This is a genomic window from Candidatus Filomicrobium marinum (assembly GCF_000981545.1).
In the GTDB taxonomy this organism is placed as follows: Bacteria; Pseudomonadota; Alphaproteobacteria; order Rhizobiales; family Hyphomicrobiaceae; genus Filomicrobium; species Filomicrobium insigne.
The window spans coordinates 3,262,459-3,320,129 of the sequence record NZ_LN829119.1 but is presented as its reverse complement, the minus strand read 5'-3'; the positions used below and the strand labels follow the sequence as shown (position 1 = coordinate 3,320,129).

Genomic DNA, 57,671 nt, shown 5'->3' with positions numbered 1-57,671 from the left:
CTTCGAGCCGTTGTAGCCGAGCGGACCGCAAGCCAGTGGATGCGAACCGGGGAAGCTGTCGTTGTGCTGGTAGTTGCTGCAGACTGGAGCGTCGAGGCGTTCCGCAAGCGTCTTGCATGCGTCGATCGCGCCGGCCAGGACAACACCTGCGCCGGAGAGAATGACGGGGAACTTCGCTTCGGAGAGAAGCTTTGCTGCTTCGGCGATTGAATTGTCTGCACCGCCCGTGCGTTCAATCTTCACGATCTGCGGCAGTTCGATGTCGACGACCTGGGTCCAGAAATCACGCGGCACGTTGATCTGTGCCGGTGCCGAACCACGCCAAGCCTTGCTGATGACGCGGTTCAGAACTTCAGCAACGCGAGAGGCATCGCGGACTTCTTCCTGATAGCAAACCATGTCACGGAACAGAGCCATCTGTTCGACTTCCTGGAAGCCACCTTGGCCGATGGTTTTGTTGGCCGCCTGCGGCGTGACCAGCAGCATCGGTGTGTGGTTCCAGTATGCCGTCTTAATCGCCGTGACAAATCCCGTTACGCCCGGACCGTTCTGGGCGATGGCCATGGCCATCTTGCCCGTTGCGCGGGTGTAACCGTCAGCCATGATGCCGGCGTTGCTTTCGTGTGCGCAGTCCCAAAACGTAATGCCGGCCCGAGGGAATAGATCGGAAACCGGCATCATCGCGGAACCGATGATGCCAAACGCGTGCTGGATGCCGTGCATCTGCAGCACTTTCACGAAGGCTTCTTCGGTGGTCATTTTCACGGTGATGGTCCTTGTCCTACAGTTGACGAGTTGCACCGGATTGCCCGGTTGATGTGACAAACGTTTGTATGTGTTAGGCCGCTGCGAAGTGACGCGACAAGAGCGCGGGGAGCGCGCTTGGCGTGTCTGCGACCGCCACGCCGGCCTTTTCCAAAGCGGCGCGTTTGGATGGATAATCACCCTTGCCCCCGGCAACGATGGCACCGGCGTGGCCCATCTTCTTGCCTGGTGGTGATTGGCGACCCGCGATGAATGCAACGACGGGCTTCTTCATTGTGCTCGCATATTCGGCAGCTTCTTCTTCAGCGGAGCCACCAATTTCGCCGCATAAGACGATTGCATCGGTTTTCTCGTCCGCATCGAGAATACGCAGAGCCTGAGCAGAGTTCGTTCCGATCATCGGGTCGCCCCCGACGCCGTAGAAAACGGACTGCCCCATGCCGGCCTGCGTTAGGTTCAAGCTGACGAGCGTTCCGAGGCTACCGGAGCGCGAAATAACACCAACGCGTCCCGGTTGGAAGACACGTTCGTTGAATGCGGGCATTATACCTACGAAGCATTCGCCTGGCGTGACGAGGCCCGCAGTATTCGGTCCAACTATCTGAGTTCCATTGGCTTTTGCGGCGACGTGCATTTCCATGACGTCGTGCGCAGGGATGTGCTCAGTGAGGCAGACAAGCAGTTTTGTTCCAGCTTCGCACGCGTCGATCGCTGCCGATTTGGCAAGCATTGGCGGAATGAACATTACGGAGATGTCGAAGGGGCGTTCCTTTGCCGCGTCGCGGGCTGTCGCATAGACGGGAACACCGAGGTGCTCGGTGCCGGCCTTCTTCGGGTTAACGCCACCGACCACGTTAGAGCCGTAGTCCTGCATCGCCTTGGTCCAGAAGGTCCCCTGCTTACCGGTAATACCCTGCACCAGGATTGTATGAGATTTACGTGGGATCATTTCAGCACCTCGTCAGTTCGCAGCCGCTGCGACAGCAGCTTTGACGGCATCGTCCATAAGATCGAAAGGTTCGATGCCAAGCCGGTCCTTGACCAGTGCTACGGCTTCATCTTCTCCGGTACCGTGAATTGTGAAGAAGATCGGAACGTCAGGCTTAAGTTCCAACCACGCGGAAACAACGCCTTCTGCCATGACGTCAGTGCGGGCGAATGCGCCGCAGAAATTGACGAGCAGGCTTTTCATATTCTTGTTTTCGAGAAGGATCGAAAGCGCCGTTTTTGCCTTCGTATAAGCTTCGCCGCCGATCTCAAGGAAGTTTGCGGGCGAGCCACCATAGTGCGCGATGGCATCCATCGTCGTCATCGTCAGGCCAGCGCCGTTTGCGAGCACACCGACCGAGCCACCGAGCTCGATGTATTTCAGGCCCTCAGCTGCGGCTGCAGCCTCAAGCGTGGTGTATTTCTCAGGGGCGGCCAGACCGATGATTTCTTGTTGGCGCGGCGCAGCACTGTCATCCACCGTGAGCTTACAATCGAGCGCAATGACGCGATTATCTTTCGTGATCACCAGTGGATTGATTTCGAGAAGCTCTGCGTCAAGTGCGCGATAGGCCTCATAGAGCTTTAACAGTGTTGAGACCAGGTCGTCCTCGACGGCATTCAGGTCCAGCCCCGAAACGGCCTGCCGCGCAGCGGCTTCGCTCAATCCCTCGGCGATCGGAATGACCACGTGCCGCATCGCGTTGGGATCAGCCTCTGCGGCTTCTTCCACGTCCATGCCGCCCATTGGAGAGAAGAGCAGCATGGGGCCTTTGGAGGCGGAGTCGTTCACGATCGCAGCATAGAGTTCTCGCGCGATTGGCGTCTGAGCTTCGATCATGACCTTTTCGACGGGCCACCCGCCGATGGTCATGCCGATAATGTTCGAGGCATGAGTTCTGGCCTCGTCGGCGTTTGCTGCAAGCTTAATGCCGCCAGCCTTACCGCGCTTGCCTGTCGGAACCTGGGCCTTGACGACGCACGGACCAATTTCGGAAGCCGCTGCAGCAGCTTCGTCTGGAGTTTTTGCAAGACGGCTGGCAGGCACGGCGATGCCGTGGTTAGCCAGCAGCGGTTTTGCTGCGTGTTCTTCGAAGTTCATTGTTTGCGGCCTTCTTTCTTATTTATTTGCCGTAGCGCTGCCAGTAGGGGCCGAACAGCTCCTCCTCTGACGGCTTGTCCTCTGGAATGGTCGTCACCAGGTGGGTGATGTTGATGAAATGGCGGTAGTTGAGGTTCTCGGTGATGGTGTTGCCGGCCCAGGTGCCGCCACCCATCGACAGCGTGAACGGCAGGGCGTTGTTGAAGCCGCCACCATTTCCAAATGTGTGTGCCTGATTGACGAGAATGCGCACGACATCGGTATCCGCCGCCAGTTCGCGTGCGTGGTCGAGATTTTTCGTATGGATACCGGCAGAGTGGCCCTTGCCGGTCACTTCCAATACGTCGTGCACGATGCGCTTCGCATCGGCAAAGTCCTTGGCGCGATAGACCGTGAGGACCAGCGAAAGCTTCTCATCTGCAAAGGTATGCTTGCCGTCGATATGGTCTTCTTCGACCATGAAGAACTTTGACTGTTCAGCCTCTGGAGCCAGGCCTAGGGCCTTCGCGGTGACGTCAGGGTCCCTCGCGATGACGTGGCGGTTGAGCTTGCCATCAATCCATAGCTTTTCAGAAACCTTGTCGCGTTCTTCTCTCGTGCAGCGCCAGCCCCCGGCCCGGGTCAACGCGGCGATCGCATCCTCGTAGATGTCATCAAGGATGATGACCGAGTTTTCCGATGAGCATGATGTGGAGTTGTCGAAGATCTTGGATGCGCAGATTTTCTCAGCGGCATCGTCGAGGTCTGCGGTGGAGTCGATGATGACCGGAACGTTGCCGGCGCCGACGCCGATCGCAACCGTGCCCGACTGCATGGCCCGCTTGACGTTATTCTGAGAGCCCGTGACGACGGCCAAGTCTACCTGGTTCATGAGTTCCTGCGTCGTCTCCTTCGAGACGGGGGCAGGGAGGAGTTGAACCAGATCTTCTGGATGGCCGGACTTCTTCAGCTCGGCGCGCATGAATTCGACGGTCTTGGCTGTCGTGATCTGTCCCGAAGGTGAGGGGGCAATGATCACGGCGTTGCCGCCCTTGATCGCCATCATGGCTTTGTTGACGGGCGTGGCAGCTGGATTGGTCGAGGGGCAAACAGCGGCAACGACGCCGACTGGCTTGCCATACTTCACCATGCCGCGTTCTGGATTTTCTTCGATCACGCCGACCGTTTTGGCCCGAAGCAGGTCGCGCAATGTCCCGAATGTTTTGCGCGTGTTCTTGATGATCTTGGAGGGTACGTTGCCCAAGCCCGTATCTTCCACGGCCATCTCAGCCAGAAACTTCGCGTTTTCGGGCTTATAGATCGACCACGCTAGGGCGCGGACAGCGTCGTCTACGCGTTCCGGATCGTGGTTCTCGTAAGCCTCCATCGCGGCGCGCGCTCGGCGCACAAGCTCCGCAACAATCTCCTTTGGAGAAAGGTTGGTCTGAGCGGTTTTCTCTCCCGATACTTCAAGTGTCGATGCTTCAGATGTCATCGTTGTCTCCAGCGCGAAGTGAATTCGGCGAAGTTGCCGCGTTCAAAAAATGGGACATTGCGTCTTGTTTTTGTGTCATGACGAATGTCGCGAGTCAAGGTGCGTCGAAGGCGAAATTCGCCTTCGACGGCCGTGTTTGCCGGCATGTTGCCGGTTAATTCGATTGCGTAGTTTGAGCGTTTATCTCGCTCGTACGTTTGAAACGGGATGAGATGGCCGGATACAACGACCAGAGCACGAACGCGGCGGCCAACGCGAGGATAGTTCCGCTGATCGGGCGCTCGACGAAGATCCAGAAATTATCTTCGTAGTTTGCAAGCGACGTCAGGAAGTAGCGCTCTGCCAACGGGCCGAGAATTACGCCCAGAACGAGCGGAGCCGTCGGGAAGTTTGCGCGCTTCATGATGAAGCCTAGGACGCCGAAAATCAGGCATACGTAGACGTCGAAAATATTGTTGCGGACGCCGTAGGCCCCGACGACGGACAATACGATGATAAAGGCCCCGAGGATGGCGGGGGGAACCTTCATCAACGTAGAGAAGCCGCGGGCGACGACGACGGCAGCTATGATCATCAGGAAGTTGGCGATGATCATGCTAACGAAGATCGTATAGACCAATGATGGATCCATGCGGAACAGCAACGGCCCCGGATTAATGCCGTGGATGAGCATCGCAGCCAACATAATCGCGGTTGCTGCGCTGCCTGGGATGCCGAGCGTCAGCAGTGGGATCATGGCTGCGCCGGTCGTGGCGTTTTTAGCGGCCTCTGGAGCAGCAAGCGCCTGTTCGACGCCCGTACCGAACTCGGCGCCGCGACCCGAGGCCTGACGTTCCACGCCGTAGGCCAGAACCGCGCCGACGGTGGCGCCTGCGCCTGGGATCATGCCGACCATGCAACCCAGACCTGAGCCACGCAGCATTGATCCCTTGTACTGCCAGAGTTCACGCCAGGTGATCTGTTTGCCTGGTTTGGGTGCGAACGAGCTCTTCAGGTTTACGTTTTTTGCCAACAGGTCGACGACCTCGCCAATGGCGAAAAGACCGATCATCACGACCGTGAAGTTGATCCCGCTTTCAATTTGCGGGATTCCAAAGGTGAAGCGGCTAAGGCCATGATGAGGATCAATGCCGACGCAACCGATCACCAGCCCGATGAACATAGAAAGGGCGCTGAGGACCGGCATGTCCTTTGCGATTGCCACGACGCTGGCGAGACCGAGGATGGTTGCCGCAAAAAATTCCGGTTGGTCGAACCGTAATGCAAAGGCAGCGAAGGGCGGGGATCCGACGGCGAGCAAGATTGCCGACAGGAGGCCACCAGTAGCAGAGGCCGTAATCGCGATGCGTAACGCACGCGTCGAAAGGCCTTTGACCGTCATAGGATAGCCGTCCCAGCACGCGGGGAGTGATGCGGGTGTACCGGGAATGTTGATGAGGATCGAAGAGATCGATCCGCCGAATACGCCGCCTGCGTAGATGCCCCCGAGGAAGCACATCGCCGTGACCGGTTCCATTACATAGGTAAAAGGCAGAGCCATCGCCATGGCGTTGACGAAAGAGATGCCTGGTAACGCGCCTGCGATGGTGCCCATCATCAAGCCCGTTATGAGGATCAGGAAGTTATGGGGCTGGAGGGCTCCATGCAGACCGGTCAAGAAAAGAGAAAGGAGATCCATTGGTTGGCCTCTCAGTAGATGCGCAGCACGCGATAGAGCGAAATCGTCCATTGATTAAAGGGTTCGACGCCGCGGTTGAGAGGCATCTTGGCCAGGGCAACGAACATGTAGAGAAGGACGATTGTACCGATGATGCTGACAAGGCTGATGGTTATGGGCGACCGGATCTGGCCCATGAGGCACCAGGTCACGATAAAGAGGAATGTGGCCAGTGCGAAGCCCAGGTAAGGGATTGCAAAGCCGTAAATCAGGATCACCCCGACTCCGGCGATGGCCATAACGGCTGAGCCGTTATTTGCCTTTTCGCCGTTTTGTGTTGTGTCGTTCCCGTCGCGCGCACTGATGCGCCAGTTGTTTAATTCGACAAGGAACGCAAGCAGGGAGAAAAATGCCAAGCCGGCCAACATGGCTTTGGGCCACCCGCCAGGGCCGACGGCATTAGGAACGTTAAGCATGGCGGGGTTTGAGGCGATGTGCGTCCACAAGAATGCGCAGGCCAGCAGCATCGACAGAGGGAACGCTGTACGGATCAGGCGTTTTGAAGATGTCATCTTTTATCGATCTCGGTGTGCGTCGTCGGGTGGGCGGCGCGTCTCAGCAGGAAGTGCGCGGCTATACCGTAACCAGTCCAGTGCCAAAGTGATCAGCGCTGGTTAGTCGGGCGCATCGTAGTCAGCAGACGGTGCAGGCATATTTTGCCGTGCGAGGTCTTAAAAACGAAAGCCGGCGTCGCGATAACGCGACGCCGGGTAGTCCAATCATCATCACTTTTTCTTCGACGCGCTCTTTTCTTCGGCGGTCGTGGGGAAGCGCTCCAGATAGGATTTTACCGTTTGGTAGAACTTCGCAACGGTTTCCTTGGTCTCTTCAGGAGAAAGAGGCTTGGTGCAGGTGTAAGTTCCTTCGCAGAATTCTTTCCATTCTGGCGAAGCGAGGATTTTGTTTGCAGCTTCGTTCAGCACTGCAACGCGATCAGCGGGAGTCTTGGACGAAACAGCGATGGTTCTAAAGTTTGGAAGGTCGTTGATTTCGAGGCCGTTTTCTTTCGACGTTTCGATATCGGGGAACGACTCGTGGCTCTTTTCGTCAAACACAATGAGCGGACGCAGGTCGCCGGATTTGAGGAACTGCGCGACGTCGCCGGGTTCTTCGTAGATCATGTCCGTATGACCGCCGACGGCAGAAGCATAGCGCTCGGCGGGCTTACCAAACGGTACGTTCACGATCTTCACGCCCTTGGTGGCTAGGTACTTTAGCGTGATGTCGTCCATCGTGCCGTAACCCGACGTTGCGCACCGCAACTTGCCTGGGTTGGCTTTCGCGAATTCAGCGAGGTCCTTGTAGGATTTGAACGGGCTGTCCTTACGGACGAACAACATCGAGGGCGAGCTCTGCATCATGCCGACATAGGCAAACTCATCCGGGTTGTGATTCCCGATTCCGGCTGCCCATGCAGAGACCGAAAGTGCGATAAGTGTCGCTGCGCTGTATCCATCACTCGAGTCCGTGAGCAGGCGGGTGAGGCCAGCGTTGCCGGAAGCGCCGGATACGTTGGCGACAGGCAGAGGAACGCCGAGAATGGGTTCTGCGAGCTGCGCAAATTTACGACCCATCAAGTCCGCGCCGCCGCCGGGACCGAAGGTAACAATCATATCAATCGGCCGGGACGGGTATTTTTCATCGGCCGCGGCTTGCGTCGCTACGCCGCCGAGTACCAATAGCGCAAGGGTCGAGGCGCAGGCCGCCTCGCGCAAGGATCGTCTTAGCATCTTGAGTGTCTCCTCTCCGTGGAATTCGAACCATTGTAGCCTGGCTCGTTGTTCCGTTAAATTCATCGTTGTTAAGAACGGCTCGGGCCGTGATGCGATTGAATTTTTCCTTGTCGTGTGCGCCTGCCGAGCCTCGTCAGCGTCTCAAAAATGTGAGACACTGCGTCCAGCTTTGCGTATCGTAGGGGCTCGTGTCAACGCTCTATCGAGTATGCCAAGAAAAAACAAAGGTAATGCGGCAGAGCAAAAACAAATGCTGCACTGCGGCAATTGAAAAGTGCGATTCGACCCTTTGAAAACAGGCTCGAGCAATATGCGTGACTAATTCTGGAATTTGAAATGTCGGATTGCTCTGCGCCCGAGCGTCGGTTATCGGCATACGGACATCTCACTACAGTTCGTTGCGGAAGTTCTGACTTTCTTTCAGCTGGCTTTAGCGCAGACGCGCAGATTGTTACCTTGCGGACGTGGAGACGCACTGGAGAATGAAAAAACAAAACGAAAAATCTCTAGCCTCTAAGTCGGCGGGTGAGGGTGACAGTTCAGATCGGCTGTCCGCGCTTGAAAAATCTATGCTTGTTATTGAGGCAATCGTGGACCATCCGCAGCCGGTCAGCTTGCCAGAGTTAACGTTGCGTCTTGGCATGCCACGCCAGACGATTCACAGGCTGCTCCAGCAATTGACGGATAACCGGCTCATTGTTCGTGATGCTTCGCGAGATCGTTATACTGTGGGTCCGCGTTTGTCTCATTTGGCATTCGCTACGCTGCGCTCACGTAATCAGACGGCGCCGGTCCGGGCAATTTTGTCCGCCCTCGTTGATGAAACCGGCGAGACCTGCAACGTCGGCGCGCTCGATGGCTGGGATTTTGTCTATCTGGAACGCATTGAATGCGAGTGGTCACTTCGCGTGCATCTCGTTGCGGGATCGCGCGTGCGAGCGCATAGCACATCAGGCGGTAAGGTCATGCTTGCCTACCTTGAGCCCGGAGTTCGCAAAACGCTTCTTCAATCCCGAAAGCTAGAGTCGTTCACGCCCAACACAATCACTAATTACGCCAAACTGGAGCAGCATTTGGCCAGCGTGCGCGAGTTGGGTTATGCGTTGAATGACAAGGAGCAGAACATCGGCATCGTCGGCGTCGCCGTGCCAATCTTGGATGAACACGGCACCGCGCTGGCGGCACTTGCATTGCACGGCCCTGAATCGCGTCTCACGGCGAAGACTGCTGTGAAATATGTGCCAACTCTCCAGCGCGCCGCCAAAAAGCTTGCGGCAGTCTGGACCCGGTAAGTTTTTTCGGCGCAGCTGCTACTCGAGCGATCACGCCTGCGGCGTCAGATCAGGGCCTGCAGGGTCTTCATTGTGTACTCTTCGACATAGTCGATCAGGGCATCGGATGCGGCGCGGGCCCCATCCGCGTCGTTGGCGGCGATGGCGCGCGCTATATCGGCATGCATCGCGCTCACTTTTTTCAAGTCTCCGAACTTGTTGAAGTTGAGGAACCAGAACCGGCGTGTTTGTGCCTGAATTGGCGCCATTGCGGCGGCCGCGTACTTATTGTCCGCCGTTGCGACGACCAGGTGATTGAACTCACGGTCTGCGGCGATGAAGATCATCTCGTCGTTTTCGTGGGACGCATGATCAAACCGTTCGGCAAGGCTGATGAATTGTGTTTTTTCCGCCTGACCAGCCAACCGTGCAGCCCGTGCTGCGATCACGCGCTCCAACTCGCGACGTACCTCGATCAGCTTGAACTGGTCCGTGATATCGATTTCGGAGACGATCGCGCCAGCGCGCGGCATGATTGTGAGGCTGCCCTCACGGGCAAGCCGCTGCATCGCCTCGCGAACTGGCGTGCGGCCCAGGCCGAGCTTGTTGCTGATCGAGTTTTCCGAAATGCGGCACCCGGGAGGTAGCCTCAGGGTGACGATCATTTCTTCGATCACACGATATGCCTGCTGGGCTCGCGTTTCCTCTGAGACGTCAAGTGCCAACGTTTCATTCATCAGTGAATCCGTGATTGCGCAGGTATTGATTGTCTTACTCGGTGCGTAGCTATTCAGACGGCGCGATTTGATTGAGCCAGATCTGTGGGCTTTGTACCAAATCGCCAGCGATCGCTGTGCTTACGCACGCTTATCATACGTGCCCGAGTCTCCGATGGGCAAGGATGGGCTTGTGTGCGTGCTGGGTTTCGCCTCAAGTTTGTGTTTATAGGCCTTCGATCGAAGAGTGCGTCTGGATTGGGATGATGTGCAACTTTATCTTTCCATCCCTTCGGATTTATCTAAGTCGTTCGTAGATCAGACGTTTTTGATCATCCTTTTGGAAATAGTCGGTAAGCCTACAAAACGCCATCGTTGCGTGATGTTTCACGAGGCGTGGCCATACATGGACGATACGTCCCTGCTCCCACATTCTAGATGTCGTCGACAATAAATGCCGGCGGGGTTGAACATGATGGCTGGGTGGAACTGATCAGATATAACTGAATCAGGGGGGATATCGTTACCTTTCTCAAAATCGCTGGATGATGTGGTGAACGTTAGTTCATCGCGGGTTGGAAACATGGGCTTCGCGCGCATGTCAGTCAAACAAGCGTAGTCGGGAGTATGGGGTTGCGGGAGGACTTTAGGGGGTGAGGTCAACAAGCTTTGCGGGGGCTTGGCAGCTTCAGCCGATTGGAAAATCTGTCGTGTGGAAGCACGCAGAAAGGGAGTAGGGCTTAGGATGAAAAAGATCACGCGCAGGCAGCTTGGCTATATGGCTGGTGCGGCAGGTGTTGCTGCGGTTGGAACCTTAACATTCGGCCGGGCAGCCATTGCTCAGGGGAGTGCCAAGGTTGTTGTCGTCGGCGGTGGCGCCGGTGGCGCAACGGTGGCTAACAAGATCAAAGCTGCCGCTCCGAATCTCGATGTGACGTTGGTCGAGGCTAATCCGGCGTTCACGACTTGCTTCTTCTCGAACTTGTATCTCGGTGGTCTCGTTTCTTTTGACGACATTACCCATGACTATAAGAACATCTCAGATCTTGGCGTCAAAGTCGTTCACGACTGGGCCGAGGACGTGGATACAGCTGCGAAGGTTGTGAAGCTGAAGGGCGGCACGCAATTGCCCTACGATCGTTTGGTGCTGTCACCTGGCATCGAGCTCAAATACGATTCCGTTCCGGGCTATTCGAAGGAAGCTGCCGAGCTCATGCCGCATGCGTGGCAAGCCGGTGCGCAGACAAAGCTTCTCAAGGCGAAACTTGAAGCCATGGATGACGGGGGCCTCGTTGTTCTTGCGGCTCCACCTAACCCTTATCGCTGCCCGCCTGGGCCTTACGAGCGTATGTGCATGATCGCGCACTACCTGAAGACGGCGAAGCCGAAATCAAAGCTCATCCTGTTTGATCCGAAAACGAAGTTTTCCAAACAGGGAGCCTTCATGGAAGGGTTCAAGGCTCACTACGCGGATATCATCGAAGTGAATCTCACTGACGAGATTGATTCTTATGCTTTGACGCGTGTCGATCCCAAAACGGGTGAGATCGAGACTGCCAGTGGGCGCAAGGAGAAGGCCGATGTCGCCAACATTGTGCCAGCGCAACGCGCGGGCTTGATCGCGCATCGCGCAGGGTGTGCCGAAGGAGATTGGTGCCCCACCAATCCGGAGAACATGTCTTCCACGAAGGTGGAAAACGTCTACGTGCTGGGTGATGCTTCCGTGGCGACAGAGATGCCCAAGTCGGCGTTTTCTGCAAACAGCCAGGCCAAAGTCGTTGCGGCTGACATTCTGGCAGAACTTGCCGAGAAGAAGAAGTTCCCGCCGCGTTTCCGCAACACATGTTGGTCGGCGATTGCGCCGAAGGACGGCATCAAGGTCGGAGCCAACTACACTCCGGGTGAGAAGGAGGGTAAGCCGGCGCTCGTTGCGAAGGACAGCTTTGTCTCGAAGCCGGGAGAGCCGGTAGGCTTGCGCGAGGAAACCTTCACCGAAAGCTTCGGATGGTACTCGGGCATTGTGTCGGACATCTTTGCGAAACCGGCTTGAAGCCGGAGTTGCGGATCTTCCGGACTAGGAGATCGGCAGCTTTTCATGAGACCAAATTCATGAAAAAGGCCGAACGCTTCGGATAAGCGTTCGGCCTTTTTGACGTGTGGTGTACAGGTGGTTCTGGTCGTAGTTATTTGTTCGGATTGAGCGAGCCAAAATAAACCGCGAGGGCCCTTATCTGTTCTGCGTCGAGCGAGCGCGCGACTGAGATCATTGTGGTGTTGGTGCGTGATCCGCTTTTGTAGGCTTCGAGTGCTGAAACAAAGTGATCGGTATCGAGGCCCGTTATGGCCGGGATTCCATCCGAACTGCTCTTTGTCTGATGGCAGGTCGTGCATTCTCCAGCCAGGTATTCTCCGTAAGCCATCAGTTCCGGATTTGTGGCTGTTTGAGCTCGGGCTGCATATTCTGTAGCTGTCCCACCTAGGACGGCCATGGTCGTGGCAAGGCAAAGTAAGCGCATTGATCTCGTCTTCTCCCATTCCCGTCGCGATCGGATTGGCTGATCATCTTGTTGCCCAAACATACGCGACACATAGTAATATGCGAATATAATTTTGAGCATTTCAGGAGAGGCGCCGCAGCGGAAGCGTGTCGGAGATCTTGCTGTGTCAGAAGGGGGCTATTGCCGCTGAATTATGCGATTGCGCGGCGCTCTTTGACGGGATGCGTCAACCGGTAGATTCGCTGCGCCACGCCTTTTCCCGCCTTTACTCCGCAGGAATGTTGTTGGGCGCCGATGATCCGTAGCCGCGGTCGCGTGTCCTTGAGGCCGCGGCGCTCTGGCGGGCGGCGCGCTTCTTGAACCAGATGACGATGCCGGTGATGGACAGCAGCGCCACAACTAGCCCCATGAACGACAGGAACACACGCCCCGGAATCCCGGCGATGCGGCCCGAGTGTAATGGGAACTGCAGCTGCATGAAGATGTCGGCGGCTGTACCCTCCCACGGGATGCGGCCGCCCTTGAAGGATCCGTCTGAGGCGTCGACAAACAGCATCTTCATCGCCATCGTGTTGTGGTCGTCTTCTGGGCGGTAAAAGCTCACCGCGTAAAGCCCGTGCTGGGTGCCGTAGAACACGCTGCCGGGGGGCTCGTTCCAGCCTTGGCGTTGCATTTCGCGCCCAGCTGCTTTGATGGCTTCGGCGAAGTTCAGCTTAGGCTCGATCGGCTTGTTCAACGGAGTTCCCGCCACGTCGTCGAAGGCATCGGGCGTGAGTGTCGAAACGGTGCTGAGGATCGGCCGTACGACTTCATCGTTGAGATTCATTGAGATCGACGTGAAGGCGAGGATGAATAGCATAAGCCACAACCACAGCCCGAAGGCGCGGTGCAGGTCGAGGTTGAGCCGGTAGGTGCTGGCTCCCCGCTTGATTTTCCACGCTGGTTTCCAGCGTTGCCACCAAGATTGGCTAGTACCGGCCTGAGGACTTTCGGCATGCTTGGCTCCGGTCGCTACGGCTGCGGCGGCACTGCCGCGACGCCGACGTGGCAGCGTGAGATAGAAGCCGACGAAACAATCAAACAGCCAGACGATGCCGACCAGCCCCATGAACCACATGCCGATCTCGATGTTCCACATATCCGGGATGTGCATCGAGTAATGCAGCTTGTAGAGGAACGGCAGGATGTTCTCTGAGTCGAGCGAGATTGCGCCCCAGAAGCGTTTGCCCGCGACCTCGCCGGTCACGGGATCCAGGAATACCTGGTTGTAGTCTACTGAATAAAGCTCACCCGTTTTGGGATCGACGCGCGGCTGCACAAAGGCCTCGAAGTTGTGACCTTCCTCGATCGCAAGGGGGAAGAAGGTGGCTCTTACCCTCGGATCGGCTTCTTCGATTTTTTTGGCGAGGGCCAGCGGATCAATTGATGGGCCACCGGTGCTCTTGGCGTGGAAGAGATGCGGGTTGAGCGCCTCGTCAAGCTCATGGTCCCATGAAATCAGCGCGCCGGTGAGCCCCGCGATCAACAGGAACACCGCGATAAAGAGCCCTGCCCACCGGTGAATGATGACGAATGCGTTGCGCATATTTCTCTTTTAAAAAACCTTAGTGATCAGAACTTGTAGGTTAGTCCGGTGGTGATGGTGCGCGCGTTGCCGTACCAGCAATCACCGCGATTAAGGCACGTCGAAACGTATTCCTTATCCTCGAGGTTCTTGGCATTGATGGACCAGCGCCAGTGGTCTTCTTCGTAGGCGATCATCGCGTCGAACAGCGCAACGTCAGGGACCTCTATCGTGGCGTGATCATCCCAGGACTTGCCGATGTACCGGACGCCAGCGCCGACCGACCAGCCTTTGAGGTAGGGTTGATCGAACTCCCAAATGCCCCACAGCGAAGCCAGATGCTTGGGGATGGACTCGATCTGGTTGCCATCGACCTCAGTACCGTCGTCGTACTGCGCGTCCGTGTAGGAGTAGCCGGTGACGATTTTCAAGTTATCGGTGACTTTGCCGGTAAACTCGATTTCAAAGCCTTTGATCGCAACGGCGCCAATCTGCCTGCCGTAGAGAGCCGGATTAGTGGAGTGGTAAACGACGCGGTTGCTCTCGGCGATGTCGTAAATCGCGCTGTTGATCATCCACTGTGCGCCGAGTGGCTGATATTTGAAGCCGAGCTCGTACATGCGGCCTTCCTGGGGGGCGAATGGATTACTGGGGGGACCACCCGCGACAGGAAGGAACGATTCTCCGTAGCTGAAGTAAGGCGTGAAGCCTGACGCAAACTCGTACATGAGCCCGGCGCGGTAGGTAACGGCGTCGTCTTTCTTTACGGTCGTCCCGGATTCGTTCTCGGCCCAATCCTTACGCATGCCAACTATACCGATCCAGTTGCCCAGACGCATCTGATCCTGAATGTAAAGACCGGTCTGGGTGATTTTCTGATCGCCATAGGAGCAGACCTCCAGGTTGGGCGTAGTAGCGCCGCTATAGGCGCCACTGCAATCCGTTCCTGCCCAGCTCCCCTGACCATAGACCGGGTTGTAGACGTTGAACCCGCCAGTATCATAAGCGCTAGCAGTGCCTTGGCTCGCCCTGAAGTTCGTGTAGTCGATGCCACCCAAGACTTTGTGCGTTAGAAAGCCGGTCGCGAACTTGGCTTCGAGATTGGTATCCTGATTGAAGACCTGCGTGTCGGTGATCGCTCTCCATCCGTAGCGATTGACCGTTTCTTGGTCCGCGTCCGTATAGCCAGTGTAAAAATCGGAGTAGGTGCTGGTGTAGTCGTTATGGATGTCGGCATAGCGCGACGCATGGCTTAGTTTGAACACCGAGTTGAACTTGTGCTCAAAGAGAAGCGTCCCTGAAGCGACGTCCGTGTCGTAGTGGTCTCCCAGTTCGCCCGCGAAGTTTTCGCGCGGGATGGTGCGGCCATTGACGTTGGGAAATAGAGTGCCGGCGAATGGGTAAAACTGCGAGCTGGAGCCGGTCTCGTCCTTCTGGAAATGGCCGAGGAGCGTAATGCTGGTGTCGGTTGTTGGACGATAGGTGATCGAGGGTGCGATGGCGTAACGATCGTCCTCGACGTAGTTCACCTGCGTATCGGCATCACGCGCAAGACCGGTCAGGCGGTAGGACCATTTGCCGTCCGAGGTCACGGGCCCCGTCATATCGAACTTCACTTGCTTGAAGTCGAACGTGCCGTACTCCGCTGTGATCTCACCGCCTTGCTCGTTCTGCGGGCGCTTGGTGACGCCGTTTATGATACCGCCAACCGGGGCTTGACCATAAAGCACCGACGCGGGTCCGCGCAGGACTTCGACGCGTTCCATGAAGTATGGATCGATGCGGTAGTTAAAGGTGTAGTAGCTAAATGTCCGGCGAAGGCCATCAAGGTATTCCGCAGCCTCCGTTCCACGAATTAACGCACTGTCTGTGCGGCTGTCGAAACCGTAGGCGTCGGCTACGACGCCTGGAACATAGCGCAGCGTGTCTTGGATTGACTGTGCGCCCTGGTCGCGGATCTGCTCGGCACCGACCACGGAGATTGACTGAGGGACTTCACGTAGCGGCGTGTCCGTTTTGGTGCCCGTAGCTGTCTGCGTGGCGACATAGCCCTGGACCGGGCTCGTGGCCGTTTCAGCCTGAATTGTCCCTTCCGCAGGACCCGTTGGTGCCGTTGCCGCGACGGGCTGTGGGGGTGCCTGTGCCGGTGCCTTGGACTTCTGGGCCGTCTTCTTTGTCTGTTTTGGTGCGGGTTCGGGCGAGGTGATCACTTCAACTTCCGGCAGGGTCATTGATGGGTCGTTTGTGGACGGCGACGGTTGACCACTGTTATTTTGTTCGGCTGCTGGAGCCGGGGGCGCGGATTGTTGCGCAACGGCAGGGGCTTGTTGGGCCAGCACGGCCAAAACCACTGCGCCTGCCACGTACGTTGCCTCAAAACATTTTGCCATTACTGCTTCCAATCCGCGATTTTCTTGCCCTACGCCCGCGCAAACGTCCTCATTGTCGCCGACGACGCGTCGGCGAACTTCGGATCAATCTGTTTGTGTGGGTGGGTTACCCTAGCATCTTAGATTTCGATTCCTAACTCTTTTTGTATACAAATTGCAATAGTCGATGGCTATAGAGTCCGGTGAGGAGGCAGTTCTCAACAGCGTGTTGTCTTGATGGCACAGGGCCTTGTTGCGACATCTATTTTGTCTCTTGGAGCTGGAGCCTTAGCCGTTTGGCTTGCGTGCAAAGGGCTTGCTCCTGAGGTTCTCCCCGTGCAATCTCCGCCGCCTTGGCGCGAGGGGAAGATGACACAAGAGTTGATCGCAGCTGTGGGGATTGCTGTGGCGGCAGGTTTGTTGCGCGGCTTTGCAGGTGTCGGGTCCGGCATGTTCATGGCGCCGTTCTTTGTTCATCTGTTTGGGCCGGTCCAAACAGTTGGCATCATCATCCTCATTGAGATTGTCGCGACAGCACAGTTGTTGCCGTCAGTACGCAACGACATTCAGTGGCGCATGATCTCGCCGATGGGATTAGCAGCCGCGGCGCTCATGCCGTTGGGAGGATGGTTTCTCGTTAGTCTCGACCGAGCTAGTATCCAGTTTGGCGTTGCGCTTCTGGTCTCGTTGTCGGCGCTGCTCTTAATGAGTGGTTGGCGCTATGAAGGGCGCCGTCCCACGATGCTGAGTGTTGCCGTGGGGGGGCTCTCTGGATTTTTGATGGCGGTGACGAGCCTCGGAAATCCTCCGGTCATGGTCTATCTTCTGTCGAGTGACGCGCCAGCTCGGGTCAATCGTGCGAACTTCACTGGATACTTTGCGCTTACGCTTGTGGCTCTTATAGCCCTGATGAGTTTGCGCGGGTTGATTACGCGAGATGTTCTCTTCACGGCCGTGGCGTTGATGCCCGGCTTTTTGCTTGCCACCTGGCTCGGCAGTCGCATGTTCCGGTCTTCCAACGAACTCACCTATCGGCGCGTGGCGCTGGGTATTCTGCTGCTCGCGGGACTCTATGGGATATATCTGTCGATGTGACAGGTGTAGCTGACCCGTCAGCTAGACGTCATCCTTGTCCGCGTCGTCGGTGGGCAGCGTGTCTTCCAAATCTGCAGCGGCGTTTCTCAACGACGGGAGGAATGAGAGGATTTGGTCGAGCGTCAGCCGCGCTGTCGGGCCGTGACACGCTATGCCGGCGACAACGCGTCCCTGCTTGTTGCGCACCGGGACAGCCAGCGCGACGAGCCCTTCAAGAAACTCCTCGTCGTCGATGCTGTAGCCGCGTTTGCGGATCAATTCGATCTCTCGCTCCATCGCGTCCAGGTCCGTTATGGTGCGCGGTGTGTGCGTGGGCAGCTGTGTAACCGAGAGCAATTTCTGCCGTCGGGCCCGGTTCATATCGGAGAGGAAAAGTTTGCCGCTGGCTGTGCAATGGAGCGGCACCATCGAACCTGGCTCTAGATGCATGCGAAGCGGCCAGCGTGATTCGACACGGTCAATGTAGATGGATTGATCGTGGATGCGCATGGAGAGATTGCAGGTTTCGCCGATCTCGTTGACGAGCTTCTGAAGGATGGCGCGGCGTTCCGGTTTCATGCCGGCGTTTACGACTTCAAGGCCGAGGTGCCAAAGGCGATGGCCCACACCGTAGTGCCGGCTGTCGATATCTCTCAGCAAATAGCCCGCTGCTTCGAGCTGCTGGCACATGCGGTGTACAGTTGGCTTGGGTAAGCCGATCTTGGCTGCGATCTCTGCGACCGAGAGAGTTCCTTCGTTTTCTGCGACAGCCGATATGACGCTCATGGCGCGCAGCATTACCGAGCTCGTTTCCCGTTCCTCAGCCTTTGGCCGTGTGCGCGAGGGTCCAAGTTTTGCTTTTGCTAGGGGCATTTCCGCTGATTTTCTTTCAAAGTTTTTTTGATGCTCGCGCCTAGGAGCGCACGTCCATTGATTTGCTTTTCTCTGCCTACATCAAGGTCTGGATGTCTACATCACTTGTTTCCTAGTCCGTTTAATTCCTGCGCCCTTAGTCGTAGGCCGTTCCATTTTCCGCGAATTTGAATGTGGGATGCTGCGATGCAGCACGGAATTTGTATTGCGTCGACACTATAAAGCAGCTCAAATGATATGTATCGTCTCAAATGACGATAATTGGTTCTGGTGAAGATGATGTCTACGGCTGTGGCTGAGTCCACCTGCCGGAACATAAAAAACGGTATTTTGGGAGAACGCACATGGAGCTTAAGGCAAAGGGATTGAGCCGACGGGACCTCGGCCGCATAGCGTTCCAATACGGATGGACCTCAACGCTCTTTGCTCTGGCAGGGATGTCGGGTGTCGTCACTGCCAGCAGCTTGGCGCGGGCAGCGGAAGAAACTGCTAAGAAGCGGAAACCGGCGAAGCACACGCTGAAATTCGGTGCGTCGGGCTTTAACGAGAACAACCTGAATATTCAAAAATCGGGGCAGTTATTTTTTGCAAAGGATCTCGAGGATCGCACCGACGGTGAAATTCGTGTCGAGTTCCTGGGTTCCAACCAGATCTGCGGTCAGCTCGATTGCGTGCAGAAGACGCAGCAGGACATTGTACAGATCTTTTCGGCGTCGACTCAGAACTCCGCAGGCAACGCGCCGTACTACAACGTTCTCGACTTTGCCTACATGTTCCCTACACGGGCTTCGCAGTATCACTTCTTTTACAGCCCGAAGAGCAACAAGGTCTTTCGTGAGCCGCTAGAAGCTCGCCACAAGATCAAGTTCCTTTTTACGCACTGCGAACTTCGTGGCCTGATGCTCGGCAAGAAGTGGGCTGATAAGCCTGTCGTTACCAAGATTGAAGATCTCGCTGGCACGAAGAACCGCGTTACCGGCACACAGCTTGGCCGTATCGCGATGCAGCTTTTGAACCTCAATCCCGTTCCGATCGCTTGGGAAGAAACGCTCGATGGTTTGCGCCAGGGGCTGATCGACGGCGCGGAAACTTGGATGGGTGCTGCGGCCTATGCCAACATGACGCCAGTTCTCGGGCAGGCGGTTGATCTCCGCTTCTTCTGCGGGACGGAACACACGGCCATGAGCGCTCCCGTCTTCAACAAGCTCGAGCCGCATCTGCAGGATGCCATCATGGAATCGTCTTACACCGCGCAGGTGCACGTCCAAGGCTGTCACGAAGCGGCCCTGGTCGACATCGTGGGTGCAACGAACCCGCCGCGTCCGGGAACGTTGTTCAATGAGTACGGCGTCAAGGTCGCCGTGCTTTCGAAGGAAGAGCTGAAGAGGACCGAGCAGATGTGCTCGCCTGAGTTCAAGCCGGAGCCTTGGGAGCAATGGCGTGAACGGTTGAACGGCTGGTCCGGCGGACAGGACGTCTACAAGACGATCTACGACATCGCTCGCGAAATCCCAGAGGATACGAGCCCGGTGAACGTGCCTCCGCAGCGCTGGTGGAAGGCATAAGCCCTCAAAGTCGCAATGGCACAGCACATTGGTAGCCACTGTTGTGCTGTGCCGACTTTATCCTACCTAACCCAGCGGAATAAGACTCCATGTCCGTGATTGTGAAGCCGTTCAAGTGGCTTGACGCCAATCTTGAGCGATATCTCATCATTCTCGCCTACGGCACCATGACTTCGATCATTTTCGTCGAAGTTATTCAGCGCTTTGCCTTCAATCAGCAGGCGCCATGGTCGACAACGATTCCCGTTTATCTGTTCGTTTGGATCACGTGGATCGGGGCGGCTTATAACGTTCGGCGGCGCAGCCATCTCGCTTTTACCGAGCTGCGGGCTTCAATGCCTTACGTGCTTCAATTTCTATGCACGTTGCTCGATCACATTCTCTGGATCGGCTTTGGCACGATGGTGATCTACTATTCGATCGATCTTGTTCAGCTGCTTCGCGACAACTACGCGATCGTTCCGGGTACCGACGATGTGATGCAGTGGTGGTTCTATCTCGCCATTCCGGTGGGTTGGGGGATGCTCGTTCTGAGATCACTCCAAAATATCATCGAGGATATCGGACGTTTTCGGCGTAGTGAGCCGTTCACGTTTACCGCCTCCATTGGCAGCAACTAAGGGCGGGGAAACGATGGATACGACAACACTTGTAATCCTTGCCTCGATCGGGGGAACTGTACTGTTCCTGATCGGCGTTCCGGTCTTTCTGGTGCTTGGGCTGTGGATCGTGATGGCAAGCAATGCCATTGGTTTCACACTTTCAAATATCCCGACGACACTGTTCGAAGGCATCAACTTCTTCGGCTTGTTGGCTTTGCCGCTGTTTATCCTGACGGGTGACATGATCAGTGCTGCGGGTATCGCCCGTCGGCTAACGGATTTTTCGCGCGCAGCACTAAGCTGGCTGTCAGGCGGTATGGCTATTTCTACGCTTGGCGCTTGCGGCCTCTTTGCTGCTATCTCCGGCTCCAACGCTGCGACGACCGCGACGATCGGCAAGATCATGTATCCGCAGCTGGTTGATGAGAACTACGACAAGCGTTTTGCAGCCGCGACGATCGCGGCAGGAGGTGTGGTCGGCATCATCATTCCACCGAGTGTTATCTTCATCGTTTACGGGTTCATTATGAACCTGCCCATCGGCACGTTGTTTATCGCGGGCCTGTTGCCGGGCATCCTGATGGTCATCGCGATGCAGCTGGTTGCGCTCTACATGGCGTGGCGAAACGGATGGGGAATGACATTTGCCTTTTCGCTGAAGAAAACGCTCATAGCGGGCGCTAAAGCCTATCTTGGCTTCTTGGCGATCTTCATCGTTCTGTTCGGAATTTACTCCGGCATTTTCTCGCCAACGGAAGCTGCTGCGATGACGGTGGGATACTGCTTCGTGGCCGGTACGTTCGTAACGCGGGAAATCAAGCTACGTCAGGTGCCTTCGATCCTGATGAGTTCAGGCCAGATTACCGGTCTGCTCGCTCCCTTAATCGCGATTTCAATCGTGATGCAGCAGATGTTCTCGCTTATGGGCGCAGAGCAGGCGATCCGTGATTTCGTCATGAGTTTCGGTGGTGGTTACGCAGTGACGCTGGCAGTCTGCATGGCCATCGTGTTGATTACCGGTACGATCCTAGAGAGCCTTCCGGTTACCGTCATTCTGGCACCAGTGCTCGCGCCGCTTGCCGCGCACGTCGGCGTGGATCCCGTGCATTTCGCGGTGATCTTCCTCGTCGGCGCGTCTATCGGTTTCATTACGCCACCGTACGGACTCAATCTCTATGTGGCGTCTAGCGTGACGTCTCTGCCGTACCTGCAACTTGTCCGGTTCGTGGTGCCCTACTTCGTCGCCCTGGTTCTTGTCTGGGCGCTCGTAGCGGCATTTCCTGTGCTCTCGCTGTGGCTTACGCAATTCATGTAAGGGCGGGCGCAGCGAGACGGCACTGACGAAGTATCAATTGAATATGGTCCGAACCCCGGCGAGAGCCGGGGCAGGGAGAGAGCATGCCTAAGTCTTGGGGTGAATTCGATTATGTGATCGTCGGCGCTGGGTCGGCGGGCTGCGTTATCGCCAATCGGCTCAGCAGCAATCCATCGGTAAGCGTTGCGATCCTCGAAGCGGGCGGTCGCGATTGGAACCCCTGGATCCACGTGCCGGTCGGCTATTTCAAGACAATGCATAACCCGAGTGTCGATTGGTGCTACCAGACCGAGCCGGACAAGGGACTGAACGGCCGTCGGCTGGAGTGGCCGCGCGGAAAAGTGCTCGGCGGTTCAAGCTCACTGAATGGCTTGCTCTATGTGCGTGGCCAGAAAGAAGACTACGACGGCTGGCGTCAGATGGGGAACGTCGGTTGGGGTTGGGATGACGTGTTGCCCTACTTCAAGCGCGCAGAGGATCAAGAACGTGGTGAGGACGATTTCCACGGTGTCGGTGGTCCGCTTGCTGTCTCGAATATGCGGTTGAGCCGTCCTATCTGTGATGCATGGGTGGCTGCTGCGCAGAACGCGGGATATCCGTTCAATCCTGACTACAACGGAGCTTCGCAAGAGGGTGTTGGCTATTTTCAGCTAACAGCTCGGAAGGGACGTCGCTGCAGTACGGCTGTCGGCTATCTGCATCCGATCAAGCACCGTAAGAACCTGCAGATCTTTACGCACGCGCAGACAAAGCGCCTTCTGATCGAAGAGGGACGTGCAGCTGGGGTCGTGCTTTCTCATCATGGTTCTGAATGCTTGGTGCGCGCCAAGCGAGAGGTGATCCTTAGCGCAGGTGCGATCGGTTCTCCGCAGATTCTTATGTACTCCGGAATCGGGCCAGGAAAGGAACTTGCGGAGCATGGCATCTCACCAGTGGTCGATCAGCCTGAAGTGGGCAAGAATCTGCAAGATCACTTGCAGGCACGATTGGTTTACAAGTGCAACGAACCGACCTTGAATGATGAGGTGCGTAGTCTGTTCAACCAGGCGCGGATTGGGCTCAAGTACATCATGTTCCGGGCTGGTCCGATGACGATGGCGGCAAGCCTTGCGACCGGGTTCATGCGGACAAACGACGCTGTTGCAACGCCTGATATCCAGTTTCACATTCAGCCGTGGTCTGCAGATAGTCCCGGCGAAGGCGTGCATCCGTTTTCAGCATTTACGGCATCGGTTTGCCAACTGCGCCCCGAGAGCAAGGGCGAGATTCGGATCGGCGGTCCAGATCCGCTGCAATATCCGAAGATCTATCCGAACTACCTTGCCACAGGTACGGATCAGCGGACGATTGTCGACGGCATCCGTATTGCGATGCGGATTGCAGAGGAGCAACCGCTCGCCGGAAAGATTGCATCGCGGTTCCGTCCGGGGCCGGATGTGGCGAGCGACGAGGACATCCTTGAATGGGCGCGCAATACTGCAACGACGATTTATCACCCCACGGGAACCTGCCGCATGGGGCCTGATGATCGTGCGGTTGTTGATCCGCGGCTGCGGGTGCGTGGCGTACGCGGTCTCAGGATCGCAGATTGCTCGATCATGCCGCGGATCGTGTCCGGCAATACCAACGCTCCTGCGATCATGATCGGTGAAAAGGCAAGCGACATGATTGCCGAGGATGCCGCGGCCTAGGTTTTCCTTTGAGTGTTCGGGGATGCATGACGGTCGTGCGGCGAAAGCTGCGCGGCCGTTTATGTGTTTGCCTTTTGGGCCGACCCTAAGACCGTTATCTCGCCTATGCGAATTAATAGGCTTGGGCATCTTGATTTTAACGTGCCGCCCGTGACGCGCCCTAACAGGGCGTGCGGGTGTTGAAGTGGACGCGCTAAAGTTCTGAGAAGCCACATCCGTCGGTGTTGATAGCCGCGCTTTATTATTCTTCTTGCGTGTGAGAGTTTTCCGTTTCGACGATCCAACGCCGACTTCCTCTTTAATCGACGTTTGTGCATCCTCTCCATCAATTGATGCGATCAATCGAACCTATGGTTTCGCCAAACATGCGGCGAAATTATTTTCCATTTCTGTGCGTTGATTTTTGAATTGAAGACTTCCGCATTTTGCTCGTTGGAACTCTCAGACTCGACTTGTTGAATTTTTGTTGCAGATGAATCTGTGCATTTTTTTTCAGTGCGATTTTCGATCCTTTGTTTGATTTAGGTGCGGCAACATTTTTTTCAAAATCGGTCGCCGAGTAATAAATGATTTAATATTTTTTCGGCATTACTACTGAGTAATGACGTCACCATCGATGTAATTTTAGACAGCTTTCGATGTGGGGCGTTGCGCACAAAGTTTTTGGTTTGAAGCTTTGTGTATTAGCGGGCGTGGGGGCGTCCGGATATCGGTTCAGAATTTGTGGCCGGTGATAAATGGGGGGGCAGGATATGGCTCGGAAACGGCGCGCCAAAATCGCGCTTGCTGGTGGTCTTGGCTTACAGGACGCCAAAGACACTTGTGCGAAACTCGTTCAGGCGCTTGAGAAGTTTGACACAGTGGAAGTCGACCTCAGCGAATTGACAAGTGTCGATGTCAGTATTGTCCAACTTCTGATTGCCGCTCGCAAAAGCGCGAGCGCTAGAGGCAAAGCGCTGACGATTTCATCGAATAGTTCTGAAAATTTTCGCGGAACGCTTGCTGAAATCGGGCTGAGTGGAACGCAGGGCGGGGGCTGCAATCTGGATGCGGCCTTTTGGTTTGGTGGCAAAGGCCTGGAGGGGCAGACGCTATGAGTAAGACGATACTTACAATCGACGATTCCGCTTCTGTAAGGCAGATGGTGGCTATGACTTTGACTGGTGCGGGTTACACCGTCATTGAAGCCGCCGATGGCGCAGAGGGTTTCGCCAAGGCGACCTCCAATAAGGTCAATGCGATTATTACCGATCTCAATATGCCGGTCATGACGGGTATTGAGTTTATTCGCAAGTATCGTGCGCATCCTTCCAGCGCCGGCGTTCCGATCGTTTTTCTGACGACGGAATCCGACGAAGAGCTCAAGAGTCAAGCTAAAGCGGCTGGCGCAACCGGGTGGATCGTAAAGCCCTTCAAACAGGACCAGTTGTTGGCCGTAGTCAAAAAGATTGCAGGGTCATGACAGCAACAGATCCAAACGAAACTTTTCGCCAGGAGGCGCGTGAACTTCTGGAAAGCCTTGAGCAGTCACTTCTTGATCTCGACCAAAATCCGGAGGATCGCGATCTCGTTGACACCGCATTTCGGGCGTTGCACACGCTCAAAGGCTCTGGGGCCATGTTCGGCTTCGATGAAGTTGCAGACTTCGTGCATGACTTTGAGACGGCCTTTGATCAGGTGCGCAAGGGCAAGGCCGATATTGGCCCGAAGCTCATTAGCATTGCGCTCGCTGCAAAGGACCATGTCACTAAGCTTATTGCAGAGCCAGGTGTTCATGCGGCTGGGGGTGCGCCGATCCTTGGGGAACTGAGGTCAATCGTTGCAACCGGGAAGAACGCCGCACCAAAGGATGTCGCTGCTGTAGCCGAACCGACGCCTTTAGCCGAGGGTATGCAAAGCTGGCGGATCAGATTCCGGTTGCCGGACGATGCGCTCATGCTCGGGACAAATCCCGCGTTGTTGCTTGCCGAGTTGAGAGAGCTGGGCGACTGCATCGTTACGGCGTTGAGTGATGACGTTCCCTTGCTTGAGGAGATTGACGTCGAAGTTTGTTATCTGCACTGGGACGTGGTGCTCAACACGACGCGCGGGCAGGACGCAATTGAAGACGTTTTCATCTTCCTTCGCGATGGCATGGACCTCAATATCGAGTTGATAGAGGCTCCTCCTGTAGGCGTGAACGGTGATGCCGTCGCCCCGGCTTTGTCTGCCGACGCGCCATCTGGAGCATCGAAGATCAAGCAAGGCGGACGCAAGCCAGGTTCATCCGAGCAGGCGAGCTCATCTTTGCGTGTTCCAGCGGAACGCCTCGATGAGCTTATGGACCGCGTGGGTGAATTGGTCATTGCACAGGCGCGTCTCTTGCAAATCGCGTCGGTGAGCGATGACGGCAGCCTCAAGGCGGTTGCCGAGGAGATTGAGCGGCTTGCTTCGGGGTTGCGCGATACCACCATGGGTATTCGCATGGTGCCTATCGGTACGCTGTTTGGTCGTTTCCGTCGCTTGGTTCACGACCTATCTAGCGAGCTTGGCAAGGATATCGAATTCCTCACATCCGGCGAAGAGACCGAACTCGACAAGACCGTCATTGAACGGCTGGCCGATCCGCTGGTTCACGTGATCCGGAACTCCGTTGATCATGGTCTAGAGGATCCCGTGCGTCGTGCGGCGGCTGGGAAGCCTGTTCGAGGCCGTGTCAAGCTTGCCGCGGTCCATAAGGGGGCCGAGGTTGCAATCTCAATCACCGACGATGGCGCAGGGCTTGATGTCGAACGCATTCGGGCCAAGGCGGAAGAGGTTGGGTTGGTCGCACCTGATGCGAAGGTCGCCGATCATGATCTCTTCCAACTCATTTTCCATCCAGGGTTTTCGACGGCGAAGGAAGTTACTTCCGTCTCGGGTCGCGGCGTCGGCATGGATGTGGTCAAGCGTACAATCGATGCGCTGCGTGGCAGCATTGACGTTGTCTCGACGCGTGGCGAAGGAACGACTGTCACTCTGCGGTTGCCCCTTACGCTGGCAATCATCGACGGCATGTTGGTGCGGGTTGGGAACAGTCGATACACCATCCCGCTTTCGGCGGTTGAAGAATGCGTAGAGTTGCCGAACGCCGTATCCTCAGGTGGCAAAGGCCGCAACTTCCTGAATATCCGAGGCTCCCTGATCCCGTTCCTGCGTTTGCGGGAGCTTTTCAAGACGCAGGCGCCGGCTGATCTCCACCAGAAGGTGGTCATTGTTTCGGCCGGTGAGCATCGGGTCGGACTCGTTGTCGATCAGATCCTTGGCAACAACCAGACTGTCATCAAGTCACTCTCGAAACTGCACTCAGATGTCGAGACCTTTTCCGGGGCGACCATCCTTGGGGATGGCACGGTCGCGCTCATTCTCGATGTCGTGCACCTCGTTCGCTTTGGGCAAAATTTCGAGGAGCGCCTGAGGAACATGCACAGCGGGAGGGCGGCATGAGCAACGCAGCTATAAAGACCGAAACCGACTTAGCGGCGACTGGCCCAATGATGCGGGCGCTGACCCTGGGACTTCAGGATGAAGTCTTCGCCATAGAAGCGGAAAGCGTGCGCGAGATTCTCGATGTCGTTCCAATTACCGAAGTTCCCAACGCACGTCCTTTCGTGGGCGGGCTCATCAATGTGCGGGGGCGGGTCGTTCCGCTGGCCGATCTTAGGGTGATGTTCGGCATGGATCGTCCTCCGCCAGGACGCGACACCCGCATTGTCGTGATCGAAATTGAACTGGATGGCGAACCGACAATCGCGGCGATTCTCGCTGACCGGGTTCATGACGTCACCGACATCGAGTTGGCGAACATCGAAGAGGCGCCGAAGGTCGGCATGCGCTGGCGGTCTGAATATGTGCGCGGGATCGGTAAGCACGCGGAGAATTTTATCATCATCCCCGATCTGGGGCGAATCTTTGGAGTGGACGGGGGCGGAGACGCCTTGGCATCGGAGGGAAGGGTAGACCAATGAGACTTACATTGAAATTCAAACTGGGGATGGCATTTGCTGCTGTCGTCCTCTTGTCTGCCGGGGGGATGTTCCTCGGAATTACCAGCATGGCGCAGCTCAATGAGAACTTCGACGCCGTATTGGACGGTCAGGTTGAGCGTATCCGCATGGCGAACCGGATCAATGCTCGTACACTGCGCGTGACACGCGATGAAAAGAATATGATCCTTGCAACCTCGGTCGAGGAGATGGATCAGTTCGCGAAGCAGATGGCGGATGAAGACAAGAAGATCCAAGAAGAATTGGCTAATCTGCGGGCTTCCTCCAGCGATGAAGGAAAACGTCGTGCTGACGCTTTCCTTTCAGCTTGGGAGAATTACATTTCTCTCAATGAAAAGATTCAGGATTTCGCGCGGCTTCAGTCGAGCCTCAGGGCACGCCGTCTGTCTCAGAACGAGGAACGGCAGGGCTTTGATGCCGCGAATGCAGAATTGTTGCGTCTAGCAGATCGAATGAGGGGTGAGGTTGAGGCTGGACAGGCTTCGCTCGCTGTCTTCCGAGATATCGAAAGAGTCATTCCCGAGATGATGAATCTTCAGCGCATCTCAAAGAATATCATTCTTTCGCTGGACAACCGTAGCACTGTGGAGCGCTATTCAAAGGCTATGGATGAAGCCCTGGCAGGGCTTCAGACAAGGCTCGAGGCGGTCCACTCGCGTCTCAGTGACGGCGATCGTGTCATCTTGGATTCTTTCAATGCACGCTATGCCGAATGGGTCAAAGTTCTGCATCAGGTCCGTGATGTTGCCGTGGAAAACGGTAATCAGAAAGCATTTGAACTCGCGAACGGCTCCGCTGCGGAGGCCCGCAGCAAAGCTGTCGCCACATTCCAATCCATCCTTGAGCTGAATGCCAGCCAGTTGGATGAAGCGAAGGTCGCGTCTGATGCAACCTATGAGTCCAGCCGGATGATGTTGCTTGCCTTTCTTGCCGCGGCCGCTCTGATCGGAATAGGTATGGCAGTATGGATCGTTCGTGATGTTATGCGTCAGCTCGGTGGTGAGCCGGCGTATGCTCAGGAAATGGTGCGCGAAGTTGCGTCTGGAAATCTGGGTGTTGAGATTGCCACGCGCAAAGGCGACACGACGAGCCTTTTGGCTTCCGTCAATGACATGACTCTCAAGCTTCGCGAGATTATTGGTGAAGTGACCTCGGCCACGCGTAACGTTGCCTCGGGTAGTCAGGAGATGTCTGCGGCTGCCGAGCAGCTCAGCCAGGGTGCTGTCGAGCAATCATCCTCCACCGAAGAAGCGTCGTCATCGGTTGAGCAGATGGCTGCCAATATCAAGCAGAACGCTGATAACGCCGGCCAGACCGAAACCATTGCCCGTAAGGCTGCGGTTGATGCAGAGGCTTCAGGGTTGGCTGTCGGTGACGCCGTCAAGGCCATGGAGACGATCGCAGAGAAGATTATGATCGTCCAAGAGATTGCTCGTCAGACCGATCTCTTGGCGCTCAACGCTGCGGTAGAGGCCGCTCGCGCTGGTGAGCATGGTCGTGGTTTTGCCGTGGTGGCGTCGGAAGTGCGTAAGCTTGCGGAGCGCAGCCAGGCGGCGGCTCAGGAAATCTCCGGACTATCTGGTGACACTGTGAAATCGGCGCAGTCGGCTGGCGAAATGCTCTCCAAGCTGGTGCCGGACATCAAGAGAACGGCGGAACTTGTTTCCGAAATCTCTGCGGCGTCCAACGAGCAGAATGCTGGGGCAAGTCAGATCAACGCTGCCATACAGCAGCTTGATAAGGTCACCCAGCAGAATACCTCGGCCGCTGAGGAAATGTCTTCGACCGCGGAGGAACTCGCTACTCAGGCAGAGCAGCTGCAGAATTCAATCAGCTACTTCAAGCTGGATGAAACCTCAGTTGTGTCCGCGAAAGTTCGCACAGCCAGCAAGACGCAGGGCGCACGTCGTATGACACCTTCCGCTAAGTCGGGAGTCGCGGCTCTGCAGGATGCGGTTAAAGCTGCAGCTCCACAGATTGCAGCCAAGCGTCCGGCGAAAGCAAATGGTGGCTTCTCGTTCGACATGGGTGAGGGTTCCGACGAACTCGACGCTGAGTTCAAACGCCAGGGTGCGGCGTAAAGGGGGACACTCATGGCTGACATGGCCCAATATGTCACCCTTGGCATCGCGAGCGAATTGCTCGCGGTGCCAGTCGAGCGGGTGCAAGAGATTTTGGAAGTACAACTCGTATCCCGTCTGCCGCATGCACCCGACTATCTTCTCGGAATGATCGATGTGAGAGGGCAGGGCGTACCGGTGGTTGATCTCTGCCGGAAGCTGGGCTTCGACGCGAGCGAGGACACTGAGAACACGCGTATCATCGTGCTCAATGTCACGGTCTCAGGGCGTGAGCTTACGTTTGGTCTCAAAACTGACCGCGTATTTGAGGTTACGGTGCTCGATGAGCCCGACCTCGAACCGCCGCCGGAGATTGGGGTCAAATGGCGGTCTGAGTTCATCGCGGGAATCGGCCGGCGGCACCGTGCGTTTGTTACAGTTCTCGATTTAAACCGGCTCTTTGAGGCTAGCGAAATCTCCGTCATCGCTCCGTCTAATCAGGCTGATGGACGGGCGGCCTAGAAATACTTCGCGGAGTGCATCGATGTGCTCCGCGATCCTTCCCTTTCTCATTCTCCATATGTGTCTCTGATGGAGCTCTTAGCGAGTTCCAGACTTTCGGGGGTTGTCGTGTCACAGGCTTTGCTTCTTGAAGACCCAGCGGAGGAAGCGCTGGGCTATGACCGCTTGAGCGAGGCGAATTTTCGTCGCATCGCGTCGCTTATCAGCGGCAAGGTGGGCATCAAGTTGCCGAATGCTAAGCGGCTTATGGTTGAGGGGCGCTTGCGTAAGCGCATGCGTACATTGGGTCACCCAAGCCTTACGGCCTATTGCCGATTTCTCTTTGACCAGAACGGGCTCGCCACGGAACTTGTCCACGTCATTGATGCCGTGACAACAAACAAGACGGATTTCTTCCGTGAGCCTGAGCATTTTAAAGTTCTGGAAAATAAACTCTTACCATCACTTCTTGCGCGGCGTCCGAGGGGTGGAAGGCCGAGGCTCAAGTTCTGGAGTGCCGCCAGTTCGAACGGCGCTGAAGCGTATACCATTGCGATGGTGATGGCGAACTTGGCCGAGCAAACGAAGGCGTTTGATTTTGCCGTTCTTGGGACGGATATCTCTACGCGCATTTTGGCTGCGGCTGATCTAGCTGTCTATCCCGCCGAGATGGTGGTGCCGGTGCCGCCGGAATTTCAGGAGCGCTATCTTATGCGTGGGCGCTCTCCTTCCCACACGAGGGACGTCCGAATGGTTCCGGAGCTACGCCGCCGGGTACAGTTCCGTAAACTCAACCTTATGGATGACCGCTATTCCATCGATCGGGATGTGGACGTCATCTTCCTGCGCAATGTGCTCATCTATTTTGAAAAGGCGACACAGGAAGCTGTGGTGCGCCGGCTCATGGGGCATTTACGTCCAGGCGGCTTCATTATTCTCGGTCATTCCGAATCAATGATTGGCACTAATATGTCCCTGCGTCAGTGGGCGCCAGGCGTATTCCAATATGATGCGTGAGCGGGGGAGGGGTTGATGCTCGACAGATTGGCCAAGTCGGCGTCATCGGAGAAAATTCGGGTTCTTATTGTCGATGACTCCGCCACCGTGCGGCGTGCTCTTTCCGACATCATATCGAGCGCACCGGATCTCGAAGTTATGGCAACGGCGTCGGATCCCTATAAGGCGGCCGAGCGCATGCGCGATGAGATTCCCGATGTCATGTTCCTGGACATTGAAATGCCGCGCATGGATGGCCTCACATTCCTGCGCCGAATTATGGCTCAGCGACCTATTCCGGTCGTGATCTGCTCAACGCTGACGGCTGAGGGTTCGACGGCGTTCATGCAGGCACTCGAAGCCGGTGCCGTCGATGTCATTACAAAGCCGCGCGTTGATACGGCGCAGGCGCTTTCTGATTCACGGATGCGTATCTGTGACGTGGCCCGCGCCGCCGCTCATGCCCGGATTGGTGTCCGGCGGCGTGTTGTTCAGCCGGTCAAGATCGAGAAGAAGCTTACAGCGGATGCGATCATTCCCCACGTTACCCTGCGCAAACGGCCCGGTTTGATCACCGATAGGATCATTGCTATCGGGGCTTCTACCGGCGGGACGGAAGCTTTGCGGGCGGTTCTGACGGCTCTGCCTGTGGATTGTCCTGGCATCGTCATCGTTCAGCACATGCCGGAGCGGTTTACGGCATCTTTCGCCGAGCGGCTTGATGGACTTTGCCGGATTGCGGTCAAAGAAGCCGAAACGGGGGATCCCGTCATTCCCGGTCGCGCTCTTATCGCACCTGGCAATCATCATATGTTGCTGGAGCGGCTTGGGAAGCAATACCGGGTCGTCATCAAAGATGGTCCGCACGTGTCACGGCATCGGCCATCTGTAGACGTCCTGTTCCGGTCTGCGGCCCAGGCCGCGGGGGCGAACGCGATGGGCATTTTGCTCACGGGGATGGGTGATGATGGTGCGCATGGACTTCTGGAAATGCGCTCTGCCGGTGCGCGCACAGTCGCGCAGGATGAGGCGACCTGCGTCGTATTCGGAATGCCGAAAGAAGCGATCGCGTTGGGCGCGGCCGAAAAGATTTTACCCCTAGATCGTATAGCCCGTCAGATTACAGAGGACGTCCGGCGTAGCCCGGAGGCGTGTGCATCGTGAGTAAGTCTGAGAATCTAGCTGTGTCAGCCTCGTCGTTCGACCCGCGAGCGGTCTCATTTGCTGGGAAGAGGAAACAGCTTGCGGAGCCGCGCGATACGATTGAGCAGACCTTTACCGAGATGGGTGGGAGGCTGATTGGCTGCACAAGTCAGCTGCGCCAAATCGCTGACGCCCATGAGAATATGCCTGCGGAACTGCAGAGCGCAGAGTTTGAGTCCGCCATCGAGATGCTGGAGGCAATTCGCGAGCAGTTGGCAGAGTTGGTGGTGGCGCACTCTGCCGAGCAGGACGATATTGTTCAGCTGACGAGCACTGCCGGACGCGTGAAAAAGCCTCTCACCGATTTGCGGGAGGCGGTGCGTGCCATCCGCTTTATTGCGGTCAACGCGCGTGTCGTCGCTGCGGGGATCAAGGGCGCACATGGGACGTTTGACGCTTCCACAACGGATATGGCCGAATTAGGCCGCAGCGTCGAAGGTGCCGTTTCCGCATTTTCCCGTTCATTCGAGGGACTAGGAGCTGGTCTTGCAGTCGCTCGTTCGGCGAATGCTGCTTTTGCTGTTCGGCACGAAGCGACGCTCAATCATGTCTCGGGCAAATTGAGCGAACATCTTTCTATCCTTACACAGCACCGTTCGAGAGCCGCGGATAAGGCCGGAGATCATGCCGCCTCTCTCAGCCGTCTCACGGCACGAGTAGGAGAGGCTGTCGCAGCTCTTCAGATCGGGGATATTACGCGCCAACGCGTGGAGCATATTGAAGAAGCGCTGGGTATGCTTGACGACTATTCCAACGACACGGAGAAGTCGGCTAGCGATCCGACACTTGGTTCCAATACCATTTCCGTAGTTCTCGGTATTCAAGCTGAGCAACTGGATGAAGCTATTTCGGACTTTGATGAACAAGTCGCGGGACTCGCACAGATACTCGGCCAGCTTGCAGAAGATACGGCCGCGGTTTTGAGGGAGAACAGCGAAGAAGCAGAGCAGCTGTTTTCAAAGAGTGGTACGGCCTTGGCGGCGTTGATCGACGACCTTCGCGAAATCTGCGTTTTGTTCGACGATTTTGAGAAGACGCATGCTGGCTTACAGAAAATTACCGGAGAAGTTGCGAAATCGGTTGGTGCGATGGTGGCGGCAATGGCTGAACACGTCGAGACTATCCGCGATATCGAGCTGCGCATCCGTATGCTCAGCCTCAACACTGTTATTCAGTGCAGTCAGTTGGGGGATCAGGGTGATGCATTGATGGTTGTGGCACAGAACCTGCGTTCTCTGGCGGAAGCGACGGTGGAAGCGGCGGAGTCGATTATGACCGAGTTGGCTGAGGTTGATATGCTCGCGCAGCGACTCGTTGAACGACGTTCGGCAGCGGCGGCTGATAACGCCTCGGCTCTCGGCCAAGGCGCACGGGACGCTATCGCGTTGTTTGAAACGGCCGTTGGCCGCATGCGGGCATGCGTAGAGACGATGTCGTCCGCTGGGCCTCGGACGATTTCTCTTTTGGATGAAACAATTCGAAGCGTTTCCGGACGTCGTGAGTTTGCGGACACCTGGCGGGCGGTTCTGCGCGAATTCCAGGTGATTGCTCCGACAAATGTTCAGAAGACGGCAGCTTCCGGGTTCGATCAGGCCTTCATGGGTAAGTTGCGCGCCCGTTATACGATGGACAGTGAGCGTCGCTTGCATGATCTATTGTTGGGTGCGGCTCCGGATAGTCAGGCCGTCACCGCACCGTTGGAGCTGGAAACGAGCCTCGACGACATTTTCTTTTAACAGGCGGGAACACCCTCGCACCACGCTGACGGTGCCTGCTCAGATCGCCCGCATGTCGCTGGGGTGAGTAAATCGAGGCCCCGGGGTCCCTTCCGTATTTTCTGTTGTCCTAAGCGTGGATTTACACGCTCCGTATCCGTTGCACAATTCATCGTGATGATGCGTGCAACGGATTTTGCCGGGCTTTCTCGTTGTGCTGTTTGAATTGACGGTTGGTCGTGTCTCGGCGACTAGTACCGCGCAATAGGGCACACCTTGAGGGTCACCGGATGATTGGGATTTTTCCTGGTTCTACTCGTGGTTACGGGCAGAACGTGATTTATACGGCCGCCGTCTTCTTGTTGGCGGCCTCGTTTTTCGCTCCGCCTGCCGAAGCGCAACGCCGTCGCGGCGGGGATGAACCTCCGGCAATCACGTTTGTCGACGTGTCTATGCGGCCACGCAATGACCGTGTTGCCGCAGTCGGGTCAAGCCGCGCACGTCAGGAAGTGACGCTTACGGCTCGGGTGGCTGGTGTGGTGTCGGATGTATTTTTTGAAGGTGGGTCCAAGGTCTCAGCGGACGAGCCTCTATTAAAGCTCTTATCGGAGCCGGAGGCTATTGCCGTTGAAACAGCCGAGGCTCAGCGCGCCCAGGCATTTGATACCGTCGAAAGATACAATCAGCTCAGTTCCGGTTCCATTACCCGCGTGGCGAAGTCGGAGGCTGAAACCGCGCTCAAAGTCGCCGATGCTGCGCTACGCGCGGCGCGTTACCAGCTCGATCAGATGACCATCCGGGCTCCCTTTGCAGGTGTCATGGGACTGACGAACTTGCAACCTGGTGATTACGTTGCTGTTGGTGATGCGATCGCCACGATCGACGATCGATCTACCTTGATCATCGAATTCACGGTGCCGGAAGCGGTCGCGTCCTCGGTCAAGATTGGGTTGCCGGTTCGGGCCAACCCGATCGCGCGAACAGGTGATGTTTCCAATGGCAAAGTACAGGCTGTGGGTACGCGCCTCGACCCAGTTTCACGGACATTGCGGGTCCGCGCCGAAATCCCGAATACAGATCTTTCCCTCATCCCGGGGTCAACCTTTTCTGTCAGCATCCGCCTCCCTGGCGAAGAGGCTCCAGAGCTTCCTGGTCTCGCGATTCAATGGGATCGCGCGGGTGCATTTGTCTGGCGCTTGACTGGGGAGAACACCGTCGAACGCGTCGATGCCGTAATCCTTGCACGTAACGGCGGCCGCGTGCTTGTCGAGGCCGATCTCGAGGCCGGCGATAAAGTTGTGCATGAAGGCGGTGGCTTTCTGCGCGCGGGACAAACCGTCAATCCGCAAAACTCCTAACGAGCGCCTTCCTGGTGTCGTGAACGCTTCCCTCGGAACAACTTTGGAATTCAGACGATGACCGCTGCGCCCGAAGGCTCGCAATCAAGCTCGAAACCGGATGATGGGGGATGGGTTGGCGTCTTTATTCGCCGGCCGATTCTCGCCTTGGTGGTCAATCTGTTGATCATCATTGCCGGTGTCGCGGCTCTGCAATCTATCGAAATTCGCGAGCTTCCTGACGTTGACCGTCCCGTCGTTACGGTGCGCGCGAGTTATCCCGGGGCAACACCGGAAAGTATGGATGCTCAAATCACGGCGATCATCGAAAGTGCTGTGTCTCGGGTGCAGGGGATTACCGGCATATCGTCAACGTCCTCGTACGGCTCGAGCCGCGTTTCCATCGAGTTCTCCAGTGAGACGAATATGGAAACTGCGGCGATGGACGTGCGTGATGCCGTTGCCGGGATCACCAATCAACTGCCCGACGATATGGATGAAGAACCCCGCGTGATTAAAGCTGACTCGGATGCTTCGCCGATCATTCGGATAGCCGTTTCTTCGACGACGCTTTCCGAAAGTGAGCTTACGGACTACGTCGAAAACATCATCGAGGATCGTCTTGCTGCCGTTGAGGGCGTCGCGGCTGCCAACTCCTACGGCTTACGTGCCAAGACCATCGAGGTGAGGGCGTCGCTCGTCGCTCTGGCGGGACGTGGCTTAAGCCTTCAGGATCTCATCGCCGCGATCAACAAAGCTTCTGTGGTCACGCCATCAGGTGCTCTTGAAAACGAGACGCAGCAGCTTCTCGTTCGTGCGGAAGCGCCCGTTATGTCTCCAACAGATGTGAGCGCCTTAGAGATCAATTCACACACGAAGGTTGGCGACGTTGCCTTTGTCCGGTGGGCGTTTCAAGAGGCGACCGCCGTGACCCGTCTCAATGGGGAAACCGCCATCGGAATGGAGATCATCCGTCAGGCGCAAGCGAACACGATCCGAATCTCCGATGGTGTGCGCGCCGCGGTCGAAGAGCTTCGCAAATCATTGCCCGAAGGCGTGACCATCGCGATCACGTCTGATGACGCGACGTTCATACGTGAGTCCATCTCGGAAGTTTTCATCAGCCTTTTGTTGGCGACGGCAATTGTGATCTTGATCATTTTTGCCTTTCTGCAGTCGGTGCGTGCGACGGTGGCGCCAGCGTTGGCGATCCCTGTATCGCTTATCGGAACGTTAGCCGCGATATGGATGGCAGGGTTTTCGATAAACCTACTGACGCTTTTGGCGCTCGTAGTCGCGACGGGCCTCGTTGTCGACGACGCTATTGTGGTTCTTGAAAACATAGCCAGACGGCGAGCGATGGGCGCAGGTCCTCGCGCGGCCGCGGTTCTTGGAACGAAGGAGATCGTCTTCGCCGTGCTTTCCACCACGGCGACGCTCGCGGCTGTGTTTGTGCCCATTTCGTTCATGCCGGGCATCGTGGGCAACCTGTTCTCCGAGTTCGGATTTGTGCTGGCCTTCGCGGTGACGATTTCGTCTGCGGTGGCGTTGATCCTTTGCCCGATGTTGGCATCGAAGCTTGGAACCGGGGTCTCGATCTCTGATGGAGAAACACGCAAAGGCCTGTTGGGAGGCATGGGAGCGCTGGGGGCCGCCGCTTACGGTGCAATTCTCAATCTATGTTTGAAGTTGCGTTATCTCTTCATTGCACTTTGCCTCGGCTTTGCTGCGCTGGGCTGGCTTGCGTACGAGAACTTGCCTAAGGAGATCACGCCGACGGAGGATCGTGGCGTTGTGCTTATCCGTCTTGGGACGCAGCAAGGCAGCAATCTCCAGTATTCAGCGCAGAAGACAGAGCGCGTCGAGGCCGTTCTTCACGAACTCAAGGATCGTGGAGAAGTGACCGATGTGTTGGCGATGATCGGTCGCGGTGGGGTGAATCGGGCTTTTGTGATTGCCCCGCTCGCGCCTTGGTCGGAGAGATCACGTAGCCAGCAGGAGATACAAGCTGAGCTTCAACGCCGCTTCGCATCCATACCGGGTATAACGGTTTCACTGTTGTCACCAAACAGTCTTGGTATTCGTGGTGGCGGGCAGGGCCTGAGGTTTGCGGTTGCAGGGCCGAACTATGACCGGCTTGCCGACGTCGCTCTTAAGATTGCAAACAAACTTTCTGAGACGCCCGGCTTTCGTAACGCGCGGACTGATTACGACACCACGCAACCGCAGCTTTCCGTTCGCATCAACCGCGAGGCGGCGACGACGCTCGGCGTGTCGATCGACACCATCACAAGCCTGATCAACACGATGGTGGACTATGGCAAGGCGGCGGATCTCTTCATTGACGATGAGATCGTTGAAGTGCAGGTCAAGGCGGGTGGGCGCCCGATCAATGATCCTTCGGACCTTGAAAATCTTTTCGTCAAAGCATCGGATGGTAGCTTCATCACCTTGTCCTCCCTTGTAACAATGGAGGAGGTGGCTATTGCTCCAAGCTTAAGCCGTGAGGATCGACAACGGTCCGTGCCGATCACCGCGTCGTTGAATCAGGATGTCGTGCTCGGTGACGCGGTGACAACGATGCGAACGGTGGCTGCTCCGCTTATGGATCCGAACATGTCAATTATCCTGCTCGGTGAAGCACGGACACTATCGGAAACTAGCGAAAACACGGCACTGGTTTTCTCAATAGCGCTTATCATTGTCTTCCTAGTTCTGGCGGCTCAGTTTGAGAGCATTGTCAGCGCGCTCGTCATCCTCCTGACCGTTCCATTTGGCTTGGCGGCTGCGGTCTTCGCTATCCAGCTCACGGGTGGGACGCTCAATGTTTATAGCCAGATTGGGCTCGTTCTCCTCGTGGGTGTGATGGCGAAGAATGGTATTCTGATTGTTGAATTCGCAAACCAGCGCCGGGATGAAGGCGCGGACGTCGATACTGCGATCCGTGATGCGGCGACGACCCGGTTGCGTCCCGTGATGATGACGATGGCGTCGACCGTCTTGGGTGCGCTCCCCCTGATATTCGCGACGGGTGCCGGTGCGGAGTCGCGTTTGGCTTTGGGCTGGGTGATTATCGGCGGCTTGGGGTTTGCGACGATCTTCACGCTCTTCCTGACGCCGATTACATTTCGGATACTGGCGCCGTTTTCAAAACCGCGGGCTGATGAAACGCGCTTGCTGGTGGAGGAGTTGAAATCGGCGCCGCAGTAGCGTTAGAGGACGCATCAAGCATTTTCAAAACCATTGCGGCCTCTAACGATCTGTTCGCTAGAGGCCGCGATCTTATGGTTATGGTATCGGACGTCACGTGAAGACGGGGGAAAGGTCCTTCAGGTGTTTTAAGGCGCGTGCACGTTCGCTGTTTGCGGAAAGCGGTTCCGACAACCGGACACCCACCGTTTTATAGGCACGGCGGACGACGGTGGCTTCGCGAAGTGACAACTCAGCTCTTCTGAACAGAAAAAATTGGTCAGGAAGCTCCTCATTGCTTTCCATAAGAAGGCGCGCGCCGCCTTCTGACGTGTCGAGTATGATGCAATTCACGGGAGTGCGGCCGTCGTCAAAGACAATCTTGGCCAGCTTCTTAGTGTGGGTTCTACGGGATTTTCGGTGTTCGTTCATGGGGCGATACACCAGCCTTTTCGGGACAATTGCTCTAGATGACAGAAATCCCTCATACTTTAGCTGTCACTCATTTAAAATCGGATAATCGAATTGCAGATTTCTAGTTTTATTAATTTGTGCGCAGATGTCCCTTTTCTAGGCAGCGATTTATCTCTTTGCGCCGCGCTATCGGCATCTTCTTCCGTCAGCGCGGCGCATGATCATTGTGTTCTTTCTAGGTGTGCACGGGATCAGCAGAGATTGATCCTTGGCTTTGATTTGTTGCTTGTCTGCGGGTGAGCAGACGGCGCACCGTCACGTAGAAGACCGGCGTAAAGAACAGGCCGAATACGGTGACGCCGAGCATCCCAAAGAATACCGCTGTACCAATGGCGTGGCGTAGTTCTGCGCCGGCACCTTCAGCGATCATCAGTGGCACAACGCCGAGAATGAACGCCAGCGATGTCATCAAGATCGGACGCAACCGCAAGCGGCCAGCCTCCACGACGGCATCGTCAATGGATTGGCCATGAGCTTCGAGGTCACGTGCAAACTCGACGATCAGGATTGCGTTCTTTGCGGCCAAGCCAACGAGAACAACGAGGCCCACCTGCGTCAGAATGTTGTTGTCCTGGCCCATCCACATCACGCCGCCGATTGCTGAGAGTAAGCACATTGGAACGATCAGGATGACGGCAAGTGGCAACGACCAGCTTTCGTATTGTGAGGCCAGGACGAGGTAGACGAAGACCACGCTCAGGAGGAAGATCACAATACCGCCTCCGGCCAAACGCTGCTGATAGGACAGCTCGGTCCATTCGATGGCGTAATCGCTCGATAAGGTCTTTGCTGCGATTTCCTCCACCAGATCGAGTGCGGCGCCAGAACTTACATTCGGGACTGCGGACCCAATGACTTCAGCGGTTGGGAACAAGTTATAGCGTGGCACGCGATCGGGTGCGGCTTGGGTCTTGAAGGTCGCAATCGACCCCAGCGGAACCATCGCACCGGAGTCGCCCTTCGTTTTGAGCCTGCTAATTTGCTCGATATCGAGACGGTTCCGGCCCTCCGCCTGGGCGATTACCTGATACGTGCGTCCGGAGAGGTTAAAGTCATTGACGTAGCTGCTGCCGAGATAGGTTTCGAGGGTTTCGTGGACGCTTGCTACGGCGACGCCGAGCATCTCAGCTTGCGTGCGGTCGATGTCGAAGAAGTACTCCGGCGCCGACGCGTTGAACGGCGTGAACGCAAACGCAATTCGAGGATCCGCCCTGAGCGCAGCCAACAGTTTCTGGGTGGCATCTTCGAGCGCTACAGAGCCATGGTTGTTGAGATCCTGCACCCGCAATGAGAAGCCGCCGGATGCGCCAATGCCACGGATCGTCGGAGGTGCGATGATTGTAATCTGGGCACCTGCGATATCGGCGAAACGCTTGTTCAGCTCGGCTTGGATTGCCGTTGCGGATTTTGATTTGTCATGGCGTTTTTTAAAATCCTCCAGCTGGACGAAGACCACGCCAGCGCTGCTGCTCTGTGTTCCGGTTGCCAGATTTTGGCCTGGGAACATGTGTGCCCACTCCACTCCTGAAATTTGGCGGGAGCGGGCTCCCACTTCGCGAACGATGTCGTCTGTCCGCTGCAAGGATGCGCCTGGCGGCAACTGAACCAAGGCAATGAGATAACCCTGGTCCGCAGCGGGGACGAAGCCGCGCGGAACCTGGACGAACGCCCAGACAGCCGCCGCGATCAATCCCGCGTAGAGCACCAACATGAAACCCGTCCTGCGGATCGCTTGTCGCGTTAGTGCGGCGTATCCGGAAGCCAACTTGTCGAAGAAAGTATTGAAGCCGTTGATGAGGGGCTGAAGCAGTCTGGCCAAGATACTCGGACGGCGCGTATGGGTGTCGTGCTTTTTGAGAAGCAACCCAGCTAGGGCAGGACTCAAGGTCAGCGAGTTGAACGCCGAGATCAACGTCGCGACTGCGATCACTACGGCAAACTGCCGGAAGAACTCACCAGAGATGCCTTCGAGGAACATGGTTGGAACGAACACCGACGTCAGCACGAGTGCGATTGAAATCAGTGCCCCGCCCACTTCGTCCATGGTCTTGCGCGCAGCTTCCTTGGGTGACAATCCCTCGCGTAGATAGCGTTCGACGTTTTCGACAACGACGATGGCGTCGTCGACAACGATGCCAACGGCCAGCACCAATGCGAACAGTGTCAGGGTATTGATGGTGTAACCGAGCGCCGCCATGACGGCGAACGTTCCAACAAGAGATACTGGAATAGCCAGAAGCGGAATGATCGTGGCTCTTCCGCTTTGCAAGAAGAGGATGACCACGAAGACGACGAGGGCGATGGCCTCGTAGATGGTGTGTTCCAACGCTTCGATGGATGTCCGGACGAAGAATTCGGTTGGGTTATAGGTCATCCGATAATCGACACCGGATGGAAAACCTTCCGCCAATTTCGCCATCGTCGATTGAATAGACGTCGAGGCATCGAGCGCGTTGGTGCCGGGTCGCTGGAAGACGAGCAGCGCGACCACGGGAGTGTCGTTGATGTAGGCATTAGTGCCGTAGTTGCGGGCACCGAGTTCGGTCCGTGCGATATCGCGCAGACGCACGACACGGCCGCCGTCTGTGCGCTTGACAATGATTTGCTCGAACTCTTGGGGTTCGATGAAGCGGCCTTGGACAGTCAAAGACGGTTGAAAGGCGCGATCCGTCGGAACTGGCGGCTGGCCGAGAACGCCGCCTGCAACCTGTACGTTCTGGGCGCGCAAAGCTTCTACAACTTCCGATGCCGACAAGCCCATTTCAGCGACTTTGTCAGGGTCCAACCACACGCGCATTGCGTAGTCGCGTGCACCCAGGATCTGGACGCTGCCGATGCCGGACAACCGGCTGAGAACCGGGACAATTCGTTGGGTCGCGTAGTTGGATAGATAGAGCTGGTCGCGGCTATTATCGGGAGAAATGAGCTGGGCAACAAGAAGGAAATCGGGTGAGTTTTTCTCTACCGTGACGCCGATGCGCCGAACGACCTCGGGAAGGCGAGGTTCGGCGAGTGCAACGCGGTTCTGAACCAGCATCTGCGCTTTGTCCAAATCGGTTCCGATGCGGAATGTCACAGTGAGACTGAGGCGACCGTCCTGAGTTGATTGAGACTGCATGTAGAGCATGTCGTCGACGCCGTTCACTTCTTGCTCAATTGGCGTCGCGACCGTGTCGGCAATCGTTTTAGCGTTGGCGCCGGGGTATTGAGCCGACACCGTCACTGTTGGCGGAATAACTTCTGGGTACTGGGAAATTGGGAGCCGGCTTGCGGCGACGGCTCCGATGATCAGGGTAGCGATCGACAAGGCGATCGCGAATACCGGCCGATCAATGAAGTAGCGACCGAGTCTCATCGGGCGATCTCCTCAGAGGTAATGCGAGCAGTTTTGATATCGGGCTCGGAGGGGGTAGAGCTGATGGCGACTTCCTGGCCGGCTCGAATGCGCTGCAGGCCGGAGGTCACCACAACATCGCTGGGCGTAATGCCGGTGCGAATGACGCGTAGGCCGTCGACGATGGGCCCTAGCGTGACATTGCGCAGTTCGGCCTTGCCATTTTTAACGACGTAGACGACGCGGGAAGCTTGGTCGGTGGCGATGGCTTCGCCTGGGATCAACACGGCATCGTAAGCACCGCTCGCGATAAGCTTAACGCGTGCGAACAGTCCAGGAGTGAAGACGAGATCCTGGTTACTCACGATGGCGCGCGCCCGAACCGTTGCGCTTGCCCGATCCACCTGATTGGACAGAAAGTCCATGGTTCCGGAATGGGGAAATCCCTTATCGTCTGGCAGTGCAATTTGAACTGGGTTGGGGGCTTCGCGTGAACTTGGCCGCGTGCCATTCCGCGCGGCGCGGACGTATTTCAGGTATGCGTTCTGATCGACGTCGAAAACCACGTGGATGGGGTCCAGAGACACGATGTCAGTGAGAACCGTGGCGTCAATTCCGCCGCCGCCGATCAAGTTGCCGACGTCGACCCTATGACTGTCGATGCGCCCAGAAACGGGTGCACGGATTTCCGTGAACTCCAGGTCGAGCAGCGCGCGGTCCAACGCAGCTTTCGCGGTGAGGACGCGTGCTTCGGCCTGCCGGACGCCTGACGCGCGCTCGTCATAAAGCCGCTCAGGTACGGTCTGCGACGGACGCAACGCTGCCGCGCGAGACAGTTCCTGGCGAGCGAATTCCAGTGCGGCTTCCGCAGCCCCGACATCGGCTTGCGTGGATGCGACTGCCAGTTTGAAGGGGCGCTGATCGATCGTGAACAGCAAGTCACCCTCTTTTACGAGCTGGCCATCCTTGAAGTGAATGGCGGTGAGGTAGCCGCTTACACGCGCTCGGACCTGGACACTTTCAACGGCGGTGAACCGTCCTGTGTATTCGTCCCACTCGGTGATTTTTTTGACTGTCGGCGCTACAGCGACGACCTGCGGTGGCGCAGGGGATGCGGCGGCGGTTTTGGTCTCGTTGAGGTCGCAGCCAGCAAGCACCATCGCGATGGCCACGAGGAAGGCAAGCCCTAGGGCTATAAAGGCGGGGGATCGGATCATCTCTTATGGGCTCCGTTTGGGACCGTTTGTTGTTGTGGCAGCGAGCGTTCTGTTTCAGCTGCTGCCTAGGATGAGGACGCTGAACAAGACGATGAGAACGGCTTCACCGGCGAAGACGCGGAGCAGGAATTGATTGCGGCTCATGACTGCCTCCTGTGACTTTTTGATTGGCTGCTGTCGGGCAACAGTTCCCCGTTCGGTGTGTCGAGCGTCAGCGGAGGTCGCTGTCGTTCGGCACGCCGGGACATGGGTGCAAGTGATGTGAGAGGCGGTAGGTCAGGACACTTGGCTGAGTGCCGGATCCTCCAGAAGTGGTTGGGGGCGGCTTAGGGAATTAGGCTGTGTAACCCCCGTCGATTGTCAGGACGGTGCCGGTTACATACGAAGCCGCTGGGCTTGCGAGGAATGCTACGCCTGCTGCGATTTCTTCCGGGCGACCGTACCGACCGAGGGCCGTCACGGCATTAAGGTGACTGGCAAAATCACCGTCCGCCGGGTTCATGTCCGTATCAACAGCGCCGGGTTGCACCACGTTGACTGTGATGTTGCGCGATGCGAGGTCGCGCGCGATGCCCTTTGTGTAACCAACGATAGCGCCCTTCGTCGCCGCGTAGTCGGCGAGATTTGGAAAGCCGACGCGCGTTGCAATGGCGGACCCGATTGTGATGATCCGGCCGTTATCGCTTAGGACTTTGGATGCTTCGCGAATGGCCGCAACAACGCCGTTCACGTTGATGGCCTGCTGGCGATCAAGTGCGTTGTAGTCATTGTTCGCGTCGTCGCCGACCGCACCGGTCACGAACACACCGGCGTTGTTGACGAGGATGTCCAGGCGACCAAATTTGTCGACGACAGCCTTTACGAGACCAGCCGCCTCTGTGGGATTGGCTTGGTCAGCCTTGAAAGCTGCGGCCTTGACACCTTTCTTTTCAAGTTCGCGAACGACGGCCTCAGCCTTGTCTGCTGAGGCTGCGTAACTGATTGCGACGTGGGCGCCTTCGTCGGCGAGTGCGTATGCCGCTGCTGCGCCGATTCCGCGAGATGCTCCTGTGACAAGAGCAACCTTACCTTTGAGGGAATGTGACATTGTATGCCTCGTGCTCTATATTTGTACTGTGCGGTACACATATAGGTCTGGCATCCGGGCTGTCAATCACTATTTGTATCGATGAGTATGTTAATGGTATAGGGGGTTCGTTCAAGAAAGGAGAAGAGCGGTGCAGAAAGGCCGTCCGAGAGAATTCGATACTGACAAAGCGCTAGATAAGGCTCTCCACGTTTTCTGGAGTCGGGGCTATGAAGGAACGTCTTTGTCCGATCTAACCGAGGCCATGGGCATCAATCGCCCGAGCCTCTATGCCGCGTTCGGCAACAAAGAGGAGTTATTCCGCCTCGCCTTGGACCGTTATGTCGAGACCGGGCCGGGTGCACTCCAACGTGCCGCATTGGAAGAGCCCACCGCCCGCGCCGTGGTTGAGCGACTCCTTACAAGCGCAGCCAAGAGCTTGACGGATCCCTGTAACCCACGTGGTTGTCTTGCCGTCCAGGGCGCTTTGTCGTGTGGTGAAGCCGCACAGTCCATCAAGGATGAGCTGTGCTCACGCCGGTCCGCCAGTGAAACAGCGCTTCGCGCACGACTTGAACGGGCCAAAGTGGAGGGTGACTTGTCGCCTGAAAGCGATCCGGCTTCTCTTGCACGCTATGTGGAGACGGTTGTTCAGGGCATGTCGGTTCAAGCGTCAGGTGGCGCGTCGCACGCGGATCTCCTGAACGTGGTGGAGATGTCATTGAAGGCGTGGCCTGACTGATCGGCTAGCTGGTACAAGTCTGACAACTCCTAAATCTCAAGCCATCGCGAAATTCGCTTGCGACGCTTTTAAGCGGGCAACGTCTCGCACCGGTGGTGCGCCGATAGTCATCAGGCTTTGGAGGTCTCCGCGCCGCTCGCAGTAGACGGCGAGCGGATGTACTGAAACACAAGAGCTGTGAGCGACGGCAGGAACGTCAAGGTGACGATCGTGCTGCCGAGAATCCCGAACAGAACGATCGCTCCAACGCCGCGATAAAGCTCGGTTCCGGCGCCGGGGATGAAGACGAGTGGCGCCAAGGCGATGATCGTCGTCAGGGTTGTCATTGTGATGGGGCGTATACGGGATTGAACCGCTTCAGTGACGGCTTGCCGCGCGTCCATGCCCATCTCCCGAACGTTATATGACGTACGGTCCACGACAAGAATTGGGTTGTTTACCACTGTTCCCATCAGGATCAGGAAGCCCAGCATCGAGATCATGTCGAAGGGCTGATGGAAGCCCGTCAGTCCAATTGAAGGCAAGGCCGCGCCAGCCAAGTTTATGAGCGCCAGCCCGACAATGCCGCTTGCGATGCCGAGAGGTATCGTCGTCATAATCAGTATCGGATAGCCCCAGTGGCTGAAGACTGCGACCAGCAACAAATAGATGATGATGATGGCCACCACGTAGTTGCCGGAGAGCGCATCACGCGTGCGTTCCAGTTGGTCGCTTGCCCCTGAGATGTCGAGAGCAATGTTCTGCGGAATTTGGCCGGTCCGCCGTAAATGGTCGACAACTTCCCGCTCGACGATTTCAACGCCGGTTTCAAGCGCAATGGACGGCGGGGGGATGATGTTGAGTGTCACCGTTCGTCTTCCGTTTATGCGCCGGATGGTGCTCGTATCGACAGTTTCGCGTACGTCCGCGAGTGCGGACAGCGGCACCATTGTTCCTTGCGGTGTGTAAACGGGCAGCTTCTCGATATTTTCGACGGCGACGTTGGAGGGATCGTGCGCGTAGAAGTAGAGATCGATCTTCTCGTCGTCTTGATAGAAATATCCGGCAAAGGCGCCGTCCGTTAGTGCTGCGACGGTAAAGCCGAGATCATTGGCGTTCATGCCAAGCTCTGCAGCACGTTGCCAATTGGGCCGTATTTCCACGAGGGGCTGCGAGAGGGTTAGCGTAGGCGGATCGGCTTGAATCCGTGGGTTGTTGAAGACTTCCTCCGCTCGGCGGTATGCGGCTGCGGCGACCGCAAAAATGTCTTCAAGCCTCGGGCCGGAAATATCGAGGCTGACGCTCCGCGTCCCCCCATCATTGCTGGTAATGATTGAGCCTCGCGAGGCGAAGGCCTGCATACCGGCGTAGGTCTGATACTTGGCCGATATAGCCGTCATAAACGGTTCTATATCAGCGGGATCGACTGTTTCACCGATGATGCGAAGACCTTCGGCATTCACTCTCAAAAAAACGTATTTGAGAGCTGGGAAGGGGACTTCGCCGCGCTTGAAACGCTCAGGGTCGTCGTTGACGTACTGCAGGAGTTCAGTCTGCAATCCCAAGCCGAGTTGGTGCATCGTTTCGAGATTGTAGCCGGGCGGTGCGTTCATTCGGGCGAAGACCTTTGGCTCTTCGCCCTCGGGCAAATATTCTGCGGGCGGAGTCAAATACGTGATGACGGCGGTGCCCAATCCAGTGATCACCGCAATACACATCACGGCGCGTACGCGGCTTTTCACGAGCCAGCCGACGAGCGTGGTTGAACCCGCTTCGAGCATGCTCCCGGTCTGCTTATTCTTTCCTGCAATGTCGATGCGTGCGCAGGCTGTCGGGATCACCGTGATGGCTACGAGCATCGAAGCCAATACGGACGCAGCGACCGCAATCGCAATGTCAGAGTAAAGCTGCCCTGCTTCTTCCTCGATGAAGACGATGGGGACGAACACCAGCACGGTTGTCATCGTGGATGCGATCACAGCGGGCCAAACCTTGCGTACCCCCTCGATCGCTGCCTGCATTCGGTCAAGGCCCCGCCGCCGCTCGTATTCGATGCTTTCGAGCACGACAATGGAATTGTCGACTGTCATGCCGATGGCAAACGCAACGCCTGCGAGCGAGATGACGTTGATGGTGCGCCCGAATAGCAAAAGGCCGAGGAAGGCTGCGATCGTACAGATCGGAATGCCGATGACGCCGATTAGTGTTCCCGACAAGGTGCGCAGGAACAGAAACATTACGAGGGTTGCGAGAACCGCGCCGATGGCGAGGTTCGTCCAGACATTCGTGATTGAGGCTTCAACGTACACAACGTCGTCGGCGGTGAGTTCCAGGGCCATACCGGCGGGTTTCAGCACATTCCGGTTTATCGCTTCCATTTCTTCGAGCACCAGCTTTTTGATGTCGATGACGTTGGAGCCGGCTTCCCGTTGGATGGAAAGGAATATGATCGGTTTGCCGTTGACGTAAGCGTGCTGTCGTATCTCGAAGTGATCGAGTCTCACATCGGCCACATCACGGAGTCTGGTGACCGTGTCGCCGCGGCGAACGATGATCAGGTCTTTGAGTGACTCCAAGTCGTCGAAGCGACCTATGGTGCGTAACAAGTACCGGCGCTTGCCGCTTTCGATTTCGCCGCCGGATGTGTCGCGGTTTCTTGAGGCTAGCGCATTGCGAACATCGGAGAGGGTGAGCCCGCGTTCTGCCAGAGCTGGGGCGTTGACGAGAATCTGAACCTGTTTTTCTGCGCCACCACCAATATTGACGCGCGAAACGTTTGGCACCCCTTCGAGACGAACCCGCACGTGGTCGTCGACGAAGTCGCGCATCATGTCCATGTCGAGCTGGTTTGGATTCCCGTCCAGCGGCGAGACGCGCAAGTACATGAATGAGTTTGCGCTGAAGGAACTTGCGAAGATGCGCGGCTGGTCAACGTTCTCAGGGTAGGATGGGACTTGGCTTAGCGCGTTGTTGATACGTATCAGCGTTTCGTTGAGGTCGATGTCGTAGGGAAATTCAAGTTCAATTTCCGCACTGCCGCTCGATGAACGCGAGATGATCCGTTCGAGGCTTGGAATCGAGCGGAGGTATTCCTCTTGCTCGATGAGAATTTCCTTCTCGATATCTTGCGGTGTCGCGCCAGACCAAGTGGTTTCGACGGTGACGGTCCTTACGTCGAGGTCCGGAATCATCTGCACGGGAATGCGCATCGTTGCTACGATGCCTATAACGCAAACGATCAGTGTGATCACTGCCGTTAGCGTGCCTCTCTTGATCAAGGCCTCGAACACGATGGCAATCCTTTCGTGGCGCTGATCACGGTTCAGCTCGAGAGCCGAACGGCTTGTCCCTCATTTAATGATTCATTGCCGCGGACAACGACCTGATCATCGAGTTTGAGGCCGGAGCGAATCTCCGTCAGCCCATCAAATGAAATACCGATTTCGACACGCCGTTCGCGAACCAGATTTGCCTTGCCATTCGGTTCGACGACCCAAACCGTGATGCGGCCATCAGGTTGGCGTAGCAGAGCGTCGCGGCTGACAACGAGACCCTTCCTATTCGTTTGCAGGCTTATGCTTGCGCGCGCCGACATCCCCGGCGTGATGTCGCTGCGCTCGGTCTTAGGAATGACCCGCAGGGTAAATGTACGTGCGGTCGGATCGCTCACTGGGATGATTGCTTCGACGCGGGCTGGAACATTGGTATTTGGGACGGCGTCGAAGTTCAGATTGATGTCGATGTCATCGTCAATTTTCGCGAAATGCTGTTGGGGGACGGGCAGCTCGATCCGCAGGCCCGACATTTCGACCAGTTCGAAAACGGCTGTTCCAGGTACGACCCATTGACCTGCTTCAGCCAGTTTGCGTGAGATGGTTCCGGCGAATGGCGCCTTTACAACGTGTCGAACAAGGCGCTCATCGGATGCATTGCGCTGGGCGTGGAGCCGTTCCAACGTGGCTTTGCGAATTGCGATCTCTGTCTTGATCGTGTCGACAGCATTCTGCGGCCCATGCGACCTGGTAGCCAGGTCTTCCGCGATTTTTAGGCGTCTATGGGCATCCGCCAGCTGTGCTTCAGCCTCGGCGATATTAGCCAGCGTCTGTTCCTGCGTAATCTGTTCGAGTTTGGGATCCAGCTCCAGTAGGACTTCTCCGGCTTTTACCTGTGCGCCGGCGTCATAGTGAACCGTCGTGATCAAGCCTGGGACGGCGGTTGAAAGTTGCGAGACACGTCGTGAGGTCACGGTTCCGGAAAGCTCAAGCTTACTGATGAGTGGAACTTCTCGAACCCTTTCTACGATCACCGGGGCAGCATCTGCTGCATGCAGCCCTTTCGTGGGAAGTGTGAAGACCGCCGTGACAAACAGGCAAGCTAGAACTCTATAGCTCTGTCCAGCGACAATACCTGCAAGCGTCCTCAGCAACTGGTCTCTCCCAAGACTACTATGACTAAAATTTTATCATAGCATTTAGCTCAATACTCCGTAATTGAAGCCAACTTACGGAGTACATCGGGCGGGTCAACCCAGTAAATATCTTTGTTGGTCTGATATATTTTGCGCTTAGCTAAGATGTTCGCGAACTTGGAAGTTGAACGTGCAAAGCGTTCATCGCGCACATTCAGAGTATTTAACCTTTAAATGATTGCTCGAGAGAAAATGTCACCGCCACGGAGGGGGTAAGGGGTCGGCTTTGTCTTTACTCCGCAGCCATCTGTCTGCCATGCGGTTGTTAAGGCGAAGGCTTGTTAAATCTGGTTTTGTTTGATCTGCAGTAGCTAGGGATGATGAGTGTTCAAGTAAGAATAATCCAATGAATTGCGAGAATGTCACTTTCGCTAGGTGTTTGCTTGGGTCGATGGGTTATCCCCTGCCCTCTCGCTTTCTTGAGCTCACTCGATCTGGTACCCGCACGGTCCTCGCTATACCCATGGGCATAGCGGGTTGATCCTGGTCCGAGCGCTTCTGCCTCGCCAGCGACCTTGGAAAATAATAGATATACAACCGAGCCTCAATGCGCAGGGGCTTTGTTGGGTTGGCGTGAGCAGGAGGGGGCGATGCGTCTCCAGCGCGGCATAACAATCGTTATAACAGCGCTTGCTGCGACGGTTATCGCCTTTCAGATCAACCTCACAACGGTGGTGGAAACCCTTGGTCGCGGGTTTGGGGTTCCGACTGCAGTTGCGTTTTCGTGCATCCTTGCCAATCTGCTTCTGTCGTTCCTGCGGTTCCACTACTCGTTCCGGATTCTCGGGCTTCAAGTGCCCATGTCCGACACGTTCAGGTCGTTTCTTGTCGGACACTTGGGCAGTCTTCTCATATTCAGTGTGGTCGGTCAGGCGGTCGGTCGCGCTGCGATCCTGACGAATGCCGGTGTGTCTGCTTCGGCTGTTACATTTCTTAGTCTCGTTGAGCGCATGATAGCGCTTGGATCGTTGCTAATCTTTGCGCTCATCGGCGGGGGCTACACTCTCGGGTCTCTTGGCTTCGATATGGAGCATGGCGGTCTTTACCTGCTGAATCTCTTGGTCTCTCTCCCTCTGATCTTTTTGCTTTACGCGTTCTTCAATCGACGTCGTATCCGCATCCTGTTTGCTCAGCTGGCGGATCGCTTGTCGTGGCCTGCGATTGCGGGTTGCTTTCTCCTGTCAGTGGTTGCCCATTGCGCGATGCTCGGTGCGTTTTATGCGCAGTTTTCCGCGTATGATCAGCCTGTGCCGGTCGCTTCGGCGCTCGGTGCCCTGGCGGTTGTCATGTTTCTTGCTGCTTTGCCGATCAGCTTTGCCGGGTGGGGTATTCGAGAACTCAGCGCTGCGCACGTCTTGGGGCAATTGGGGGTACCGGCTGCCATCGGCGTTGCTGTCGGCGCTGCGATCGGGATTTTGTCGTTGCTGCTTGTCGCGGTTTGTTTTGTCGCGACCATTTTCCTTTCAGTACGCCCTCGCTCGCACCCCCGTTTCGCTGTTGACCGTCTAGGCGCAGAAGCCGCCAAGCATGACATCGATCGGTTGTTTGCGGCGATCATTTCTGTTCTGTTGCCTTTCGCGATTATGTTTCAGGTGCGTGTTCCAATGCCGGAGCATTCCCTGAACGTGAATCTGGCAGACATTCTTGCAATCTCGGCCTCTGCCGTTCTGGCACTTACGTGGGGTTCTACCCGGAGCACCGTACGGCGGGCCCAGTGGCTTTTTGCACCGCTGGGTGCGATCACCGCGGCGATCGTCATTTCCTTGATCGTAGGGGTCGTTTCTCACGGCTTTCTGTCGTGGGCTTTCGTTAACCGCACACTCGGTTGGTTTGTTATTCTTTCCTACGTGAGCGTTGGTCTTTTGCTGTGGGGACACGGTGGGCGTAGCCGCATTGTGCAAACGCTACGTCTCCTGGTTTCTGCCGTTGCGATCGTGGCTGCGTTACAAATTGTTTTGTTTGTGATCGACAGCATGATCGTCAAGTTGCCACGCGATATTCTTGGGAAGGAGCTTGAGGGGTTCCTCGCCGATAGGAATGCCTTTGCATTCCAGTGCGTCATTGCCTTCATTGGATACTTTTTCTTGCGGTCCTATGTGATCTGTCGCGATGCGTGGGGTTTCAGGTTGATCCCGGCGGTGCTTGCGCTTGCGGTTGTACTCGCGCAATCGCGTACCGGATGGATTATGCTTGGTGCTTCATCCCTTTTGATCTTCGTTTTGTATCCGTCTTGCCGACGCGAACTCAGCGCTGGTGTGGTGATTGGGCTGGTCTTGGCCGTCGCGATCTCAAATGTTCCGCTTCTGTGGCAAGGCGACGGTATACAGTTGGCGCAGATCAGCAAAACCGTCGTTCGCAAGGGGTCCGATCAGGAGCGTATGGAGTCAATCGTGCAGGGTCTTGAGCTCTGGCGTCAGGCTCCATTGTTGGGGCACGGGCTTGGCGGGTTTATTCATGACCGCATTGCACATGGGCAAAAGGCGCTGGTTATTCACAACGTACCTGTTTGGATCCTGGCTGAGATGGGGCTCGTCGGTTTTGCGCTCATCGCCACGGGGTTTGTGATGTTCGTTGGTGGCTTAATGAGCTATCGGCTGTTGCCCAACGCCAAAATTGTGGCGAATGCAGCCTTCATCTGTCTTGTCGCGTTTTGTCTTGGGGGGCTCACTCAGGATTTCTTTTACCAGCGTATTTTCTGGTTCATTGCGGGGCTACTGGTTGCTCTTGCCAGTAGCGCGCCGCGCTATACGGGGCATGTCTCATTTGTGAATGAAAGTGCGGACGCCGATCACGCTGTTGACGGACGCAGCGTGGAAAGATTGTATCCTAGCGGATAGAGGTCCTTGCGTTGTTCGGGAGATGCCGCCGTGAAAATGCCGATTGCCAGAGCAGTGCTATCGGCGTTGTTCTTCCTTTTCATTTTGCCGGTTCAAGCTGAGCCTATTCAGGTCACCTTAGCTACGGCGACACGAGGTGGTGGTTTTACACTGTTTGGGGACGTCGCCGCGGCTGCGATCAACGCCGCGGATGGCTCGATCTCCGTCAGCACCCACAACACCAAGGGCAGTGTTGAGAACATCGGTCTCCTCGAAGAGGGGAAATTCGATATCGGACTTGTTCAGGGCGTTGCGGCCTATGAAGCATTCACTGGTATCGGGCGCCAACCGGCGGACCTCAAAGTTATTGCGGCGATTTATTCAAGCCCAGGCATGTTCGCGGTGCGCGGCGACAGTTCCGCGAGGTCGGTGGGCGACTTGGTTGGAAAGCCCATAGCATGGGGGACGCGTACGTCTGGTCTAACGCTCATGGCCAAGTACGTGATGGATGGGCTTGGTCTCAAGCGTGATGCCGACTTTGAGTCGCACTTTCTCGAGAAGGCCGGCGATGGGCCGGGCATGGTGCGGGAGGGGCGCGTCGCGGCACTTTGGGGCGCAGGGATCGGCTGGCCGGGGTTCACCAAGGTCATGGCGTCCGGCGGTCGGCTGATGGGCTTTTCTGTGGACGAGATCAAGGCAGTCACGGCGAAGTATTCTTTTCTTAAATCCATGACGGTCCCCGCCGGAGCCTATGAGGGGCAAAGGGAACCGGTCAACACCGTTGGGGTATGGAGCTACATCCTCGCGCGACCAGATCTTCCTGACGATACAGGCTACCGGTTGGCGAAGGCGCTGCATATGGGCCAAAGCGCAATGGTGTCTCGTCTAGATCAGGCGCGTGAGACCACGCCTGCGAACACACGGGGCGCCGCTGATGCGGACAAGATTCATCCAGGTGTCGAGAGATACTTGCGCGATCTAGGTTTGTAGTGGTGCGGCTTTTTATGGGAGCGGACGGCGCATGAAAATCGTGCCTGCAATCGGCGTGTCGTAGTAAGGCTCCGTCACCTCGAAACCGGCTTTGCCATATAGCGCAATCGCTTCTGATAATTTCGGAAGTGTGTCCAATCGTATCTCTCGATATCCGAGTTTGGTTGCTCCCTTCAGGATCCGGTTAACCAAGTGATGGCCCAATCCGCTACGGCGGGCGTCAGGCGCGACGTACAGGCGTTTCATCTCGCAGCAGGCGGGAAATTCTAACGGCCGTAAGGCGACGCATCCGATAGCGTTTCCGTTTAAAGATCGTGCGAGAAGTAGACACCCGGCGGGTGGGCCATATTCGCCAGGGAGGCTCGCCAGTTCAGCTTCGAAATTCTGATACGATAGGTCGATATTGAGGGCTGCGGCGTACGCTCGAAATAGTGTGGCCACGGCTTCAAGGTCCATCGCCGTTTGGGCCTTCTTGATATGAAAAGAGTTTTGTGTGTGCATGCGTGAAAATGTAGGGCGTGTCAGGTGGTCCTACGGATTACGTGGCCATCACCACCGTGCCGCGTCCGCTTCTCTTGCCTTCGTACATTGCGAGATCTGCGGCGTGGATCAAGTCTTCTGCGCGGCGTCCATTGGCGGGACCGATGGCGATGCCGATCGTGGCGCTGATGGCTATATTGTGCCCATTTATGCCAATCGGCTTTTCAAGTTCACGCAGGATGCCTTGCGCTAAACTCATTGCAGCCGTGCCGCCGAGAGGAGCTTCACAAAGTACGGCGAACTCGTCGCCACCCAACCGTGCGACCATGCCGGTTTTCGGAGAGCAAGACTTTAGGCGTTCCGTCACCTCGAGGAGGGCTGCGTCACCCGAGGCATGTCCCCATGTGTCGTTGATCGGTTTGAACCCATCCAAATCGATGAGGAGCACTGCGCAATCCGTGCCACGGTTCCATGAATTGCTAAGCGCCTCTCCAGCGCGTTCGGCAAAGAGTTTACGATTTGGCAGGCCTGTAAGCGTGTCATGACGCGCGGACTGATGGGCATCTTGTTCTGCAGCCATTCTGCGCATGAGTTCGTCGGCGCGGTCGCGCATGCGCCGCCAGGCAAAAATGAGCAGTTCGGCTATCAGGATTGACGCAAGAACGAAGATTTCTTCAACTTGCAGCTTTTTTTGTTCGCTGGGCTTTAAATCCCAGTTGCGAATGAGGTCATATTCCAGCGCCATTAAAAGAGCCGCGAAGAATATGGCAGTCGAGAAGAAGATATAATGGACTGACGGCGTATGCATGACACGTTTCCAAGGGCATAGCCGTGGTTCGATGACAATCTATCGACGGCGAACTCTACGTCTGTTTGTCGACCTTGCTCATCGTTTTATCAGCTACCGTCGTATCATAATGCGGTTGACTAGCCGTTAACTTGCGATACGAGGACGGCTTTCTGCGCAGGCCCCTACCCTTCTGAAAAGGATCGTGCCGTAGTAGTTGTGGGGACCGTAGCCTGTTTAAAACAACGAGAGATCTGTAATCCCAGTGCAGTTTAAACCACATAGATTTTGCATTGCGCCCATGATGGATTGGACTGATCGGCATTGCCGGTTTTTCCATCGGTTACTGACGCGCAAAGCACTGCTCTATACAGAGATGGTGACGGCGCCTGCGGTATTGCATGGTGCGCGCGAGCGGCTGTTGGGTTTTGCACCTGGCGAGCATCCGTTGGTACTTCAACTCGGTGGTAGCGATCCGGCGCAACTTGCTGACGCTGCGGAAATCGGAGAAGCCTTCGGATATGACGAGATCAACCTCAATGTTGGTTGTCCTTCAGATCGCGTGCAGGAGGGACGGTTTGGCGCCTGTCTGATGGCCGAGCCAGAGTTGGTCGCAAAATGCATAGCCGTTATGCGGGCACGAGTTCGCGTTCCCGTAACTGTGAAGTGTCGCATTGGAATCGACGATCAGGACAGCGAAGTGCATTTCCAGCGCTTTATCGACACGGTCGCGGATGCAGGTGCGGAGGTGTTCATTGTGCATGCGCGTAAGGCTTGGCTCAGGGGGCTGTCTCCCAAGGAAAACCGGGAGGTTCCACCGCTTGATTATGCGCGTGTCTATCGGCTTAAGTCGGCGCGGCCCGACCTCACCATCGTTATTAATGGCGGCATCGCAGACGTCGATGAAAGCGAGCGGCATCTGCAGCATGTTGATGGGGTGATGCTGGGGCGTGCTGCTTATCAGACGCCTTACCTACTTGCGGACGTGGATCAAAGGTTGTTCATTTCCGACTCGGCTGTGCCGTCGCGGGGTGACGTCCTGAGGCAACTCGTTCCTTACGTGGAACGGCATCTCGATGCTGGCGGCAGGCTCAATAACGTGACCCGTCATATTTTGGGGCTTTATCACGGTCGACCGCGTGCACGCGCTTTCCGGCGTCACCTGAGTGAGAACGCAGTTCGTGATGGAGCCCGCAGCGATGTCCTGTTACAGGCGATAGCTATTGCCGAGGGTGTTGCCGGCCAAGCAAGAACCGGCGCGGTCGTATAAAGGGGAGCTGCTCCTGTGCCTCAATGGGCCGGGAGAGCGTCGGAGACGTCGGGTTTATGGACATCGGTATGACTTGGGCTGGCTTCAGCATGCTGGCTTTCTCGCTTCTGGCCGCGGGTGTGATCGTAGGTTTTCTCTCTGGATTGCTTGGTATCGGTGGCGGCGGCATTTTGGTGCCGGTCCTTTACGAAACCTTCGCTGCGCTCGGCGTAGATCCGGCTATCCGGATGCACATGGCTATTGGGACATCTCTCGCTGTTATTATTCCGACGTCCCTGCGTGCGCTCATGGCTCACAGTGCCAAGGGCGTCGTGGATTGGGTTGCGGTTCGACGCATCGGCCCCTGGATCGTCATTGGCGTTGTTCTCGGAATTATGTTTGCGGATCAAGTGACCGGTACGACGCTGAAATGGGTCTGGGTGGTGTTTGGGACGCTATTTGCGGCCAAGATGGCGTTTGGGCGGGATACGTGGCGCCTGGGGCATGATCTTCCTGCGTTGCCGAAGCTTGAGATCTTCAGTGTTTTAGTCGGAATCATTTCTGTTTTGATGAGCATTGGCGGTGCCGCGTTTATTGTGACCTTCCTCACGCTTTACGGCCGGCCAATCCTGACGGCGGTGGCAACATCGTCGGCAATCGGCCCCCTGATTGCGATACCTGGAGCTATCGGGATGATGTGGGCCGGCTGGGGGCACCCCGGCTTGCCGCCACTGTCGCTTGGATTTGTGAGTTTGCTCGGTGCGGCATTGATCGTTCCTTCGAGTGTTTTGGTGGCCCCAGTGGGGGTACGGCTCGCACACGGCGTCTCACGGCGTAAACTCGAACTGGCGTTTGCTGTGTTTCTGGTGGTCATTGTTTTGCGGTTCCTCAGCAGCCTTATATTGGAATAGGATGATGGCGTTGCTTGCGGTTCCTGGCCCAGGCTACGGCATGCCGCTCTCGGCTCCTGGAGGAAAGGTCCATAAAATGCTTTTGCGACGGCTACGGATTGGCGTGACCTTGGGTGTTTTGGTGCTGGGTGCAGGCATCCCGGCAACGGCAAGCGATTTGCCGCCACCTATTGGTGTGGAAGAGCCGGCCGCAGCGCCGATCAAGGGCGAAGATGGGATCTATCATCAGCCTTGGTTCAACACCGCGTCGTTTCTCGATCTGCGCGAGGACTTTGAAGAGGCGCGAAAGGCAGGCAAGCGATTTGCCGTGATCTTCGAGCAGCGCGGTTGCGTGTATTGCGTGAAGATGCACACGGAAGTTCTCTCCAAGCGATATATCAATGATTATGTCCGGGAGAACTTCACCATCCTACAATTTGATATGTGGGGCGCGCGTGAGGTTACCGACTTTGATGGCACGGCGATGCCTGAGAAGAAGCTTGCCGAGCGTTGGGGCGTAATGTTCACGCCGACCATCGTCTTCTTCAAAGACGATCTCTCCGGGCTCGATGGCAAATGGGGCCAGCCACTAGAAGTTACGCGTATGAACTTGGGTATTGGTGCGGGAACCTTCTACGATATGTTCGTTTGGATTGATCACAAGATCTACGAGCAGGACCGCAACTTCCAGCGGTTCCATCTCGCGCGGTATAACGAGCGTGAAGCATTGGCTGAGGCTAAGAAAAAGGATGCGGCCAGCAGGCCAAGCAACTGAGCTGCGGATCTGTTCGGGCTAGGTGGGTTGGCTGTTGTTGGCCTTGAGCCCAGCGGTCTCCA

Annotated in this window: 45 protein-coding genes (2 of these 45 only partly in view); 24 read left to right on the top strand and 21 right to left on the bottom strand. The window is 56.4% G+C overall.

Annotated features, from left to right (window positions below):
- The 7 genes from xsc to YBN1229_RS15475 form a co-directional block, all read right to left on the bottom strand.
- Positions 1–765: the beginning of a sulfoacetaldehyde acetyltransferase gene (gene xsc, locus YBN1229_RS15505; RefSeq protein WP_046478398.1), read on the bottom strand. The gene continues 1,023 nt to the left of window position 1, outside the view; 765 of the gene's 1,788 nt are visible here — the first part of the coding sequence; it begins with the start codon at positions 763–765; its stop codon lies beyond the left edge, outside the window.
- A 73-nt stretch (positions 766–838) separates the two neighbouring features.
- Positions 839–1,714 carry a succinate--CoA ligase subunit alpha gene (gene sucD, locus YBN1229_RS15500; protein WP_046478399.1) on the bottom strand — a complete coding sequence of 292 codons (876 nt, stop codon included), beginning with the start codon at positions 1,712–1,714 and terminating at the stop codon, positions 839–841.
- 12 nt (positions 1,715–1,726) lie between these two features.
- Entirely contained in the window at positions 1,727–2,854 is a 1,128-nt protein-coding gene (locus YBN1229_RS15495) for a succinate--CoA ligase subunit beta (RefSeq protein ID WP_046478400.1), read from the bottom strand.
- A 22-nt stretch (positions 2,855–2,876) separates the two neighbouring features.
- Positions 2,877–4,328, bottom strand: a complete 1,452-nt coding sequence (sauS, locus tag YBN1229_RS15490) for an acylating sulfoacetaldehyde dehydrogenase (protein WP_076605320.1) — start codon at positions 4,326–4,328, stop codon at positions 2,877–2,879.
- A 154-nt stretch (positions 4,329–4,482) separates the two neighbouring features.
- Complete coding sequence (locus YBN1229_RS15485) at positions 4,483–6,006, bottom strand: tripartite tricarboxylate transporter permease (protein ID WP_046478401.1); 1,524 nt, start codon at positions 6,004–6,006, stop codon at positions 4,483–4,485.
- A gap of 11 nt (positions 6,007–6,017) precedes the next feature.
- A complete protein-coding gene (locus tag YBN1229_RS15480; protein WP_046478402.1) occupies positions 6,018–6,557 on the bottom strand; it encodes a tripartite tricarboxylate transporter TctB family protein in 540 nt (179 codons plus the stop codon).
- Positions 6,558–6,770: 213 nt separating this feature from the next.
- Entirely contained in the window at positions 6,771–7,775 is a 1,005-nt protein-coding gene (locus YBN1229_RS15475; RefSeq protein ID WP_046478403.1) for a tripartite tricarboxylate transporter substrate binding protein, read from the bottom strand.
- A 485-nt stretch (positions 7,776–8,260) separates the two neighbouring features.
- On the opposite strand from YBN1229_RS15475, the gene YBN1229_RS15470 reads away from it, so the two are divergent.
- Positions 8,261–9,070, top strand: coding sequence for an IclR family transcriptional regulator (locus YBN1229_RS15470; RefSeq protein ID WP_082101165.1), 810 nt, complete (start codon positions 8,261–8,263; stop codon positions 9,068–9,070).
- Positions 9,071–9,114: 44 nt separating this feature from the next.
- Here the strand turns inward: YBN1229_RS15470 and YBN1229_RS15465 are convergent, their stop codons facing one another.
- The gene (locus tag YBN1229_RS15465) at positions 9,115–9,786 is read right to left on the bottom strand and encodes a GntR family transcriptional regulator (protein WP_090230030.1); all 672 of its coding nucleotides are present in this window, start codon (positions 9,784–9,786) and stop codon (positions 9,115–9,117) included.
- 724 nt (positions 9,787–10,510) lie between these two features.
- Here YBN1229_RS15465 and YBN1229_RS15460 point away from each other — a divergent pair.
- Complete coding sequence (locus YBN1229_RS15460) at positions 10,511–11,815, top strand: FCSD flavin-binding domain-containing protein (protein WP_046478404.1); 1,305 nt, start codon at positions 10,511–10,513, stop codon at positions 11,813–11,815.
- Positions 11,816–11,948: 133 nt separating this feature from the next.
- On the opposite strand, the gene YBN1229_RS15455 is transcribed toward YBN1229_RS15460, so the two are convergent.
- The 3 genes from YBN1229_RS15455 to YBN1229_RS15445 all read right to left on the bottom strand — a co-directional run bounded on the left by YBN1229_RS15455 (position 11,949) and on the right by YBN1229_RS15445 (position 16,217).
- Positions 11,949–12,281 (bottom strand): c-type cytochrome, encoded by a 333-nt coding sequence (locus YBN1229_RS15455; RefSeq protein ID WP_152024994.1) that lies wholly within the window; start codon positions 12,279–12,281, stop codon positions 11,949–11,951.
- A 247-nt stretch (positions 12,282–12,528) separates the two neighbouring features.
- Positions 12,529–13,848 carry a PepSY-associated TM helix domain-containing protein gene (locus YBN1229_RS15450; RefSeq protein ID WP_046478405.1) on the bottom strand — a complete coding sequence of 440 codons (1,320 nt, stop codon included), beginning with the start codon at positions 13,846–13,848 and terminating at the stop codon, positions 12,529–12,531.
- Positions 13,849–13,874: 26 nt separating this feature from the next.
- On the bottom strand, positions 13,875–16,217 hold the full coding sequence (locus YBN1229_RS15445) for a TonB-dependent siderophore receptor (protein WP_046478406.1): 2,343 nt from the start codon (positions 16,215–16,217) through the stop codon (positions 13,875–13,877).
- Positions 16,218–16,565: 348 nt separating this feature from the next.
- Between YBN1229_RS15445 and YBN1229_RS15440 the strand changes: the two genes are divergently transcribed.
- Positions 16,566–17,291, top strand: coding sequence for a sulfite exporter TauE/SafE family protein (locus YBN1229_RS15440; RefSeq protein WP_090230040.1), 726 nt, complete (start codon positions 16,566–16,568; stop codon positions 17,289–17,291).
- Between the two features lie 21 nt (positions 17,292–17,312).
- Here the strand turns inward: YBN1229_RS15440 and YBN1229_RS15435 are convergent, their stop codons facing one another.
- A complete protein-coding gene (locus YBN1229_RS15435) occupies positions 17,313–18,068 on the bottom strand; it encodes an IclR family transcriptional regulator (protein ID WP_160298722.1) in 756 nt (251 codons plus the stop codon).
- 419 nt (positions 18,069–18,487) lie between these two features.
- Between YBN1229_RS15435 and YBN1229_RS15430 the strand changes: the two genes are divergently transcribed.
- The 15 genes from YBN1229_RS15430 (at position 18,488) to YBN1229_RS15360 (ending at position 38,363) form a co-directional block, all read left to right on the top strand.
- Positions 18,488–19,708, top strand: coding sequence for a TRAP transporter substrate-binding protein (locus YBN1229_RS15430; protein ID WP_046478409.1), 1,221 nt, complete (start codon positions 18,488–18,490; stop codon positions 19,706–19,708).
- Positions 19,709–19,797: 89 nt separating this feature from the next.
- On the top strand, positions 19,798–20,328 hold the full coding sequence (locus tag YBN1229_RS15425) for a TRAP transporter small permease (RefSeq protein WP_046478410.1): 531 nt from the start codon (positions 19,798–19,800) through the stop codon (positions 20,326–20,328).
- 13 nt (positions 20,329–20,341) lie between these two features.
- Positions 20,342–21,625, top strand: coding sequence for a TRAP transporter large permease (locus YBN1229_RS15420; protein ID WP_046478411.1), 1,284 nt, complete (start codon positions 20,342–20,344; stop codon positions 21,623–21,625).
- A gap of 83 nt (positions 21,626–21,708) precedes the next feature.
- Positions 21,709–23,316 (top strand): GMC family oxidoreductase, encoded by a 1,608-nt coding sequence (locus YBN1229_RS15415; protein ID WP_046478412.1) that lies wholly within the window; start codon positions 21,709–21,711, stop codon positions 23,314–23,316.
- A 752-nt stretch (positions 23,317–24,068) separates the two neighbouring features.
- Complete coding sequence (locus YBN1229_RS15410; protein WP_046478413.1) at positions 24,069–24,413, top strand: STAS domain-containing protein; 345 nt, start codon at positions 24,069–24,071, stop codon at positions 24,411–24,413.
- Positions 24,410–24,778, top strand: coding sequence for a response regulator (locus YBN1229_RS15405; protein ID WP_046478414.1), 369 nt, complete (start codon positions 24,410–24,412; stop codon positions 24,776–24,778). The genes YBN1229_RS15410 and YBN1229_RS15405 overlap by 4 nt, the downstream gene beginning before the upstream one ends.
- Positions 24,775–26,781 (top strand): chemotaxis protein CheA, encoded by a 2,007-nt coding sequence (locus YBN1229_RS15400; RefSeq protein WP_046478415.1) that lies wholly within the window; start codon positions 24,775–24,777, stop codon positions 26,779–26,781. Before YBN1229_RS15405 ends, YBN1229_RS15400 begins: the two co-directional genes overlap by 4 nt.
- Positions 26,778–27,302 carry a chemotaxis protein CheW gene (locus YBN1229_RS15395; RefSeq protein ID WP_244464912.1) on the top strand — a complete coding sequence of 175 codons (525 nt, stop codon included), beginning with the start codon at positions 26,778–26,780 and terminating at the stop codon, positions 27,300–27,302. The genes YBN1229_RS15400 and YBN1229_RS15395 overlap by 4 nt, the downstream gene beginning before the upstream one ends.
- On the top strand, positions 27,299–29,422 hold the full coding sequence (locus YBN1229_RS15390) for a HAMP domain-containing methyl-accepting chemotaxis protein (protein ID WP_046478416.1): 2,124 nt from the start codon (positions 27,299–27,301) through the stop codon (positions 29,420–29,422). Before YBN1229_RS15395 ends, YBN1229_RS15390 begins: the two co-directional genes overlap by 4 nt.
- Before the next feature lie 12 nt (positions 29,423–29,434).
- Positions 29,435–29,923: a chemotaxis protein CheW gene (locus YBN1229_RS15385; protein ID WP_046478417.1), complete on the top strand. Its 489-nt coding sequence runs from the start codon at positions 29,435–29,437 to the stop codon at positions 29,921–29,923.
- A gap of 108 nt (positions 29,924–30,031) precedes the next feature.
- Positions 30,032–30,919 (top strand): CheR family methyltransferase, encoded by an 888-nt coding sequence (locus YBN1229_RS15380; RefSeq protein ID WP_244464913.1) that lies wholly within the window; start codon positions 30,032–30,034, stop codon positions 30,917–30,919.
- 15 nt (positions 30,920–30,934) lie between these two features.
- A complete protein-coding gene (locus tag YBN1229_RS15375) occupies positions 30,935–32,062 on the top strand; it encodes a protein-glutamate methylesterase/protein-glutamine glutaminase (protein WP_046478418.1) in 1,128 nt (375 codons plus the stop codon).
- Complete coding sequence (locus YBN1229_RS15370; protein WP_152024995.1) at positions 32,059–33,837, top strand: methyl-accepting chemotaxis protein; 1,779 nt, start codon at positions 32,059–32,061, stop codon at positions 33,835–33,837. Before YBN1229_RS15375 ends, YBN1229_RS15370 begins: the two co-directional genes overlap by 4 nt.
- A gap of 269 nt (positions 33,838–34,106) precedes the next feature.
- Positions 34,107–35,174: an efflux RND transporter periplasmic adaptor subunit gene (locus tag YBN1229_RS15365; RefSeq protein WP_052743989.1), complete on the top strand. Its 1,068-nt coding sequence runs from the start codon at positions 34,107–34,109 to the stop codon at positions 35,172–35,174.
- A gap of 57 nt (positions 35,175–35,231) precedes the next feature.
- Positions 35,232–38,363 (top strand): efflux RND transporter permease subunit, encoded by a 3,132-nt coding sequence (locus YBN1229_RS15360; protein WP_046478420.1) that lies wholly within the window; start codon positions 35,232–35,234, stop codon positions 38,361–38,363.
- Positions 38,364–38,456: 93 nt separating this feature from the next.
- On the opposite strand, the gene YBN1229_RS15355 is transcribed toward YBN1229_RS15360, so the two are convergent.
- The 4 genes from YBN1229_RS15355 to YBN1229_RS15340 all read right to left on the bottom strand — a co-directional run bounded on the left by YBN1229_RS15355 (position 38,457) and on the right by YBN1229_RS15340 (position 44,454).
- A complete protein-coding gene (locus YBN1229_RS15355) occupies positions 38,457–38,774 on the bottom strand; it encodes a PilZ domain-containing protein (protein WP_046478421.1) in 318 nt (105 codons plus the stop codon).
- A 217-nt stretch (positions 38,775–38,991) separates the two neighbouring features.
- Positions 38,992–42,171: an efflux RND transporter permease subunit gene (locus YBN1229_RS15350; RefSeq protein ID WP_046478422.1), complete on the bottom strand. Its 3,180-nt coding sequence runs from the start codon at positions 42,169–42,171 to the stop codon at positions 38,992–38,994.
- Positions 42,168–43,367, bottom strand: coding sequence for an efflux RND transporter periplasmic adaptor subunit (locus YBN1229_RS15345; protein ID WP_046478423.1), 1,200 nt, complete (start codon positions 43,365–43,367; stop codon positions 42,168–42,170). Before YBN1229_RS15345 ends, YBN1229_RS15350 begins: the two co-directional genes overlap by 4 nt.
- A gap of 334 nt (positions 43,368–43,701) precedes the next feature.
- The gene (locus tag YBN1229_RS15340) at positions 43,702–44,454 is read right to left on the bottom strand and encodes an SDR family NAD(P)-dependent oxidoreductase (RefSeq protein WP_046478424.1); all 753 of its coding nucleotides are present in this window, start codon (positions 44,452–44,454) and stop codon (positions 43,702–43,704) included.
- Between the two features lie 130 nt (positions 44,455–44,584).
- Between YBN1229_RS15340 and YBN1229_RS15335 the strand changes: the two genes are divergently transcribed.
- Positions 44,585–45,175, top strand: a complete 591-nt coding sequence (locus YBN1229_RS15335; RefSeq protein WP_046478425.1) for a TetR/AcrR family transcriptional regulator — start codon at positions 44,585–44,587, stop codon at positions 45,173–45,175.
- 110 nt (positions 45,176–45,285) lie between these two features.
- Here the strand turns inward: YBN1229_RS15335 and YBN1229_RS15330 are convergent, their stop codons facing one another.
- Positions 45,286–48,444, bottom strand: a complete 3,159-nt coding sequence (locus YBN1229_RS15330) for an efflux RND transporter permease subunit (RefSeq protein ID WP_046478426.1) — start codon at positions 48,442–48,444, stop codon at positions 45,286–45,288.
- 32 nt (positions 48,445–48,476) lie between these two features.
- The gene (locus tag YBN1229_RS15325) at positions 48,477–49,580 is read right to left on the bottom strand and encodes an efflux RND transporter periplasmic adaptor subunit (RefSeq protein ID WP_046478427.1); all 1,104 of its coding nucleotides are present in this window, start codon (positions 49,578–49,580) and stop codon (positions 48,477–48,479) included.
- Between the two features lie 632 nt (positions 49,581–50,212).
- Here YBN1229_RS15325 and YBN1229_RS15320 point away from each other — a divergent pair.
- Both YBN1229_RS15320 and YBN1229_RS15315 read left to right on the top strand, forming a co-directional pair.
- Positions 50,213–52,459 carry a lysylphosphatidylglycerol synthase domain-containing protein gene (locus YBN1229_RS15320; RefSeq protein ID WP_046478428.1) on the top strand — a complete coding sequence of 749 codons (2,247 nt, stop codon included), beginning with the start codon at positions 50,213–50,215 and terminating at the stop codon, positions 52,457–52,459.
- Positions 52,460–52,495: 36 nt separating this feature from the next.
- Entirely contained in the window at positions 52,496–53,428 is a 933-nt protein-coding gene (locus tag YBN1229_RS15315; RefSeq protein ID WP_052743988.1) for a TAXI family TRAP transporter solute-binding subunit, read from the top strand.
- Positions 53,429–53,440: 12 nt separating this feature from the next.
- On the opposite strand, the gene YBN1229_RS15310 is transcribed toward YBN1229_RS15315, so the two are convergent.
- Both YBN1229_RS15310 and YBN1229_RS15305 read right to left on the bottom strand, forming a co-directional pair.
- Positions 53,441–53,884, bottom strand: coding sequence for a GNAT family N-acetyltransferase (locus tag YBN1229_RS15310; RefSeq protein WP_244466774.1), 444 nt, complete (start codon positions 53,882–53,884; stop codon positions 53,441–53,443).
- An 82-nt stretch (positions 53,885–53,966) separates the two neighbouring features.
- Positions 53,967–54,716: a GGDEF domain-containing protein gene (locus YBN1229_RS15305; protein ID WP_052743987.1), complete on the bottom strand. Its 750-nt coding sequence runs from the start codon at positions 54,714–54,716 to the stop codon at positions 53,967–53,969.
- Between the two features lie 244 nt (positions 54,717–54,960).
- On the opposite strand from YBN1229_RS15305, the gene dusA reads away from it, so the two are divergent.
- The 3 genes from dusA (at position 54,961) to YBN1229_RS15290 (ending at position 57,609) form a co-directional block, all read left to right on the top strand.
- On the top strand, positions 54,961–55,965 hold the full coding sequence (gene dusA, locus YBN1229_RS15300) for a tRNA dihydrouridine(20/20a) synthase DusA (RefSeq protein ID WP_076605321.1): 1,005 nt from the start codon (positions 54,961–54,963) through the stop codon (positions 55,963–55,965).
- 56 nt (positions 55,966–56,021) lie between these two features.
- On the top strand, positions 56,022–56,855 hold the full coding sequence (locus YBN1229_RS15295; protein WP_046478431.1) for a sulfite exporter TauE/SafE family protein: 834 nt from the start codon (positions 56,022–56,024) through the stop codon (positions 56,853–56,855).
- Between the two features lie 76 nt (positions 56,856–56,931).
- Complete coding sequence (locus YBN1229_RS15290; RefSeq protein WP_160298721.1) at positions 56,932–57,609, top strand: thioredoxin family protein; 678 nt, start codon at positions 56,932–56,934, stop codon at positions 57,607–57,609.
- A gap of 18 nt (positions 57,610–57,627) precedes the next feature.
- Here the strand turns inward: YBN1229_RS15290 and YBN1229_RS15285 are convergent, their stop codons facing one another.
- Positions 57,628–57,671 carry the final stretch of an AAA family ATPase gene (locus YBN1229_RS15285; RefSeq protein ID WP_082101162.1) on the bottom strand. It continues 523 nt past the right edge of the window, so 44 of the gene's 567 nt are visible here — the last part of the coding sequence; its start codon lies beyond the right edge, outside the window — the gene reads right to left on this strand; it ends in the stop codon at positions 57,628–57,630.

Coding starts and splice junctions, on each gene's coding strand:
- sucD (WP_046478399.1), bottom strand. CDS start 1,714: ATGATCCCACGTAAATCTCATACAATCCTGGTGCAGGGTATTACCGGT.
- YBN1229_RS15495 (WP_046478400.1), bottom strand. CDS start 2,854: ATGAACTTCGAAGAACACGCAGCAAAACCGCTGCTGGCTAACCACGGC.
- sauS (WP_076605320.1), bottom strand. CDS start 4,328: ATGACATCTGAAGCATCGACACTTGAAGTATCGGGAGAGAAAACCGCT.
- YBN1229_RS15485 (WP_046478401.1), bottom strand. CDS start 6,006: ATGGATCTCCTTTCTCTTTTCTTGACCGGTCTGCATGGAGCCCTCCAG.
- YBN1229_RS15480 (WP_046478402.1), bottom strand. CDS start 6,557: ATGACATCTTCAAAACGCCTGATCCGTACAGCGTTCCCTCTGTCGATG.
- YBN1229_RS15475 (WP_046478403.1), bottom strand. CDS start 7,775: ATGCTAAGACGATCCTTGCGCGAGGCGGCCTGCGCCTCGACCCTTGCG.
- YBN1229_RS15470 (WP_082101165.1), top strand. CDS start 8,261: ATGAAAAAACAAAACGAAAAATCTCTAGCCTCTAAGTCGGCGGGTGAG.
- YBN1229_RS15465 (WP_090230030.1), bottom strand. CDS start 9,786: ATGAATGAAACGTTGGCACTTGACGTCTCAGAGGAAACGCGAGCCCAG.
- YBN1229_RS15460 (WP_046478404.1), top strand. CDS start 10,511: ATGAAAAAGATCACGCGCAGGCAGCTTGGCTATATGGCTGGTGCGGCA.
- YBN1229_RS15455 (WP_152024994.1), bottom strand. CDS start 12,281: ATGCGCTTACTTTGCCTTGCCACGACCATGGCCGTCCTAGGTGGGACA.
- YBN1229_RS15450 (WP_046478405.1), bottom strand. CDS start 13,848: ATGCGCAACGCATTCGTCATCATTCACCGGTGGGCAGGGCTCTTTATC.
- YBN1229_RS15445 (WP_046478406.1), bottom strand. CDS start 16,217: ATGGCAAAATGTTTTGAGGCAACGTACGTGGCAGGCGCAGTGGTTTTG.
- YBN1229_RS15440 (WP_090230040.1), top strand. CDS start 16,566: ATGACACAAGAGTTGATCGCAGCTGTGGGGATTGCTGTGGCGGCAGGT.
- YBN1229_RS15435 (WP_160298722.1), bottom strand. CDS start 18,068: ATGCTGCGCGCCATGAGCGTCATATCGGCTGTCGCAGAAAACGAAGGA.
- YBN1229_RS15430 (WP_046478409.1), top strand. CDS start 18,488: ATGGAGCTTAAGGCAAAGGGATTGAGCCGACGGGACCTCGGCCGCATA.
- YBN1229_RS15425 (WP_046478410.1), top strand. CDS start 19,798: ATGTCCGTGATTGTGAAGCCGTTCAAGTGGCTTGACGCCAATCTTGAG.
- YBN1229_RS15420 (WP_046478411.1), top strand. CDS start 20,342: ATGGATACGACAACACTTGTAATCCTTGCCTCGATCGGGGGAACTGTA.
- YBN1229_RS15415 (WP_046478412.1), top strand. CDS start 21,709: ATGCCTAAGTCTTGGGGTGAATTCGATTATGTGATCGTCGGCGCTGGG.
- YBN1229_RS15410 (WP_046478413.1), top strand. CDS start 24,069: ATGGCTCGGAAACGGCGCGCCAAAATCGCGCTTGCTGGTGGTCTTGGC.
- YBN1229_RS15405 (WP_046478414.1), top strand. CDS start 24,410: ATGAGTAAGACGATACTTACAATCGACGATTCCGCTTCTGTAAGGCAG.
- YBN1229_RS15400 (WP_046478415.1), top strand. CDS start 24,775: ATGACAGCAACAGATCCAAACGAAACTTTTCGCCAGGAGGCGCGTGAA.
- YBN1229_RS15395 (WP_244464912.1), top strand. CDS start 26,778: ATGAGCAACGCAGCTATAAAGACCGAAACCGACTTAGCGGCGACTGGC.
- YBN1229_RS15390 (WP_046478416.1), top strand. CDS start 27,299: ATGAGACTTACATTGAAATTCAAACTGGGGATGGCATTTGCTGCTGTC.
- YBN1229_RS15385 (WP_046478417.1), top strand. CDS start 29,435: ATGGCTGACATGGCCCAATATGTCACCCTTGGCATCGCGAGCGAATTG.
- YBN1229_RS15375 (WP_046478418.1), top strand. CDS start 30,935: ATGCTCGACAGATTGGCCAAGTCGGCGTCATCGGAGAAAATTCGGGTT.
- YBN1229_RS15365 (WP_052743989.1), top strand. CDS start 34,107: ATGATTGGGATTTTTCCTGGTTCTACTCGTGGTTACGGGCAGAACGTG.
- YBN1229_RS15360 (WP_046478420.1), top strand. CDS start 35,232: ATGACCGCTGCGCCCGAAGGCTCGCAATCAAGCTCGAAACCGGATGAT.
- YBN1229_RS15355 (WP_046478421.1), bottom strand. CDS start 38,774: ATGAACGAACACCGAAAATCCCGTAGAACCCACACTAAGAAGCTGGCC.
- YBN1229_RS15350 (WP_046478422.1), bottom strand. CDS start 42,171: ATGAGACTCGGTCGCTACTTCATTGATCGGCCGGTATTCGCGATCGCC.
- YBN1229_RS15345 (WP_046478423.1), bottom strand. CDS start 43,367: ATGATCCGATCCCCCGCCTTTATAGCCCTAGGGCTTGCCTTCCTCGTG.
- YBN1229_RS15340 (WP_046478424.1), bottom strand. CDS start 44,454: ATGTCACATTCCCTCAAAGGTAAGGTTGCTCTTGTCACAGGAGCATCT.
- YBN1229_RS15320 (WP_046478428.1), top strand. CDS start 50,213: ATGCGTCTCCAGCGCGGCATAACAATCGTTATAACAGCGCTTGCTGCG.
- YBN1229_RS15315 (WP_052743988.1), top strand. CDS start 52,496: ATGCCGATTGCCAGAGCAGTGCTATCGGCGTTGTTCTTCCTTTTCATT.
- YBN1229_RS15310 (WP_244466774.1), bottom strand. CDS start 53,884: ATGGACCTTGAAGCCGTGGCCACACTATTTCGAGCGTACGCCGCAGCC.
- YBN1229_RS15305 (WP_052743987.1), bottom strand. CDS start 54,716: ATGCATACGCCGTCAGTCCATTATATCTTCTTCTCGACTGCCATATTC.
- YBN1229_RS15295 (WP_046478431.1), top strand. CDS start 56,022: ATGGACATCGGTATGACTTGGGCTGGCTTCAGCATGCTGGCTTTCTCG.
- YBN1229_RS15290 (WP_160298721.1), top strand. CDS start 56,932: ATGCTTTTGCGACGGCTACGGATTGGCGTGACCTTGGGTGTTTTGGTG.